Source organism: Streptomyces sp. NPDC030296 (assembly GCF_055572815.1).
Window position 1 is genome coordinate 1 of the sequence record NZ_JBVICQ010000025.1, and the last position, 57671, is coordinate 57671.

The 57671-nt window shown below is 71.3% G+C and carries 45 protein-coding genes and 3 pseudogenes (1 of these 48 running past the window's edge); 22 read left to right on the top strand and 26 right to left on the bottom strand.

Going from position 1 to position 57671, the window contains the following annotated elements:
- Both ACZ4Z3_RS39455 and ACZ4Z3_RS39460 read left to right on the top strand, forming a co-directional pair.
- The coding region (locus ACZ4Z3_RS39455) for an HAD family hydrolase (protein ID WP_468505577.1) at window positions 1-267 on the top strand (267 nt) is incomplete at its 5' end.
- A gap of 550 nt (window positions 268-817) precedes the next feature.
- On the top strand, window positions 818-4555 hold the full coding sequence (locus tag ACZ4Z3_RS39460) for an nSTAND1 domain-containing NTPase (RefSeq protein WP_468505578.1): 3738 nt from the start codon (window positions 818-820) through the stop codon (window positions 4553-4555).
- A gap of 933 nt (window positions 4556-5488) precedes the next feature.
- Here ACZ4Z3_RS39460 and ACZ4Z3_RS39465 read toward each other — a convergent pair.
- Both ACZ4Z3_RS39465 and ACZ4Z3_RS39470 read right to left on the bottom strand, forming a co-directional pair.
- A pseudogene (locus ACZ4Z3_RS39465) lies at window positions 5489-5736 on the bottom strand (hypothetical protein); the annotation flags it as partial.
- Between the two features lie 182 nt (window positions 5737-5918).
- Window positions 5919-7460, bottom strand: a complete 1542-nt coding sequence (locus tag ACZ4Z3_RS39470) for a family 43 glycosylhydrolase (protein WP_468505579.1) — start codon at window positions 7458-7460, stop codon at window positions 5919-5921.
- Between the two features lie 1291 nt (window positions 7461-8751).
- Between ACZ4Z3_RS39470 and ACZ4Z3_RS39475 the strand changes: the two genes are divergently transcribed.
- Both ACZ4Z3_RS39475 and ACZ4Z3_RS39480 read left to right on the top strand, forming a co-directional pair.
- Entirely contained in the window at window positions 8752-10146 is a 1395-nt protein-coding gene (locus tag ACZ4Z3_RS39475; RefSeq protein ID WP_468505580.1) for an AbfB domain-containing protein, read from the top strand.
- Window positions 10147-10616: 470 nt separating this feature from the next.
- Window positions 10617-12047: a glycoside hydrolase family 43 protein gene (locus ACZ4Z3_RS39480; protein WP_468505581.1), complete on the top strand. Its 1431-nt coding sequence runs from the start codon at window positions 10617-10619 to the stop codon at window positions 12045-12047.
- On the opposite strand, the pseudogene ACZ4Z3_RS39485 reads toward ACZ4Z3_RS39480, so the two are convergent.
- Window positions 11998-12453: pseudogene (locus ACZ4Z3_RS39485) on the bottom strand (hypothetical protein); the annotation flags it as partial. The gene ACZ4Z3_RS39480 and the pseudogene ACZ4Z3_RS39485 overlap by 50 nt on opposite strands.
- A gap of 123 nt (window positions 12454-12576) precedes the next feature.
- Window positions 12577-13923 carry an extracellular catalytic domain type 1 short-chain-length polyhydroxyalkanoate depolymerase gene (locus ACZ4Z3_RS39490; protein WP_468505582.1) on the bottom strand — a complete coding sequence of 449 codons (1347 nt, stop codon included), beginning with the start codon at window positions 13921-13923 and terminating at the stop codon, window positions 12577-12579.
- Window positions 13924-14727: 804 nt separating this feature from the next.
- Between ACZ4Z3_RS39490 and dhaK the strand changes: the two genes are divergently transcribed.
- From dhaK to dhaM, 3 genes are all read left to right on the top strand, one after another.
- The gene (dhaK, locus tag ACZ4Z3_RS39495) at window positions 14728-15720 is read left to right on the top strand and encodes a dihydroxyacetone kinase subunit DhaK (protein WP_468505583.1); all 993 of its coding nucleotides are present in this window, start codon (window positions 14728-14730) and stop codon (window positions 15718-15720) included.
- Between the two features lie 92 nt (window positions 15721-15812).
- Window positions 15813-16421 (top strand): dihydroxyacetone kinase subunit DhaL, encoded by a 609-nt coding sequence (dhaL, locus tag ACZ4Z3_RS39500; RefSeq protein ID WP_468505584.1) that lies wholly within the window; start codon window positions 15813-15815, stop codon window positions 16419-16421.
- A complete protein-coding gene (gene dhaM / locus ACZ4Z3_RS39505; protein ID WP_468505585.1) occupies window positions 16414-16824 on the top strand; it encodes a dihydroxyacetone kinase phosphoryl donor subunit DhaM in 411 nt (136 codons plus the stop codon). The genes dhaL and dhaM overlap by 8 nt, the downstream gene beginning before the upstream one ends.
- 104 nt (window positions 16825-16928) lie before the next feature.
- On the opposite strand, the gene ACZ4Z3_RS39510 is transcribed toward dhaM, so the two are convergent.
- Window positions 16929-17609: a glycoside hydrolase family 75 protein gene (locus ACZ4Z3_RS39510; protein ID WP_468505586.1), complete on the bottom strand. Its 681-nt coding sequence runs from the start codon at window positions 17607-17609 to the stop codon at window positions 16929-16931.
- 462 nt (window positions 17610-18071) lie between these two features.
- Between ACZ4Z3_RS39510 and ACZ4Z3_RS39515 the strand changes: the two genes are divergently transcribed.
- Together ACZ4Z3_RS39515 and ACZ4Z3_RS39520 are read left to right on the top strand one after the other, a co-directional pair.
- Window positions 18072-19082, top strand: a complete 1011-nt coding sequence (locus ACZ4Z3_RS39515; protein WP_468505587.1) for a fibronectin type III domain-containing protein — start codon at window positions 18072-18074, stop codon at window positions 19080-19082.
- Window positions 19083-19240: 158 nt separating this feature from the next.
- Window positions 19241-19774 (top strand): hypothetical protein, encoded by a 534-nt coding sequence (locus ACZ4Z3_RS39520; protein ID WP_468505588.1) that lies wholly within the window; start codon window positions 19241-19243, stop codon window positions 19772-19774.
- 68 nt (window positions 19775-19842) lie between these two features.
- Here the strand turns inward: ACZ4Z3_RS39520 and ACZ4Z3_RS39525 are convergent, their stop codons facing one another.
- The 4 genes from ACZ4Z3_RS39525 to ACZ4Z3_RS39540 form a co-directional block, all read right to left on the bottom strand.
- Window positions 19843-20472 carry a PadR family transcriptional regulator gene (locus tag ACZ4Z3_RS39525; protein WP_468505589.1) on the bottom strand — a complete coding sequence of 210 codons (630 nt, stop codon included), beginning with the start codon at window positions 20470-20472 and terminating at the stop codon, window positions 19843-19845.
- Between the two features lie 56 nt (window positions 20473-20528).
- The gene (locus ACZ4Z3_RS39530) at window positions 20529-22544 is read right to left on the bottom strand and encodes an FAD-dependent oxidoreductase (protein WP_468505590.1); all 2016 of its coding nucleotides are present in this window, start codon (window positions 22542-22544) and stop codon (window positions 20529-20531) included.
- A 129-nt stretch (window positions 22545-22673) separates the two neighbouring features.
- Window positions 22674-23474, bottom strand: coding sequence for a putative protein N(5)-glutamine methyltransferase (locus ACZ4Z3_RS39535; RefSeq protein ID WP_468505591.1), 801 nt, complete (start codon window positions 23472-23474; stop codon window positions 22674-22676).
- 218 nt (window positions 23475-23692) lie between these two features.
- Complete coding sequence (locus ACZ4Z3_RS39540) at window positions 23693-24460, bottom strand: GNAT family N-acetyltransferase (protein WP_468505592.1); 768 nt, start codon at window positions 24458-24460, stop codon at window positions 23693-23695.
- A gap of 218 nt (window positions 24461-24678) precedes the next feature.
- On the opposite strand from ACZ4Z3_RS39540, the gene ACZ4Z3_RS39545 reads away from it, so the two are divergent.
- The 6 genes from ACZ4Z3_RS39545 to ACZ4Z3_RS39570 all read left to right on the top strand — a co-directional run bounded on the left by ACZ4Z3_RS39545 (window position 24679) and on the right by ACZ4Z3_RS39570 (window position 30210).
- Window positions 24679-25284, top strand: a complete 606-nt coding sequence (locus ACZ4Z3_RS39545) for a sulfite oxidase-like oxidoreductase (protein WP_468505593.1) — start codon at window positions 24679-24681, stop codon at window positions 25282-25284.
- 82 nt (window positions 25285-25366) lie between these two features.
- The gene (locus ACZ4Z3_RS39550) at window positions 25367-26086 is read left to right on the top strand and encodes a ferredoxin reductase (protein ID WP_468505624.1); all 720 of its coding nucleotides are present in this window, start codon (window positions 25367-25369) and stop codon (window positions 26084-26086) included.
- A 338-nt stretch (window positions 26087-26424) separates the two neighbouring features.
- On the top strand, window positions 26425-27009 hold the full coding sequence (locus ACZ4Z3_RS39555) for an Rv1733c family protein (RefSeq protein ID WP_468505594.1): 585 nt from the start codon (window positions 26425-26427) through the stop codon (window positions 27007-27009).
- Window positions 27010-27237: 228 nt separating this feature from the next.
- On the top strand, window positions 27238-28206 hold the full coding sequence (locus tag ACZ4Z3_RS39560) for an acetylxylan esterase (RefSeq protein ID WP_468505595.1): 969 nt from the start codon (window positions 27238-27240) through the stop codon (window positions 28204-28206).
- Window positions 28207-28336: 130 nt separating this feature from the next.
- The gene (locus ACZ4Z3_RS39565; RefSeq protein WP_468505596.1) at window positions 28337-28846 is read left to right on the top strand and encodes an ATP-binding protein; all 510 of its coding nucleotides are present in this window, start codon (window positions 28337-28339) and stop codon (window positions 28844-28846) included.
- 209 nt (window positions 28847-29055) lie between these two features.
- Window positions 29056-30210 (top strand): serine hydrolase domain-containing protein, encoded by a 1155-nt coding sequence (locus ACZ4Z3_RS39570; protein WP_468505597.1) that lies wholly within the window; start codon window positions 29056-29058, stop codon window positions 30208-30210.
- A gap of 16 nt (window positions 30211-30226) precedes the next feature.
- Here ACZ4Z3_RS39570 and ACZ4Z3_RS39575 read toward each other — a convergent pair whose 3' ends face one another.
- A complete protein-coding gene (locus ACZ4Z3_RS39575) occupies window positions 30227-31108 on the bottom strand; it encodes a class I SAM-dependent methyltransferase (RefSeq protein ID WP_468505598.1) in 882 nt (293 codons plus the stop codon).
- Window positions 31109-31172: 64 nt separating this feature from the next.
- Between ACZ4Z3_RS39575 and ACZ4Z3_RS39580 the strand changes: the two genes are divergently transcribed.
- The gene (locus ACZ4Z3_RS39580; RefSeq protein ID WP_468505599.1) at window positions 31173-32765 is read left to right on the top strand and encodes an alpha-amylase family glycosyl hydrolase; all 1593 of its coding nucleotides are present in this window, start codon (window positions 31173-31175) and stop codon (window positions 32763-32765) included.
- Here the strand turns inward: ACZ4Z3_RS39580 and ACZ4Z3_RS39585 are convergent.
- Complete coding sequence (locus ACZ4Z3_RS39585) at window positions 32738-34567, bottom strand: sulfatase-like hydrolase/transferase (RefSeq protein ID WP_468505600.1); 1830 nt, start codon at window positions 34565-34567, stop codon at window positions 32738-32740. The genes ACZ4Z3_RS39580 and ACZ4Z3_RS39585 overlap by 28 nt on opposite strands.
- Before the next feature lie 367 nt (window positions 34568-34934).
- On the opposite strand from ACZ4Z3_RS39585, the gene rho reads away from it, so the two are divergent.
- Both rho and ACZ4Z3_RS39595 read left to right on the top strand, forming a co-directional pair.
- Window positions 34935-36077 carry a transcription termination factor Rho gene (rho, locus tag ACZ4Z3_RS39590; RefSeq protein ID WP_468505601.1) on the top strand — a complete coding sequence of 381 codons (1143 nt, stop codon included), beginning with the start codon at window positions 34935-34937 and terminating at the stop codon, window positions 36075-36077.
- Between the two features lie 162 nt (window positions 36078-36239).
- Window positions 36240-37013, top strand: a pseudogene (locus ACZ4Z3_RS39595) (D-alanyl-D-alanine carboxypeptidase family protein); the annotation flags it as partial.
- 185 nt (window positions 37014-37198) lie between these two features.
- Here ACZ4Z3_RS39595 and ACZ4Z3_RS39600 read toward each other — a convergent pair.
- The 12 genes from ACZ4Z3_RS39600 to ACZ4Z3_RS39655 form a co-directional block, all read right to left on the bottom strand.
- Window positions 37199-38494, bottom strand: coding sequence for a glycosyltransferase 87 family protein (locus tag ACZ4Z3_RS39600; RefSeq protein WP_468505602.1), 1296 nt, complete (start codon window positions 38492-38494; stop codon window positions 37199-37201).
- Window positions 38491-39888 carry a polyprenol phosphomannose-dependent alpha 1,6 mannosyltransferase MptB gene (mptB, locus tag ACZ4Z3_RS39605; RefSeq protein WP_468505603.1) on the bottom strand — a complete coding sequence of 466 codons (1398 nt, stop codon included), beginning with the start codon at window positions 39886-39888 and terminating at the stop codon, window positions 38491-38493. The genes ACZ4Z3_RS39600 and mptB overlap by 4 nt, the downstream gene beginning before the upstream one ends.
- Before the next feature lie 202 nt (window positions 39889-40090).
- On the bottom strand, window positions 40091-41029 hold the full coding sequence (locus ACZ4Z3_RS39610) for a glutaminase (protein ID WP_468505604.1): 939 nt from the start codon (window positions 41027-41029) through the stop codon (window positions 40091-40093).
- Between the two features lie 61 nt (window positions 41030-41090).
- Entirely contained in the window at window positions 41091-42503 is a 1413-nt protein-coding gene (gene aspA, locus ACZ4Z3_RS39615) for an aspartate ammonia-lyase (protein ID WP_468505605.1), read from the bottom strand.
- Between the two features lie 72 nt (window positions 42504-42575).
- Window positions 42576-43628, bottom strand: coding sequence for an asparaginase (locus tag ACZ4Z3_RS39620; protein ID WP_468505625.1), 1053 nt, complete (start codon window positions 43626-43628; stop codon window positions 42576-42578).
- Between the two features lie 8 nt (window positions 43629-43636).
- On the bottom strand, window positions 43637-45079 hold the full coding sequence (locus ACZ4Z3_RS39625; RefSeq protein WP_468505606.1) for an amino acid permease: 1443 nt from the start codon (window positions 45077-45079) through the stop codon (window positions 43637-43639).
- A complete protein-coding gene (locus ACZ4Z3_RS39630; RefSeq protein WP_055714253.1) occupies window positions 45076-45753 on the bottom strand; it encodes a FadR/GntR family transcriptional regulator in 678 nt (225 codons plus the stop codon). The genes ACZ4Z3_RS39625 and ACZ4Z3_RS39630 overlap by 4 nt, the downstream gene beginning before the upstream one ends.
- Before the next feature lie 163 nt (window positions 45754-45916).
- The gene (locus ACZ4Z3_RS39635) at window positions 45917-46750 is read right to left on the bottom strand and encodes an undecaprenyl-diphosphate phosphatase (protein WP_468505607.1); all 834 of its coding nucleotides are present in this window, start codon (window positions 46748-46750) and stop codon (window positions 45917-45919) included.
- Between the two features lie 92 nt (window positions 46751-46842).
- Window positions 46843-47217 carry a fluoride efflux transporter CrcB gene (gene crcB / locus ACZ4Z3_RS39640; protein WP_468505608.1) on the bottom strand — a complete coding sequence of 125 codons (375 nt, stop codon included), beginning with the start codon at window positions 47215-47217 and terminating at the stop codon, window positions 46843-46845.
- Window positions 47214-47630 (bottom strand): DUF190 domain-containing protein, encoded by a 417-nt coding sequence (locus tag ACZ4Z3_RS39645; RefSeq protein ID WP_468505609.1) that lies wholly within the window; start codon window positions 47628-47630, stop codon window positions 47214-47216. The genes crcB (ACZ4Z3_RS39640) and ACZ4Z3_RS39645 overlap by 4 nt, the downstream gene beginning before the upstream one ends.
- A complete protein-coding gene (gene crcB / locus ACZ4Z3_RS39650) occupies window positions 47627-48109 on the bottom strand; it encodes a fluoride efflux transporter CrcB (RefSeq protein ID WP_468505610.1) in 483 nt (160 codons plus the stop codon). The genes ACZ4Z3_RS39645 and crcB (ACZ4Z3_RS39650) overlap by 4 nt, the downstream gene beginning before the upstream one ends.
- Before the next feature lie 90 nt (window positions 48110-48199).
- Complete coding sequence (locus ACZ4Z3_RS39655) at window positions 48200-49186, bottom strand: SMP-30/gluconolactonase/LRE family protein (RefSeq protein ID WP_468505611.1); 987 nt, start codon at window positions 49184-49186, stop codon at window positions 48200-48202.
- A 204-nt stretch (window positions 49187-49390) separates the two neighbouring features.
- Here ACZ4Z3_RS39655 and ACZ4Z3_RS39660 point away from each other — a divergent pair, with 204 nt between their 5' ends.
- Window positions 49391-50224: an ATP-grasp domain-containing protein gene (locus tag ACZ4Z3_RS39660; protein ID WP_468505612.1), complete on the top strand. Its 834-nt coding sequence runs from the start codon at window positions 49391-49393 to the stop codon at window positions 50222-50224.
- A gap of 271 nt (window positions 50225-50495) precedes the next feature.
- Entirely contained in the window at window positions 50496-51308 is an 813-nt protein-coding gene (locus ACZ4Z3_RS39665; protein WP_468505613.1) for an acyl carrier protein, read from the top strand.
- 77 nt (window positions 51309-51385) lie between these two features.
- On the opposite strand, the gene ACZ4Z3_RS39670 is transcribed toward ACZ4Z3_RS39665, so the two are convergent.
- The 3 genes from ACZ4Z3_RS39670 to ACZ4Z3_RS39680 form a co-directional block, all read right to left on the bottom strand.
- Window positions 51386-51973: a hypothetical protein gene (locus tag ACZ4Z3_RS39670; RefSeq protein ID WP_468505614.1), complete on the bottom strand. Its 588-nt coding sequence runs from the start codon at window positions 51971-51973 to the stop codon at window positions 51386-51388.
- 77 nt (window positions 51974-52050) lie between these two features.
- The gene (locus ACZ4Z3_RS39675) at window positions 52051-53619 is read right to left on the bottom strand and encodes a glycoside hydrolase family 53 protein (protein ID WP_468505615.1); all 1569 of its coding nucleotides are present in this window, start codon (window positions 53617-53619) and stop codon (window positions 52051-52053) included.
- Window positions 53620-53752: 133 nt separating this feature from the next.
- Window positions 53753-55774 carry a beta-galactosidase gene (locus ACZ4Z3_RS39680; RefSeq protein WP_468505616.1) on the bottom strand — a complete coding sequence of 674 codons (2022 nt, stop codon included), beginning with the start codon at window positions 55772-55774 and terminating at the stop codon, window positions 53753-53755.
- 185 nt (window positions 55775-55959) lie between these two features.
- On the opposite strand from ACZ4Z3_RS39680, the gene ACZ4Z3_RS39685 reads away from it, so the two are divergent.
- Together ACZ4Z3_RS39685 and ACZ4Z3_RS39690 are read left to right on the top strand one after the other, a co-directional pair.
- The gene (locus ACZ4Z3_RS39685; RefSeq protein WP_468505617.1) at window positions 55960-57282 is read left to right on the top strand and encodes an ABC transporter substrate-binding protein; all 1323 of its coding nucleotides are present in this window, start codon (window positions 55960-55962) and stop codon (window positions 57280-57282) included.
- On the top strand, window positions 57279-57671 hold the 5' end (the start) of the coding sequence (locus ACZ4Z3_RS39690) for a carbohydrate ABC transporter permease (RefSeq protein ID WP_468505618.1). The gene runs 543 nt beyond the window's last position; only the first 393 of its 936 coding nucleotides appear in the window; the start codon lies at window positions 57279-57281; its stop codon lies off the right edge, out of view. Before ACZ4Z3_RS39685 ends, ACZ4Z3_RS39690 begins: the two co-directional genes overlap by 4 nt.

Consider the following 57671-nt stretch of genomic DNA (forward strand, 5'->3'; position numbering starts at 1 on the left):
ATCAGCGCCGAGGAGATGGGCGTCTACAAGCCGCGACTCGGCGCGTTCGACTACATGCTCGACAAGCTTGGTGTGACACCCGACGAGCTCGTGCACGTCTCCGCCAGCCCGATGTACGACCATCGCTCCGCGGCGATCGTGGGCATCGAGAACAAGGTGTACATGGACCGCGGCTGGGAGCACGACGAGCACTGGCTCGGCTACGAGCGGATCACCGACATCGCCGACCTGCCCGTCCTCTTCGGCCTCCCGCGCCCTACTGTCTAAAACGGCGTCCTCACTGAGGCACTTGCGGCAGACCGCGGCGGCCAGCCTGAGAAGGCCGGGTAGTTGCGAGGATTACGCTCGTAGCGGTGGGTGAGTCTGAGGTAGCGGGACAGCCATGACAACGTCCACTCGACCACCCACCTACGGCGGCGCTGATCTGCGCGGTGCTGCTGATCGGGTTCGCCGCTGCCCTGTTCCCCCCTCCACCGGGCCATGCGCACATGCGGCCCCGGACCAGGCCCCACCCTGTTGACCTCGATCTCGCCTTGCGCGGGCCCAGAGGCTCTCTCACCAGAGCAGGCACGCACTGCTCACACTCGGGCTCCCGGAGACCGGCATGGCACGGGCTCTGGCCGACGACCCCAGCGGCGCGTCGCCGACGTCAGGGCGCGGGCTGCCCGTCCGATAGCCGATGACACCCCTCCGGGCGTCGCCGGCTTGGTGAGCCTCGGGGGAACAGTACAGTCGGAAATGTTTTCGCCTGCGGGAAACGAAAAGTACCTTGTGCTGCTGATCAGCTTTTTTCTTGCATGCGAAAGAGGATTCGCCGATGGGGCGTCCTGAACTACCGGTCGACCCGGCGGCGGGTCCGGTGCAGCGGCTCGCTCATGAGCTTCGGGAGCTGCGCCGTTCGGCGGGTGGGGTGTCGTACCGGGCCATGGCGGAGAAGGCCGGCTTCTCGGTGACGACCCTGGCGAAAGCGGCGAGCGGTGAGCGACTGCCGTCGTTGGCCGTGTTCCGGGCGTACGTCGAGGCATGTGGCGCCGACCCCGTTCCGTGGGAGGCGCGGTGGGCGGAGGCCGAGGCGCTGGCCGGGGAGGAGAGGCCGGAGGAGGCCGACGCCGCCCCGCCCTACCGTGGCCTGGCGCGCTTCGAGCCGGACGACCGTGAGCTGTTCTTCGGCCGGGACCGGCTGGTCGACGAGCTGAGCGAGCTGGCGTTGGGGTCCCCGTTCGCCGTGGTGTTCGGGGCGTCCGGCAGCGGCAAGTCCTCCCTGCTGCGGGCCGGACTGCTTCCCGTGATGCAGGAGAGGATCGCGCGGCCGGGACGTCGGGCCGTCGTTCGGATCCTCACTCCGGGAGACCGGCCCGCCGCCACCTACGGACATCTGCTGACACCGGAGGCCGACGATCCGGAGTGCTGGGTGGTGGTGGATCAGTTCGAGGAGGTCTTCACCCTCTGCCGCGAGCGGGCCGAGCGGGACCGCTTCCTCGACCTCCTGCTCGCCGCGCGGGCCCCGGGCAGCCGACTGCGCGTGCTCATCGCCGTACGGTCCGATTTCTACGCACGGTGCGCCGAGCACCCGCGCCTGGCCGAAGCGCTGCACGGGAGCGGGCTGCTGGTCGGATCCATGACCGCCGACGAGCTGCGCGAGGCGGTGATCGGTCCCGCGCAGGCGGCCGGGCTCATCGTGGAGCGGGCCCTGACCGCGCGGATCGTCGAGGACGTTCTCGACGAGCCCGGCGGACTGCCGATGTTGTCCCACGCCCTGTTGGAGACCTGGCGGCGGCGCAAGGGACGGATGCTGACCCTGGCCGCGTACGAGGCGGCCGGCGGGGTGCGCGGCGCGATCGCGGCCAGCGCCGAGAAGGCGTACGGAGAACTCTCATCGGCCCAGGCGCACGCCGCCCGGCACCTGCTCCTGCGGATGGTCGAGCCCGGCCAGGGAAACGCCGACACACGCCGCCCGCTCAGCCGGGAGGAAATGGCCGGATGGCAGGACGCCGACGTGCGGGCCGTCGCGTCGCGGCTGACCCGGGCGCGGCTGCTGACCACCGACGACGACGGAGTGCAGCTCGCCCACGAGGCGCTCATCACCTCCTGGCCCCGGCTGCGCGAGTGGATCGACGCGGACCGGGAGCGGCTGCGCCACCACCGGCAGCTGACCGACGCCGCCCGCACCTGGCTGGAGCACGACCGTGACCCGGGCACGCTGTACCGGGGCACCCGCCTGGCGCGGGCCGAGGAACTGTTCGCGGGCGACGACGGCGAGGACGGCGGCCACGACGGTCTGACGTCGCAGGAGACGGCTTTCCTGGTCGCCTCGGCGGAGCAGCGGGCGACGGAGGAGCGGACCGCCACCCGGGCCCGCCGTCGGAGCCGCACCCTCATGGCCTCGCTCTGCGCCGTGCTGGCGGTGGCGCTGGTCGTCGGCCTGACCGCCGTACGACTGCGGCAGGACAGCGAGAGGCAGACCACCGACACGGCGGCCCGCCGGGTGGCCGCGGTCGCCGACGCGCTGCGCTCCACCGACCCGCGCACCGCGATGCTGCTCGGCGTCGCCGCATGGCGTCTCTCTCCCCTGCCGGAGTCCCGCCGAGCCCTGCTGGGCTCGCTGGCCCAGCGCGAACTGGGCGACTTCACCGACCCGGCGTCCGGTGACGAACCGACGCGGTTCCTCGACAGCTCCGGGCACAGTCTGCTCAGCACCAGCGACAACACCTGGCGGACGTGGGACGTGGGCACCCACCGCCGTATCGCCTCGGGGCCGCTACCGCACGGGTCGGTGCTCAACGCGAGTCCGGACGGCCGGGTGCTCCTCATCTCGACCACTGACAGGACCCAGCGCCTGTGGAACACCCGAACAGGCCGCTGGATCGGGGGTCTCCTGCCGTTCAGGGACACCGTGAGCTTCGGGGCGAGCGGCCGCAATTACCTGGTGAGGAGCCTGTTGGACGACCGGGCCGGACTCTACTCCGTCACCGACGGCCATCTGATCTTCCAGACCCCGTCGGCCGGCAGCGGGGAGCTCGCCGACGCGGCGGCCGACGACGACCGGCTACTGGCCGTCTGCCCGCGCGGCCGATCCCCGCGGGTCTGGGACACCTCCACGCGCGGCGTCCGGTCCGGCGCCTGGACGAGCGCTCGCGGCGTCTGTGGTGACGGCACCCGCATCGGCCTCACCAGCGGTCGGCTCCTCGCTCTCACCGGGGACCGCCGGGTGCGCGTATGGGACACGACGTCGGGACGAGAACTCGCCGACGTCGCCCACCCGGGAGTCCTGTCGGCCGTCGTGAGCTCGGACGGCTCGTTCCTGGCGACCAGCAGCGGCCAAGAGATAAGAGTGTGGCGCATACCCAGCGGCGGCGCCCCCGTCCTCCGGCACCCCTTGCCCAGCTCGTCGCTCTCCGGTCTCGCCTGGGACTCCGAACGGCCCCTGCTGCGGTACCTCGAAGGAGGCACGGTCCACACCCTCGACCTCACCGCGACGCTCACCCCCGCCTGGCGCACGCGTCCGCTCGCCGGGGTCCGGCTCAGCCCCGACGGCAGGACACTCGCCACCGCCGAACGTATCGGCGACCGCTACACCTTCCAGCTGCGCAACACCCGCGACGGCCGACTGCTGCGAACCCTGCCGGCCCCGCCACGTCCCGTCTCCCGCGCCGGCGAGTCGACGGTCCCCGCAGAGGCCGTCGAGCCGTTGCTGTCCTTCAGCCCCGACGGGGGCATGTTCGCGTACGGATTCTCCGTCTTCGGCGGGGACGCGACGCCTCAGCGTCTGACGGTGTGGGACGTGACCGCCGGACGCGCGAAGACCACGGTGGACCTGGCGACGGCGTCCGGGGTGTCCGTGGACGAGATCGCCCTGGGACCGGGCGGCCGTACGCTCCTCACCGCACGTTCGACCGAGGACGGCTCCGTCAACGAGACATGGGACACCGAGCGGCAGCGGAGGACGGCGCTCCTCCCCGGCCCGGGCGGCTACAGTCTGGCCGTCAGCGGCAACGGCAGGCTCCTGGTGACCGACAACCGCGTCGTCCGAGCGGGCCGGTCCCAGACCCAGGACCTCGTCCAACGCGACCGCATCTACGCCGTCACCTTCGCCCCCGACGGCTCGACACTGGCGGCCGGCGCCGGGACAGGGCGAGTGGCCCTCTGGGACGGCGACCTCCGGCACCAGGCGGGCATCCTGAGGAACGTCTTCCCGGGGCCTCTGGATCCGTCCTCCGACTCAGGCGAGTCGATCACGGCTCTCGCCTTCAGCCCGGACGGCGACACGCTCGCCGTGGGTGGCGACGCGGGCACCCTCCAACTCTGGGACATCGCGACCCAGCAACCCCTCGGTCCGCCTCTGCCCACGCCCGGTGGCAGCATCGCCACCCTGGCCTTCAGCCCGGACAGCACCCTGCTGTACGCGGGCGGCAAGCGCGTACCGCTCCAGCGGTACGTCGTGGACCCCGATCGAGCGGTGTCCCTCGTCTGCGCCCGTACCGGTAACACGCAGCTGACCCGGGCGCAGTGGCGCACCTACGTCCCGGACCGGCCGTACCGGAGGGTCTGCCCCTGATCCTCTCCGTGGATCATCCAAGTGGCCCGCGCCGGTGGCACTCCGTCACTCGCGCGCACTGCACCCGTCCGCTCCGTCGCGGCCCTCGGGGTGAAAGCCGGTGGCCGGAGATGAGGGGCCATATCAACCCATCTCGGGACAAGGGATGTGGAAATCGATTCTCCGGAGTTGTACGCGGCGGCAAGAGGGACCTGTCAAACAACCTCCGGGCTGTGAGAGTCAGTGAGACTGCTGCACGTCGAACAGTCCGGAGCACACCTTGCCCACCAGCGTCCTGGCCGTGGTCGCCTTGTCCGTCCTTCTCGGATTTATGGTGATCACCTTGCACTGGGTGGACAGCCACAGGCAGGACCCGACGGCGGCGGATCATCCGGCGTCCCACACCGAGACCGCCGTCGACAAGAAGCGAACATCGACTTCACCGAGGCCGCCCGGTCCCGCCCCATCGCCACCCGCATCGCGAGAGGCATGGGCAACGGGCCCGCCGTCTTCCTCACCCCACAGCAGGTCGACGTGATGCGGAATTAGGACCTGTCCGGTCGGTCATACGACTACTGCGTACGCGGGTCATGAATCTGGACATGGGGCGGGGTGATCCGGCGGATGATGAGGGAGAACGACCGCGGCCGTACCTGCCCCACCGACCTGTTCCGCGCCGACAGGAGTTTCCAACCCGTCACGGGCTGGTCCTGAGTACCGGGCGGTGCGACGCACCCGGCGGTGGTCGGAGCAGTCACAGGGCAATGCGCCTGCGTGTCTTCAGTTGCGTTCAAGCCCGGGGCCAGGTGCTGGTCCGAGAGGACTGCTGTGTGACGCGTGCGCAACTCACCGCTGATGAGTGAGAGTTCATCGGGTCGTCCCTGCCGGTCGGCATGAGCGACCCGTACGGGAGCGGCTGCGTGAGCAGTTCGAGTGGGTTGACTGGCGGTTCCTCTGCCGACAAGGCACCGCCCGCCGCGGTCCCGCCGGTTTCTGCGCGACACCCCGCCGGCCACTGTGGCGGGCGCATCCTCCTCGGCCAGTGCCTCCAGATACTGCTCCACGCAGATCACCCGGTGCCTGAGCACCTCTTCCGCCTCCGCCGGAGCCGCCCGCACCCGCTCCAACCCGGTTTCGAGTTCTTCCACCCGCACCGCCACGGCCTTCTTGCGTGCTTCCGGGACCGCCCGCGTCGACGGCATCCGTCACCCCCGCGACATCTCGGCCGACCGCGAGCCTGGACTTCCGCGACGACGGAGAACGGCCTCTCAAGGTCTGGAAGGCGAAGAACAGGCCGGCGGAGACCAGTATCGCCGCCGGCCGGGTAAAGACCCTGGGTGTGCTTCGTGTTCTGTTGGTGCCGTGACGGGGTGGAAGCGGGTCGTCAGGAACGCGACCACTGGAAGCCGGCCGTCGTGCCGCAGGTGCGCTGTTCGAGCAGGGCGAGGTTCTCGGTCGAGGCGCCGGCGACGTGGACACACTTCCCGCTGTGGCGGGCCCTGAGCTGGAAGTAGCCGTCGGTGGCGACCCAGGAGAACTGCTGGTTCGCGCCGGTGTGGCAGCGGTACTGGATGACGCCGGCGCCGTCGGCGGTGGAGGCGGCGTTCACGTCCAGGCACTTGCCGCTGTTGAGGCTCTCGATCTGGAAGTAACCGTTGCCCGCATCGACGAAGCGCCACTGCTGCCAGGGCCTGCCGGTCCAGGTGTACTGGCCGATCTTCACGCCGTCGTCGGTGTTGGGCGCCTGGACGTCCATGACCTTCCCACTGTTGCGGTTGGCCAACCGGTAGTAGGTCACCGCCGGTTCACCGGAGGGCACGGTGAGCGCCGTGTTCGTCGCCACGGGCACGCCGAGGTTCGGCGATCCGTCCGGGTTCCAGGTGATCTTCTGGATCCGGGTGGTGCGGGTGGCGCCGCAGCCCTGGGTGGACGAGGTGTTGGCGTGGTAGACGATCCAGTCCTCGGTGCCGTCCGGGGACTTGAAGAAGCCGTTGTGGCCCGGACCGTACACGCTGTTCGCGTCGCTTCGCTGGAAGGCGGGCTCGCTGCCCTTCGTCCATGAACTCGCGCTCAGCGGATCACTTCCGGTGAGGGTGAGCAGACCCAGCTTGTAGTCCGGCCCCTGGCAGGCGCTCGCCGAGTAGGAGATGAACGTCTTCCCGTCGTGCTGCAACGCGACCGGGCCCTCGTTCATCGGAGTGCGCTGCGTCTCCCAGGCGAGGGTGGGTGTCGAGATCTGCGTACGCGGGCCTGTGACGGTCCAGGGGTTGCTCAACGCGACGATGTAGATGCTCGGGTTGGACCCCGCCCACTGCGGCGTCGGCACCCCCGACCAGACGAAGTACAGCCGGCCGCCGATGGTGACGACGCTGCCGTCGATACCCCACCAGTTGTTCGCGCCGAAGATCATGCCCTTGTACGTGTACGGGCCGAGCGGATCGGTGCCGGCGCTCTCCAGCACGTGTACGCGCTGGTCCTCGATGTCGCCTCCACCGGCGGAGTAGTAGATGTACCAGCGCTTGCCGTTGGGGCCGTCGAGCAGATGCATCTCCGGAGCCCAGACCTGGCGGTCACGACCGGCGGCGTGGGCACTGAACACCGGGACCGGCGCGGCCGACTTGAGCGCCGCGATCGTGGGTGCCTTCCGCATCGTCAGCGGCCCGCTGTACGGCGTCGTCATCAGGTAGTAGTTGCCGTTGTAGTAGGTCATGTACGGGTCGGCACCGGAACTGTTGAGCGGGTTCGTGAACGTCGACGTGGCCGCCTGCGCATCGGGCGCGACCACCGCGGTACCGACCGCGACGAGGGCGACGAGCGCCGTCGCCGTCGTGAAGAGTCGGCGGACGAGCGAGGGACCCCTCCGCACGTATTGCCAAGCACGCGGCCGTAGTTGTTCCACACCGGCCATTACGGGCGTACTGCTCATGACAGAGACATCCTTGTTTCGTGTCGTGGAGAGCGAGAAGGAAGAAGGGCGACGGAGCCGACGGCCATGCGTGCTGGGCGGCGTGCTCTGGGCAGCGTCGCGTCCGGCCGTCCCGGAGGTGTCGACGGCGGTCGGCCGGTCCAAGGCCTGGAACAGATGTGGCGGATGCGGGTTGCGCGGTCCACATCGCATCGCCCCCTGCCCCCATACGCGGAGCAAGGGAGCACCAAGGCCAACTTGTTCGAAATATGGCACAGTGTTCGCAAATTCGGCCAAAAGCTAGAGGGTGACGTGAGGGCATGTCAAGAGGAGTGCTGTCACCGCGTCCGGAAGGTTGGGTCGTACGCATGGGGGACGCGTCGGCACATCCACCCATAACGAAAAACACAGAACGGACACCACCTGTCCTGCCCCACCAGCGCGTCGGACTACCCGCAGGCATGACGCGGGACCTCAGCGACATCGATGACGCGGCCCAGGAGACGATGGTGCGACCCCTGGACCCATTGCCCGGACTGCGGTGACAGGACTCCTGTGCTGACTCGTCGTCATCACCATGGCGACCTGGCCAATCCTTCGGCTTGCACTGTCGGGCCATCGACGTCAACGACCGGAAGGCGGCCAACGGCTCACCGGTCCAGCCGTGGACGGGCCCTGGGATGGCGACCCTGAGCGCACACCGCCCGAGACAAGAGCCCTCCGGGTACGGCGATTCGGCTTCCGCCGCTCGCCGACAGCATCGGCCCCGCCCACACGGCGGGATGCGGCGCCTCGCCCGTCGGAAACGGTGTGACGGAACTGGCCGGTTCTCTTGACGTGGCTCTAACGGGAAGTTTACCTTCTGGCCGAAGTTCCGTACGGCGTTCGAAATAACGAATAGACGTTCTCGGGCGAGCCGACCCGTGTTGCGCACCCGTCATCGGCTCAAGGCGGGGCAGCTGCGCCCACGCTGCCCCTTCACTTCTCACCCGGCTACGGGCGACCGCGAGTGCCTCGACCCCGACCGCCACCTGATCGTCACACCCGCATCAAGGACAGGAGACGCACATGCCTGCGGTTCTCTCCCGGCCGGCGGCGATATCGGTCGCGGCCTGCCCGACCAAACAGCAGATGTCCTTCCGCACGGAGCGGACGGTTTGAACTGACCGATCTCAACGCCGCAGGCGCAGCGACGCCACCTTCCGCCTGACGAACTGAACCGACGGACCCGCGGCGCCCTCCCGCTCCTTCGCCTTCGGAGGGATGGCATCGGTGCCGCACGCCTGTGAGAACCGCATCGAGAGGAAAGACCTTGCTGGCAAGACTGATCAGGAGAGCGGCGTTCCTCGTCGCTCTGGTGGCGCTGGCCACGGGAGTGGCCGTGCCCGCGCAGACGGCCGCGGCGGCGGACGCCGACTCCGCCTATGTGATGGGCTATTTCAAGGAGTCGCTCAGCGGCGCGGGCAACGTCAACGCCGTGCACCTGGCGGTGAGTGGCGACGGCCGGGAGTGGACGCCGCTCAACGACAACAACCCGGTCCTCACTCCCACCGCGGGCACCAAGGGCATCCGCGACCCGTTCCTGTACCGGCTGCGCGACGGCAGCTGGGTCGTGCTCGCGACCGACATCCCCGTGGGCGGCAGCTTCACCAAGGCCAACCAGAACATCCACGTCTGGACCTCGCCGGACCTGGTGAACTGGTCGGCGGACCGGCTGCTGAAGGTCAACGCCACCAACCCGAACTCGTACAGCTGGGCCCCTGCGATCCACTGGGACCCGGTCCGAGGCGCCTACGGCATCACGTTCTCCACCGTCCCGCAGGGCAAGTCGTACTCGGTGATCGCCGTCTCCTACACGACCGACTTCGTCACCGCCACCGACCCCGTGGTGTTCCACGACGCGGGCTCCGGCATCATCGACTCCCACGTCGTCACCGGCGTCAACGGATCCAACTACCTCTACTACAAGAGCAACGCCACGGGCCGGCTGGTCGGTGCGCGCTCGACGTCGGTGGAACCGGGCAGCTTCACCAAGTACACCGACGGCGTCGCCGAGAACCGGTGCACCGAGGCCCCCACGCTGGTGAAGTCGCTCACCTCGTCCACCTGGTCGCTGTGGGGTGACACCTTCTGCCCCAACGCGAAGTTCGACCTGTGGGAGGGTGACCTGGTGTCGGGGGCGTGGACGAAGGTCGGCCGCCAGTCGTACACCGCGCCGCTGAACGCCAAGCACAACACAGTCCACCCGATCACCGCCGCCGACCGCGACCGCCTCCTCGCCCGGTACGGCGGCACCAGCTGGAACCTCCTGAAGTCGTACAACTTCCCCGGCCACTACGCCCGCCACGAGAACAACGCCGGCCGTATCAGCGAACTGCCCTTCGACCCCTACCAGGACGCGCAGTGGCGGCTGCGGCCCGGCCTGTCCGACCCCAACGGCGTGTCGTTCGAGTCGGTCAACTTCCCCGGCTACTACATGAAGCAGGAAGACTTCGTGATCAAGCTGGTCCGCAACGACGGCACGGGCGCCTTCGCCACCGACGCCACGTTCCACCGCGTCGCCGGCCTCGCCGACGGAAACTGGTCCTCGTTCCGCTCGGCCCGGTTCCCGACCCGATACCTGCGGCACTACGCGTTCGCCCTGCGCCTCGACGAGATCTCGACCGCGACCGGCCGCGCCGACGCCACCTTCAACATCGTCCACTGACCCACCGGACGAGTCCACCGCCCCGTCGCCTGGCCGCACCAGGCGGCGGGACGGTGACGACTTCAACGGGCTGGTCTTCCCCGTCCCGTGGGGCAGCCGGGACACGCTGGACGCGACGCTGGTGGAAGTCGGCGTCGACGCCGCCCGCGATCCCTCAGGTCGGTGGCGCCGCCCTGCACACCGGCACGTGCCCGCCCCGGCCTCTCCCCCGCCGACGTCCCCCGCATGACGGCGCCGCCCCGCCGAGTAGGGGGCAGTCTTGCCCGAGTCCCCGAGCGCACCCCAACCCACCCGTCCCGTGCCCTGTGAGCTCAGAGCCCGCCACGGCGGCAAAGCGTCGGCGCCTCGGCCGCGTACCCGACCCTGCTCGGGCAACGCTCCTGCGGCACAGTCACCGGCTTCCAGGGGTCGCGCGTACCGCACCCTGCTTCCACCCCGACGCGGCACCTGTAGAAAGGCAGGAAACGTACATGCGCACGCTTCTCTCGCGGCTGGCGGCGATACTGGTCGCCGCCTGCCTGCTCTTCACCTCTCAATCCCTGGCCGCACCCGAGCGTGCGGCCGCCGCCGACCCGGGCTACCTGATGACGCACTTCATCGGGGAGGGCTCGAACGGCCAGCAGATCTACTTCTCCTACAGCACGGACGGCCTGAACTGGACCGACCTCAACGGCGGCGGAATAGCCCTGCGTTCCACGGTCGGCACGAAGGGGGTGCGCGACCCCGCACTGGTGAGATCCCCCGACGGCAGCAAGTACTGGATCATCGCGACCGACCTGTGCATCAGCTGCGGACAGAACTGGGAAACCTCCATCAACAACGGCAGCCGCAACCTGGTTGTGTGGGAGTCGACGGACCTGATCAACTGGTCGGAGCCGTGGCTGCTCAACGTCGCCGGCGCGATCCCCGACGGACGCAACGCCTGGGCCCCCGAGGCGATCTGGGACCCCGAGACCAACGACTACATCCTGTACTGGGCGACGAACAAGCCCGTCAACGGCGTGAAGAAGCACCGAATCTACTACGCCCACACCAGCGATTTCCGCACCATCACCACCCCGCAGACCTACATCGAGCGCCCCGGCATGCAGGAAATCATCGACACCCAGATCGTCGAGATGCCGGCCGGCGTCGGCAACTACCGCTACGTGCGGGCCTCCGGCGACGGACAGATCACCCTCGAAGGCAGCAACTCGATCCTCGGGACGTGGACGAACCTCGGCAACCTGTCCGGCATCGGCCTGACCGGTGCCCAGGTCGAGGGTCCGATGTGGATGAAGTTCCGCGACCGCAACGAGTGGGCGCTCTACCTCGACCAGTACTCCTCAGGACGCGGCTACATGCCGGTCACGACGACCAACCCCTCCGCCACCGGCACCTACCGGCTCCCGGCGTCGGGAAGCTACAACATGGGCGCCCTCAAGAAGCGCCACGGCTCGATCCTGAACCTCACGGCCGCCGAGGACTCCCGCGTCCTCGCCCGCTGGAGCGACATCCCGGCCAAGCGGCTGCAGTCGTACAACTTCCAGGACCGGTACGTGCGCCACTACTCCTTCGACGTGCGCATCGACCAGAACATCACCGGCCCGGACGCCCAGTTCCGGCTGCGGCCCGGCCTGGCCGGCACCGGAACCGTCTCCTTCGAGTCGGTGAACTACCGCGGCTACTTCCTGCGGCACGCCAACAACGACTTCCAGCTGGTCCGCAACGACGGCACCGCCCAGTTCGCCGCCGACGCCACCTTCCGTCAGGTAGCGGGCCTCGCCGACTCCACCTGGTCCTCCTTCCAGTCCTACAACCACCCCGACCGGTACATCCGTCACTACGCCTACTACCTGAAGCTCGACCCGATCACCACCGCGGCAGGACGCAGCGACGCCACCTTCCGCGTGACGAACTGACCCGACAGCGACAAGGACGCCGGCGCCTCCACGGGAGAGCGCCGGCATCCGCTTCCTTTCGCCCCCATGCGCTCCGCATGCCCACGCAGGCGAGAGACACCACCACGCGCGGCAACCGATCAGTGGCCGTCGGCTGCTGTCGCGAGGGGGGAGAGCGCGGCGGAGCCGGGGTAGGACAGCGACGCGGCGGCCGGCAGTCCCAGATGACAGCCGACCACCGCGCCGGGTCGGCGGAGCAGCCATGGTTCCAGCTCCTCCCATTGTTGAGGCGGATCCCGCGCACGCCCGCCTCCGCGAGCGGGTCGAGTTCTTCCGCCGGCGTCCTGGGGTCGATGACGGCCACGCCGCGGAGGCGTTCCGGCGCCTTGCCGAGGGCCTCCAGCAGGTAGGAGTCGTCCGTTCCGAGGAAGCCCGGGTACGCGCGATGTCACCCACGCACCGCATCCAAGGTGCCATGCGGTGCTGAGCTTGGAGGGCTTCTCGAAACCGAGGGTGGTTTCGAGAAGCCCTCCAGTCCTGGGTGGGAGTGTCAGCCGAGGTGCCACTGCTGGTTGCTGCCGCCGTTGCAGTCCCACAGTGCGACCAGTGCGCCGCTGGCGGTGGAGGCGCCGGTCACATCCAGGCACAGTCCAGACTGGACGCTGGTGATGGTGCCGTTGGAGTTGCGGTTCCACTGCTGGTTGCTGCCGCCGTTGCAGTCCCAGATCACGACCTTGGAGCCGGCCGCGGTGCCGGCCGCGTCGAGGCACTTGGCGCCGCCGTAGACGGTGAGCTGCTTGGTCGACGTGCTGGTCCAGGTCTGGTTCGTCTGACCGTTGCAGTCCCAGATGTGCGTCTGGGTGCCGTTGGTCCGCGAAGATCCGGGCACGTCCAGGCACTTGCCGGCACCGGTGGCGCGGACCGGCCCCGTGGTGGCGCCGCCGGAGCCGTCGAGTCCGAAGAAGGTGATGGCGCGGGCCGCCATGCCGCTGGCGGGCAGGGAGTGCCCGACACCCTGGAAGCTGTTCGCCTCGACCGGTGCCTGCGCGCCGGTGGAGCCATAGCGGGTGCGAGTCCAGTTGGACCCCGGGGAGTCGGTGAAGACCGGGGTCCGGCTCACCCCGAGCACGTTGGTCCACTGCTTGATCTCTTCACCGAAGTTCGCGTAGTACAGCGCTTCGTCCTCGGTGCCGTGCCACAGCTGCATCCGCGGCCGGGGGCCGGTGTAGCCGGGGTACGCGTTCCGGACGAGGTCGCCCCACTCCTGCGGGGTCTTGCTGATCCTGCCGGTGGCGCAGTCGGTGTTCCAGCCGGAGCCGTCGGTGGTGGCGAAGCAGCCGAACGGCACGCCCATGAACGCCGCGCCGGCCTTGAACAGGTCGGGGTACGCGCCGAGCATGACATTGGTCGTCATCGCACCGGACGAGGCGCCGGTGACGTAGACCCGGCCGGCGTCGGCGTTCATGTTCTGCACGGTGTGGCGGACCATCTGGGCGATGCTCGTGGGGTCACTGCCCCCGTCGTGCTTGAGCGCCTGGGGCGAGGAGACGTCGAAGCACTGCCCGCTGACGTTCGCGTCCGGATAGACGACGATGAACCCGTACTGGTCGGCCAGGCGGGCGAACTCCGTGTTGGAGTAGAAGGCGGGCCCCGTGCCGGTGCAGTAGTGCACGGCCACCACCACCGCCGGGCGTGCCGGAGCGCTGTCGGGCTTGTAGACGTACATCCGCAGGTTGCCGGGGTTACTGCCGAAGTTGGTCACCTCGGTCAGGGACGCGGCCGACGCGGCGGTGGCCGACGCGCCGGTCAGCCCGAGCGCCCCGATCAGCGGCGAGATCGCCATCAGCAGGGCTATCAGTACATCTCTGACGCTTCTCTTCTTGGACTTCCGGGCCATGACGGTGTCCTTTCTGGCATCCGACGCGGCTGGGGGAGAACCGGTTGGTGAAGCGCTTCGACGCTCCCATTGGCTTGGATATGCTGTCAACGGCCGGGACAGGTAAGGTTGGTGGCCTATATGCCTCTTGCTTCCCCCGAGAAACCTCAAGGGCGCGGATTGGTGGGTGAAGCGCTTCGACACTCGGCGAAGGCACCACTGACCCCGTGGTCTGTGGTGAACGGCTTCGTCTGGACGCCGCCCCCGGTGGCTCGGCGCCTGACGTTCTCGCGCTGGGAGAACGCTCCAGAGGGCGCGAGGGGCCGCCGGTTCCTTGCGGCGGAGAGGCGGGGTGAGCAGGCCGTCCAGGTGCGCGCGGGACTGCGGGGCCGCGTCGAGGAGTACGTCGTGTCGACCACGTCGCGGTAGAGCTGCTGCGTTCTGCGCGATATGGCTCAGGCTGGGTGCCCCGGCGCCCAGTCGTGGAGGTCGCCGCCGTGACGGGGGTCCGTCTCATGTCCCACAGGGGGAAGCGCGGGCGGACCGCTGTTGAGGGCCCATCCGTCGCCGCTCGGGCACCGGCTGCGTGACCTTCGCTGCCGCAAGGCCGATACTGCCGTCAGCAGGAGCTGCAATCGTCACACGACCAACCAACCGCTGGACCTGACGGGCCGTCACCGAAGTCAGCAGCGGGTCAGCATGGGTTCCCTCAGGGCCCGCCCCGGACCGACACGAACCGCCAAGATCGAAAACCGACCTCGTGGACTCCGACCTGGCAAAAACGCAGGTCCAGAGCCTGAACGCTATCCTCTTCAGGAGGCACCTATGAAGATGCTCATCAACGTCGCGGAGACCGTCGTCGCGGACGCGTTGCGGGGTATGGCTGCTGCTCATCCCGAGTTGACGGTGGATGTGGAGAACCGGGTGGTCGTGCGGCGGGACGCGCCGGTCGCCGGGAAGGTCGCGCTGGTCTCCGGGGGCGGTTCGGGGCACGAGCCGCTGCACGGCGGGTTCGTGGGGCCGGGCATGCTGTCGGCGGCCTGCCCGGGGGAAGTGTTCACCTCGCCCGTGCCGGACCAGATGGTGCGGGCCGCGGCGGCCGTGGACAGCGGCGCCGGTGTGCTGTTCATCGTGAAGAACTACACCGGTGACGTGCTCAACTTCGACATGGCGGCCGAGCTCGCCGAGGACGAGGGCATCCAGGTCGCCAAGGTGCTCGTCAACGACGACGTCGCCGTGACCGACAGCCTCTACACCGCCGGGCGGCGCGGCACCGGCGCCACCCTCTTCGTGGAGAAGATCGCCGGCGCCGCCGCCGAGGAGGGGCAGCCCCTGGAGCGGGTCGCGACCCTGGCACGGCAGGTCAACGAGAGCTCCCGCAGCTTCGGCGTGGCGCTCACCGCCTGTACGACCCCGGCCAAGGGCAGTCCCACCTTCGATCTGCCCGCCGGCGAGCTGGAACTGGGAGTCGGCATCCACGGCGAGCCAGGGCGTGAACGACGCGCCATGATGACCTCCCGCGAGATCGCCGACTTCGCCGTCAACGCCCTCCTGGACGACATGAGCCCCCGCAACCCCGTCCTGCTCCTCGTCAACGGCATGGGCGCCACTCCGCTGCTGGAGTTGTACGGCTTCAACGCCGAGGTGCAGCGGGCCCTCACCGAGCGCGGTGTCGCCGTCGCCCGCACGCTCGTCGGCAACTACGTCACCTCCCTCGACATGGCCGGCGCCTCGGTGACGCTGTGCCAGATCGACGAGGAGACGCTCCGGCTGTACGACGCGCCCGTGAGGACACCGGGGCTGCGCTGGGGGATGTGACCCGTCGGCCCTCGCACGGTGCGTACGGTACGTGCGGGGGTACGGCCCTCAAGGCTCAGTCCGCTGATTCTCGTACCACGCAAGGAGATTCCGTGCTCGACGCCGACTTCTTCCGTCGTTGGATGACGGCCACAGCGGCCTCGGTGGAACGCGAGGCCGAGCGGCTCACGGCGCTCGACTCGCCGATCGGGGACGCCGACCACGGCAGCAACCTGCACCGCGGGTTCACCGCCGTGCGGTCCGCCCTGGAGAAGGAGGCCCCGGACACGCCCGGAGCCGTACTCGTGCTGGCCGGGCGTCAGCTGATCTCCACGGTGGGCGGGGCGTCCGGTCCGCTGTACGGCACGCTGCTGCGGCGCACCGGCAAGGCGCTCGGCGACGCGGCCGAGGTGAGCGACGCCGACCTCGCGGCCGCGCTGCGGGCGGGTGTGGACGCGGTGATGACGCTCGGCGGGGCGGCACCGGGAGACAAGACGATGATCGACGCGCTGGTCCCGGCCGTCGACGCGCTCGACCGGTCCTTCGCCGCGGCACGGACCGCCGCCGAGGAGGGCGCCCTGGCGACCACACCGTTGCAGGCCCGCAAGGGCCGTGCCAGCTATCTCGGTGAGCGCAGCATCGGACACCAGGACCCCGGCGCCACATCCGCCGCGCTGCTCGTCGCGGCCCTCGCCGACACCGCGGAGGGCTCCCATGCCTGACGAGAAGCCGGTCGGCATCGTGCTGGTCTCGCACAGCGCCGCCGTGGCCTCCTCGGTGGCCGAGCTGGCGCGGGGGCTCGCGGGCGCGGGTGCCGAGGTACCGGTCGCCCCGGCGGGCGGCACCGCGGACGGCGGGCTCGGCACCAGCGCCGAGTTGATCGCGGCGGCTGCCGCGTCCGTGGACCGGGGCGCCGGGGTCGCCGTCCTCATGGACCTCGGCAGCGCCGTCCTCACCGTGAAGGCCCTGCTCGCCGAGGGCGACGAACTTCCCGAGGGCACCCGTCTGGTCGACGCGCCGTTCGTCGAGGGCGCCGTCGCCGCGGTCGTCACCGCCTCCACCGGCGCCGACCTCGCGGCGGTCGCCGCCGCCGCGTCGGAGGCGTACACGTACCGGAAGGAATGACAGCCGCCGGGGCCCGCCCGCCCGCTCCGGGCGGGCAGGCCCCTGACGTACGCCTCACCTCTCCGCGCAGCTCTCCCCCGTAGGGCCGCGTCCGGTCACCGCCTTCAGGGTCGTACGAACTCGCGTGCCAACGCCTCCCCCTGTTCCACCGCCGCCTTGCGGTCCTCGATCGGGGAGACCTTGGTGTCCTCGAAGACGATGTAGGTGACCCCGGAGGTGACGCCGCCGGTGGTGGGGTCGGGGCGGATGCCCAGGCCCTCGGCCGTGGCGTACGAGGCCTCGCCGATGATGTTCTGCGGGCCGTTGTCACCGACGACGGCGTACTGGACGCGGTCCCCGTGGACGACGGCGGCGACCGAACCCCCCTTGATGCCGTGCTTGCGGTAGTCCCACCGGGAACTCGGGGCGGGGAGGACGACGAACGGCAGGTTCGCGGCATTGAGGTAGCGGCCGTCGGACTGCTGGTAGGAGGTCGTGGGCTGGAACCACGGATCGGTGGTCCGGTTGCAGCGGGCGTTCGGGCGGCCGTCGCAGTCGATGTCCATGTCGGCCTTCCAGAACACCGCCCCGTCGATACCACAGACCGGGATGTCGGCGGGAGCGTCGGCGTCGCTGCGGTAGAGCCCCGCCGACACCCGGACGCAGCCACGGACCTTCGCCAGCAGCTCCGTGGCCGTCACGGCACCCTCACGCTCTATGGACTGCTGGTGGGCCAGAGCGGGCAGGGTGACGGGGGCCAACAGGGCGGCGCCGGCGGCGGCCAGCGTCAACGACCGGACACGCACGATAAGGGACCCTCTCCTAGGGGACACTGACGGTCACTCACCACCCCACGGTGGAGTGGGCGGGAGAGGAAGGCCACTGGTAGGGGGCCGGACGGTGCACACCGTCCTCCGCACGAGGACGCGGCCGAGGGCCCGGCCCGGTGTCGGTCCCGGCCGCTCGGCCGCCCTGGTCGGCGCGGGGTGGGCGACGACAGCGGCCCGCACCGTACGACGCGAACTTCCCATCCGTGCGGGTGAGTTCACGCCGCGTCAGGACACCAGCATACGTAGCCCCGGGCGGCGCCGTGAACCGAGCGATCACCCCTTCACCTCACCCCCACCCTCTTGATGTGGGCGCGTCAGCGTGGCATACATACAGAAGATAGGTACAGACCAATCCGGTGGCAGGGGAGCGTCGTGACGCCTGCTCACCCGTACCGCCGGCGCTCCTTCCTCCGAGGAGCCGACGATCGAGGGGGCTGGATGGTGCGACGCGTTCCCGTGCCGGTGTCGTTGCCTGTTCTGGTGGTCTGCTGCTCGTTGCTCCTCACCGTCTCCTGCGGGACGCGGGAGAGCCCCGGTCGCCGGATGCCGCCCGCTCCCCCGGGGGTCACCGCCGCCGCGGGCAGCGCGACCAGCGTGCACGTCATGTGGAACCGGGTGTCCGGCGAGCCGGAGGTCGCCGGGTACGAGGTGTACCGCGGCGCGAGGAAGGTGAAGGACGTGCCCGGCGACGCGCACATGGTGGACGTCACCCGGCTGCGACCGTCCACCACGTACGTGTTCTCGGTCCGGGCCCGTAGCACCGCGGGGGACCTCGGGCCGCCCAGCGCCGAGGTGCGGGCCACGACTCCCGCCGACGGTGCCGCCGACCGGCGGGCCCCCAGCCGTCCCGCCCGCCTCGACGGCCGGGTGCTCGGAAGCACCGCGGTCCAGCTGTCCTGGGAGCGGTCGACCGACGACCGGGACGTGGTGTCGTACGACATCCTGCAAGGCGACTCGAAGATCCACAGCGTGGGCGGGGAGCAGACCGCGGCCGTGGTCACGGGGTTGCGGCCCGGCACCCGCTACTCCTTCACCGTGCGGGCGCGGGACGCGGCGGACAATCTGTCACCGGTGAGCAGGGCCATGCCTCTCACCACCGAGCGGAGAGACGGGCAGCACGAGGGCCGGCCGGGGACGGGCGCCGGGGCGGGCACCGCGCCGACCGCCTTCCGCGCCGCCACGCGTCTCACCGACGGGGCGTACGCCATCGAACTGTCGTGGGTGCCTCCGCGCGCCGACGGGGTGGTCACGGAGTACGAGATCCAGCTCGACGGGCGGCCGGCCACGACGCTCGTGTGGGGCGGGACCCCGCCGCGGGGCCGGGCCACGTACGGCTTCTACGCGGGCCGGGAGGCCGGGGTGACCCACCGTGTGCGGATCCGGGCGAGGCTGCCGGACGGCACCTGGGGCGGGTTCTCGGCGGAGCGGACGGTGACCACCGGAGGGTGAGGACGTCCCCCGCCTGGCGGAATCCGTCACCTGCCCGGTGGCTGTCCGCATGCGGACGCGGCGTGAGGGACGTTGGCTCGCCCTGAGGCAGCACGGGTCCTCCGTTCCCCGGCGGCGCAAGGGATGTGCCGCCGACCGTGCCGCCGGAGGGCAGACCCATGCGCATGTCTCAGCTACTCCTCCGCTCCGGCCTGACCATGGCGGCCGCCGCGCTGCCGATCTCCGTGGCCACGCCGTCGGCCGCCGTCCCCGCGGGGATCTCGGTGAGCACCACCGGGTCCTCGGTCACCGTCACCACCAGCGATTGCCCGAACAGCACCAACGGCGTGTTCGGTACGGCCTCCCTGCTCGCGAGCGGGCAGGCGAACTTCTCCCAGGGGCGCCAGGCGACCCTCGTGGGCACGAGCACCAGCCAGTCGGCCTCATGGACCAATGTGACCCCGGGGACCTACACCGTGATCGTGGTGTGCCGGGACGGGACCACGGCGGGCACCCAGTCCGTCATCGTCACCGCCGCCACGCCCACGATCTCCGCGACCGCCTCGCCCTCCCGGGGCGTCATGGGCGGTATGGGCGGGGCCAGCGAGGAGTACGGCACCGTCACCCTGGTGGGCGGTGGCGCGCTGGTGGCCGCCGGGACGGTGGCCGCGGTCCGGTACCTGCGCCGCCGGGCCAAGCCGCACCGGCTGTGAACACCGGGCGGGCGGTCGCCGTGCGACAACGGACGACCGCCCGCTCGCGCTCGCACGGCCCGGCCGGGCTACGCCCGCTCGGCCGCCGCTCCCCCACCGGCGTCCGGCACTCCGCCTCCCGACGCTTCGCCGTCCGGCACTCCGGCATCCGAGGTTCCGCCGTCCGGGAGGCGCTCGAACTCCGTCAGGGCGTTCCTCAGCCACTGGGTCCAGAAGGTCTCCAGGTCGATGCCGGCCCGCAGGATCAGATGCTGGAGGCGGTCCTGGGCGGAGTCCCTGCCCGGCCCGAAGTCCCGCTTCTCGATCTCCCCGTACTCCGCCAACTTCCGCTCGTGCAGGGTGAGATGGCGCCGCAGATCGTCCTCCAGGCCGGTGGTGCCGACGACGGCCGCGGCCCGCAGCCGTACGAAGAGGGCGTCACGCCATGGCTTGGGCTCCTGGGGGGCGGAGGTCCAGCGGGCCAGTTCCTCACGGCCCGCCGGGAGGACCTCGTAGCTCTTCTTCTGCCCCCGTGCGGGCCGTTCGGCGGGCAGGGCGCGGATGTAGCCCTCGCCCTCCAGTTTTCCCAGCTCGCGATAGATCTGCTGGTGCGTCGCCGACCAGAAGTAGCCGATCGACCTGTCGAACCGCCGGGTCAGCTCCAGGCCCGACGAGGGCTTTTCGAGCAGGGCGGTGAGGATCGCGTGCGGGAGTGACATGCGCTCATCCTAGGAAGGGCCGATGAGCATCGACCCCTCCACGCTTCCCCGTCCCGCTACAGCCGCGCCGCCAGTTCCGTCCCCTGCTTGATCGCGCGCTTGGCGTCCAGTTCGGCCGCCACGTCCGCGCCGCCGATGAGGTGCGCGGTCCGTCCGGCGGCGACGAGGGTGTCGTAGAGGTCGCGGCGCGGTTCCTGGCCGGTGCAGAGCACGACCGTGTCGACCTCCAGGACCTGGCGGACGCCGTCGACGGTGACGTGCAGCCCGGCGTCGTCGATCAGGTCGTACTGCACGCCGGGGACCATGACGACACCCCGGTGCTTCAGTTCGGTGCGGTGGATCCAGCCGGTGGTCTTGCCGAGGCCCGCGCCGACCTTGGAGGTCTTGCGCTGGAGGAGGTGGACCGAGCGCGGCGGGGACGGGCGCTCGGGGGCGGCGAGGCCGCCGGGGGCGCGGTAGTCCATGTCGACGCCCCACTGGCGGAAGTACGCCGCCGGGTCCTCGCTCGTCTTCTCCCCGCCGTCGGTCAGGTACTCGGCGACGTCGAAGCCGATGCCGCCGGCACCCAGGATCGCCACCCGGTCGCCGACGGGGGCGCCGTCCCGCAGGACGTCGAGGTAGCCGACGACCTTGGGGTGGTCGACGCCCGGCAGGTCGGGGGTGCGGGGGGTGACGCCGGTGGCGACGACGACCTCGTCGTACGCGGCGAGGTCGTCGGCCGTGACGGGGGTGTCGAGCCGTACGTCGACGCCGTGGGTGTCGAGCTGGTGGCGGAAGTAGCGCAGGGTCTCGTCGAACTCCTGCTTGCCGGGGACCTTGCGGGCCACGTTGAGCTGGCCGCCGATCTCGCTCGCGGCGTCGAAGAGGGTGACGTCGTGGCCGCGTTCGGCGGCGCTCACGGCGCAGGCGAGGCCCGCCGGGCCCGCGCCGACGACCGCGACCCGCTTGCGCAGCCGGGTCGGCGACAGCACCAGCTCGGTCTCGTGACAGGCGCGCGGGTTGACCAGGCAGGAAGTGATCTTGCCGCTGAAGGTGTGGTCGAGGCAGGCCTGGTTGCAGCCGATGCAGGTGTTGATGGCCTCCGGCCGGCCCTCGGCGGCCTTGTTGACGAAGTCCGGGTCGGCGAGCATCGGGCGGGCCATGGACACCATGTCGGCGTATCCGTCGGCCAGCAACTCCTCGGCCAGTTCCGGGGTGTTGATCCGGTTGGTGGTGACGAGGGGGACGGAAACCTCGCCCATGAGCTTCTTGGTGACCCAGGTGTACGCGCCGCGCGGCACCGACGTCGCGATGGTGGGGATGCGGGCCTCGTGCCAGCCGATACCGGTGTTGATGAGGGTGGCGCCGGCGGCCTCGACGGCCTTCGCCAGGGTGACCACCTCGTCGAGGCTGGAGCCGCCGGGCACCAGGTCGAGCATCGACAGCCGGTAGACGACGATGAAGTCCTCGCCGACCGCCTCACGCACCCGGCGCACGATCTCCACGGGGAAGCGCATGCGGTTCTCGTACGAGCCGCCCCAGCGGTCGTCGCGGTGGTTGGTCCCGGCGGCGATGAACTCGTTGATCAGATAGCCCTCGGAGCCCATGATCTCGACTCCGTCGTACCCGGCCTGCCGGGCTAGCCGGGCCGCCCGCGCGTAGTCGTCGATGGTCTGTTCGACCTCGCCGTCGGTGAGGGCGTGCGGCACGAACGGGCTGATCGGGGCCTGGAGGGCGCTCGGCGCCACCAGGTCGGCATGGTAGGCGTACCGCCCGAAGTGCAGGATCTGCATCGCGATACGGCCGCCCTCGCGGTGGACGGCGTCGGTGATCTCGCGGTGCTGGGCGACCTCGGCCTCGGTGGTGAGCTTGGCGCCGCCCTCGTAGGGGCGTCCGGCCTCGTTGGGCGCGATGCCGCCGGTGACGATGAGGCCCACTCCCCCGCGCGCCCGAGTCGCGTAGAACTCCGCCATCCGCTCGAAGCCGCGCTCCGCCTCCTCCAGGCCGACGTGCATGGAGCCCATGAGCACACGGTTGGGGAGCGTGGTGAAGCCCAGGTCGAGGGGGCTCAACAGGTGGGGGTAACGGCTCATCGGGGCCTCCATGCGTGGCGTCGTCACCAAGGTTGTAGACGACGCCACACGGTTTGTGCAACTAGTTGCACAATGGCTGAGGGCAAGGCCACACGAGGTGCCCATGGGCGGGGAGCCGGTCAGCTGCCCTCAGGTCTGGTGCCGGTCGGCTGCCCGTGGTCTGGTGCCGATCACCACGTGGGCGGCTCTCTCCTCCGAGACGGCCGTCGCGGCGATGAGGCCGGCACCGCGGAGGACCTCCACGGCGTGCGGTTCCTGGCGTTCGCTGGTCTCGACGAGCAGGCAGCCGCCGGGGGCGAGCCACCGCGGTGCCTCGGCGGCGACCCGGCGCAGGACGTCGAGGCCGTCCCTGCCGCCGTCGAGGGCGACGAGCGGCTCATGGTCGCGGGCCTCGCCGGGCAGCAGCGGTACGTCGCCGGTGGGGACGTACGGCACGTTCGCCGCGAGGATGTCGACGCGTCCCCGCAGCCCGGCGGGGAGCGCCGTGAACAGGTCCCCCTCGTGGGCGTGGCCGCCGTACGGGGCGATGTTGCGGCGGGCGCAGCGCACCGCCGCCGGGTCGATGTCGGCGGCGTGCAGTTCGACGCCGTCGAGCGACGCGGCCAGGGCCGCGCCCAGGGCTCCCGAACCGCAGCACAGGTCGACGACGACCGAGGCGTGGGGGACGGCGGCGAGGGCCCGCTCGACGAGGAACTCGGTGCGGCGGCGGGGCACGAACACACCGGGGTCGACGGCGATGCGCAGGCCGGCGAACTCGGCCCACCCGAGGACGACTTCGAGGGGGACTCCGGAGACGCGGCGGTCGACCATGGCGGTGACGTCGTCCGGGGTCCGTGCGGTGGCGAGGATCAACTCCGCCTCTTCTTCGGCGAAGACGCAGCCCGCGGCGCGCAGGGCCGTGACGACGGAGGCGATGGAGAGAGGTGGCATGACAGCCGAGAGCCTTTCGGTGGGCCGAAGGGCGCTCCCGCGGTGGCCTACCGGCCGTGCACCGCGCGGTGTTGAGGTGAGAGCACCCGACCTGACACAGCGGTAATGGGTCTCACCTCCTCGGTCCCGTGGCGACTGGCCCGGTCACCCTACCCCATGGTCACGACGGGCCGTCCGGAGCGCCGCGCCCCCGCGCGCGCGGTCCGCGACCACCCCCGTCACACGCCGACGCGCTCCTCCCCCGCCTCCACCGCGGGCACGCGGGCCGCCATGAACCGGGTCGTACGGCGCAGCCGGAAGCCGAGGGCCTCGTAGAGGCGGATGGCGGAGGTGTTGGTCGCGGCGGTGTGCAGGAACGGGGTCTCGCCACGCTCGCGGATGCCGTGGGCTACGGCGTGGATGAGCCGCGTGGCGAGCCCTTCGCCCCGGAAGGCCGGGTCGGTGCAGACCGCGCTGATCTCGGTCCAGCCCGGCGGGTGCAGCCGCTCGCCGGCCATCGCGATCAGCGCGCCGCCCCGGCGGATGCCGAGGTAGGTGCCGAGTTCGATGGTGCGCGGCAGGAAGGGGCCGGGCTGGGTGCGTTCCACGAGGTCGAGCATCTCGGGCACATCGGCCGGGCCCAGCGGTACGGCCTCGGCGTCCGGGGCGGCGGCGATCCCGTCGTCCACGAACTGGACGCCCTCCAGGTCGAAGGTGACCTCCCAGTCGGCCGGGAAGCTCCCGCTGTAGGCGGGGACCGCGACCTCCGTGCCGGGGCCGGCCAGGGCGGCCAGGTCGGCCCAGTCGTGGGCGTCGGGGTGGTGGGGCAGGGCGAGCCACGGCGAGACGTCGACGGGATAGCGCAGCACCCGGCCGGACCGCTCGGCGAAGTGGGCGTGCGGCCCGGTGAGGGAGGCGAGGGCGGGGTTGTCGAGGACGTGCGGCCGGGTGTCGGCGTCGTGCGGCACGGTGTCCGCGCCCCTGAGGTCGCTCGCGTACTCGGTCATGCGCTCTCCGTTCTCCTTTGCTGTCATCCGGCCACCGGCGCGCTCACGGCCGGGCCGGCCGATAGCGGCAAGGGGGATCGCGGAGCCGCTATTCCCGGTGCGGTGAGGAGTTCATACGGCCGCAATGATCACGGCCCGCCCCGGTGATCGAGCACGCGCTCCGGACACGTACGGTTGTATGACTCAAGCTGTCTCCGTCGTCGTCATGTTGGACTCGTATGAACGTCACCCGAGGTTTCACCGGGCGCCCCCGCGTCAGCGATCCGGGGCTGCCGCCCGGCCAGTACGACGCGGGCGACGACTGGCCGGTACTGTCCGCCGAGGTCACACCCGACCTGGCGCCCGCCGACTGGACGTTCCGGATCGACGGGCTGGTGGCGCGGCCGCACACCTGGGACTGGGACGCGGCGCACGCGCTGCCCGGGTCGGTGTACGAGGGCGACATCCACTGTGTGACGAGTTGGTCGAAGTTCGGGGTGCGCTTCGGGGGTGTCTCGCTGGACGTGTTCCTGGACGCGGTGCGGCCCGACGCCAGTGCCACGCACGCGGTCGCGTACTCGCACAGCGGCTACACCACGTACCTGCCGCTCGCCGACCTCACCGGCGGGCGCGCCTGGATCGCCTGGGAGTACGGGGGCGAGCCGCTGGCCGCCGAGCACGGCGGCCCGGCCCGGTTGCTGGTGCCGCACCTGTACTTCTGGAAGAGCGCCAAGTGGATCACGGGCATCCGGCTCCTCGACCACGACGAGCCCGGCTTCTGGGAGCAGAACGGCTATCACGCGCGGGGCAACCCGTGGGAGGAGCAGCGGTACTCCGGTGACTGAGACGGCGACGGCGGCACAGCCGGGGACGGCGGCACAGCCGGGGGCGGCCGCCCCCGGGTTCACGCCGCCCACGCGGTTCGCCGTGCCCGGGCGGATCGCCGTGAGCAGTGGGTCGGCGGCGCTTTGGCAGACCGCTACGTTGACGGACATCCGGCGCGAGACGGCTCGGGTCGCCACGTTCCGGTTCGCGGTGCAGAGCTGGGCGAGGCATCTGCCGGGCCAGCATCTGATGCTGCGGCTGACCGCCGAGGACGGATACCGGGCCCAGCGCCACTACTCGCTGGCGTCGCCGCCGGACGACACGGGCCACATCGAGCTGACCCTGGACCACGTGGAGGGCGGCGAGGTCTCCGGGTGGTTCCACACCGAGGCCCGGCCCGGCGACGAGGTGGAGGTGCGCGGCCCCCTCAGCGGGTTCTTCGCCTGGCCGGGCGACCGGCCCGCGCTGCTGATCGGCGCCGGCTCGGGTGTCGTACCGCTGATGTCGATGGTCCGCCACCACCGGGCGCACGGCCTCGACGTACCCCTGCGGCTGCTGGTGTCCGCGCGGGCGCCCGAGGAGCTGATCTACGCGCGGGAGTACGGCACGGAGACGACGCCCGTGTTCACGCGCCGGGCGCCCGAGGGCGTGCCGGTGGGCAGGCTGTCGGCGGCCCATGTGACACCGCTGCTGGCGGAGCGGCCACCGGGCGGCTGGGAGGCGTACGTCTGCGGCTCGAACGCGTTCGCGGAGCACGCGTCACGGCTCCTGGTCCAGGCCGGCCAGCCGGTGGACCACATCCGCATCGAACGCTTCGGCTGACCCCGGGCCACCGCGGCGCCGCCCCGGCGCGAGCTCCGACCGGCCCGGCGCCGCACCGGAGGGGCCGGGCCTCCGGCCCCGTGCCTCGGGCGTCGTGCCGGAAAGCGCCGCGCCTCACATCCGCGCCGTGGCCAGGCCCGTCAGCCGCGGCCCCCGCCCCCCTCCACCCCGGCTCCCGCCCGCTCCCACACCGTCTGCCCCGGCCTTCCACCCGGTCCCGTCGCCATGATTTCTGGCGCAAACCATGCCATCACGGCTTCTATCGGGTAGACCGGAAGTGCGGACCAGTCCTAACCGGGGTTCTCGTACTGAGGGCCGTACCGGTGAGGGAGGGTGAGATGCGAGGCCGGTTGTTCGGGTGGCGGTGGCGGCGCAATCCGCTGCGGCGACGCTCGGACGTCGTCGAGGCATGGACGGTGTTGATCGTCCTGATCCTGCTGGTCGTCGGCGCCCCGGCGGCCGGTTTCCTGGTGGGCCGGTGGGCGCACGCTGACGCGCGGGCGCACGCCGCGGCGCAGCGGGCCGAGCGGGACCTGGTCACCGCGGTGGTCGTCGAGAACGCCCCGGCCGCGACGCCCTCGGCGCACGGCGACAAGCCGCCCATGCACTGGGTGCGGGCCCGCTGGACGGAGCCCGACGGGGGTTCGCGGACGGGCGAGGCCCGGGTCCCGGCCGGCACGAAGCGCGGCGACCGCGCCGACGTGTGGCTGGACGCGGCGGGCCACAGCGTGCAGGCCCCGCCGACGAACACCGCCATCTGGCAGCACACCCTGTCCCTGGGGACGTGCGCCACGGCCGGCGTCGTCGGCATCGTGCTGGCCGGGCACTTCACCGTGCGGCGAATCACCATCAGGCGCCGGCTGGCCGAATGGGAACAGGAGTGGGCGCGCACGGGCCCCGACTGGGGACACCACCGGGCCTGAAACGCGGACGAAGCCGAACGCGGACATAGCCGCCGACAGTTGTGCGGTGAACGTCAGCCAGCTCGCCGCGGCGGCTACCTCTCGGCCGCGACCCTGCTCCGCGGCACCGGCTGCTCATCGCCGAGCTCTGCCGTCGCTGACTGCCGGGAGCCGAGGGGCTCTTGGCGGTCCGCGGCTGCCCACGTACGGTGTGATCATCCGCACCGAGAACTCAAAAGGTGGTCCTTCATGGCCCTGTTCGACCTGCCGTTGGACGAACTCCGTGGTTATCGAAGCGCTTCAACGGAGCCCGAGGACTTCGACGCCTTCTGGGCGAAGACGCTCCAGGAATCCCGCGAGCACGACCTTGACGCGCGTTTCGAGCCGGTCGACACCCATCTGACCACCGTCGACGTGTACGACGTGTCCTTCGCCGGTTTCGGCGGCCACCGCGTCAAGGGCTGGCTGGTGCTGCCCGCCGGGGCGAACGCGCCGCTGCCCACGGTCGTGGAGTTCATCGGGTACGGCGGCGGCCGCGGTCTGCCCCACACCCATCTGCTGTGGGCATCGGCCGGCTACGCGCACTTCGTCATGGACACCCGCGGCCAGGGCAGTGCCTGGGGCGGGGGCGGCGACACCCCGGACCCGGTCGGCGGCGCGCCCGCCTTCCCCGGCTTCATGACCCGCGGCATCGACGCCCCCGAGAACTACTACTACCGGCGGGTCTACACAGACGGCGTCCGCGCGGTGGAGGCCGCCCGCTCCCACCCGCTGACCGACGCCTCGCGCACCGCCGTCCACGGGGGCAGTCAGGGCGGCGGCATCTCCATAGCGGTCGGCGGACTGGTTCCGGACCTGCTCGCCGTCGCCCCCGACGTACCGTTCCTGTGCGACTTCCCGCGCTCCACGACGATCACCGACCGGGACCCGTACCGCGAGATCGGCAAGTACCTGAAGACGCACCGCGGTCGCGCGGCGGACGTCCAGCGGACGCTCGCCTACTTCGACGGTGTGCACTTCGCCGCGCGCGGCCGGGCACCGGCCCTGTTCTCGGCGGCCCTGGAGGACCTGACGTGCCCGCCGTCCACGGTGTTCGCCGCGTTCAACGCGTGGGCCGAGGACGACAAGCAGATCGAGGTCTACGAGTTCAACGACCACGAGGGCGGCGGCCCCTACCAGGAGGCGACCAAGCTGCGCTGGCTGGCCTCGCACCTCTGAGGGACCGCGGTCTCGTCGGGTCCACGTCGTGCGTGCGCCGAACGGGTACCCCTGAATGCGCGGTCCGGATCACGGGTACCCGCTCGGCGGAAGCCGCCGTAGAACGGCGATCACAACGAAAGAGCCCCGAATGGTCATCCCGCTTAGGAAGCAGGCGGCAGATGAGCAGGGCACGGACGAGCACATGACGCTGCGCTCCGGCGCGACCTGGGCCCCTGGCGCGGCCCACGCGGCCGATGCCCGGCGTCTGCTGCGCACGCTCCTCGCCCATGCCCCGCACACCGGCCGCACCCCCGTCCCGACGCCTCTGGCGCGGGACGCCGAACTCGTCGTCAGCGAACTGGTCACCAACGCCGTCCGACACGCGCCCGGCCCCTGCGGGCTCGTCCTGCGGCTCGGCGGGGACGCGCTGGCCATCACCGTGTGGGACACGTCGCCCGCACACCCCACGGTCAGAAACGGCGACCGGTATCGCGTCGGCGGCCATGGCCTCCGCCTCGTCCACACGGTCAGCGACCACGTCGCGGTGACACCGCACGGCCGGGGGAAGCAGATCACCGCTCACCTGCGTCTGCCGCGGTGCGCCGGTGCCGACGCCGGCAGATCTGCCTCGTCGGCGCCCCTCTTCGGCGCGGCGTGAGCTCCGGCCTTCGCCAGGTGAGTTCCTGTCTTCGCGCGGCGTGAGCTCCGGCGGCCCCTTCCCCGCCCGGTTCGGCGTGACGCGGCACCGCCTCCCTCCTGGATCCGGGCGGGTTCACGGGTTCCGCCCGGTCCGACCAGTCGGTATGTTCAGGGGGCCACGGGTGACGCCCGGGAGCTGTGCCGGCGGTGGAAGGGGTGGGTGGGTTCATGTCCCAGGTGCGAGGTCACTGCGACGCACGGTTCGCTGCCGTGCGCTCCGCGTTCGAGGAGAACTTCGGGGAGCGCGACGAGCTGGGGGCGGCGGTCACGGTGACGCTGCGCGGGGAGACCGTGGTGGACCTGTGGGGCGGCTGGGCCGACGGGGCCCGCACCCGGCCCTGGGAGCGCGACACCGTGGTCAACGTGTGGTCGACGACCAAGGGCCCGACCGCCCTGTGCGCGCACATCCTCGCCGACCGGGGGCTGCTGGAGCTGGACGCCCCGGTGGCCGCGTACTGGCCCGAGTTCGCGGCGGCGGGCAAGGACGGCGTCCTCGTACGGCATCTGCTGTCGCACCGGTCGGGCCTGGCCGGGCCGCGTGAGCCGCTCTCGTTCGCCGAGCTGTGCGACTGGGACGTGACCGTGGCACGACTGGCGGCGCAGGAGCCCTGGTGGGAGCCCGGTACGCGGTCGGGGTACCACGCGATGACATTCGGTTTCCTCGTCGGTGAGGTGGTCCGGCGAGTGTCGGGGCTGCTGCCGGGCGCGTTCCTGGAGCGGGAGGTCACCGGGCCCCTCGGCATCGACTTCACGATCGGGCTGCCGGAGAAGGAGGCCGGTCGGGCCGCCGAGCTGGTGCATCCGCCGGCCGCGACGACGAGCGAGCAGGCCGCCGTCTTCGCTCAGTTGACGCCCACCGCGCTGGCCGCCCTCGCCAACCCGCTGGTCGGCGCCGCCGAGGCCAACAGCGCCGAGTGGCGGGCCGTCGAGGTCCCCGCCGCCAACGGCCACGGCACCGCCCGCGCGGTCGCCGCGCTCTACGGGATCCTGGCGCTGGGCGGCGACTGGGGCGGGCACCGGGTGCTGTCGCCGGAGGCCGCCGAGCGGGTCCGCGAGGGGCAGGGCAGCTGCCGGGACCTGGTGCTCGGCGCCGGTTTCGGCCGGGACACGGAGGTGGCGCTCGGGGTGTGGCTGAGCGGCGCGCACGGCTCGTACGGCCCGAACCCCAGGGCCTTCGGCCACGACGGCTACGGCGGTTCCTGCGGCCTCGCCGACCCGGAGGCGGGCGTCTCCCTCGGCTATGTCATGAACCGGATGGGCCCGCACATCGCTGACGACCCGCGCAAGATGGCGCTCGTCGACGCCCTGTACAGCGCCCTCTGACCGGACGCCGCGACCGCTACCGCCCGGCCCCGAGGTCCGGGATGTCCGGGCGGGTGGCCACGACCATCCGGCAGCGTGGGCTGCCGTCGGGGCGGGAACCGAACTCGGGCAGGGCGAACAGCTCAACGTCGAACCCGGCCCGTTCCAGCTCGTGCCGTACGAGGCCGAGGCGGAACGGCCGGTAGTACATGACGAACGGCGGCCGCCAGACGGCGTTGCGGACCCGCATCGCCGCGTCGAAGCCGAGGGCCGCCCAGTACCAGGGCGACCGGGGCGGGGCGGGCGCCGGGAGCGGGAACGCGAAGCGGCCGCCCCGCCGCAGCACGGAGTGGACCTGTGCGAACAGGCCCGGAAGCTGTTCCGGCAGGAAGTGCCCGAAGGCGCCGAAGCTCACGGCCAGGTCGAAGACGGGCCCGAAGGGCAGCGCGAGGGCGTCGCCGCGCACCCAGGAGAGGCGGGGAGCCCCGGCGACGGCACCGTCCCGCTCGCGGTCGCCGTCGCGATCACCGTCGCGGTCTCGATCACCGTCGCGGTCGCGGTCACCGTCGCGGTCGCGGTCGCGGTCGCGGTCGCGGTCGCGGTCGCGGTCGCCGGACCCTGCGGTGAGCCGGTCCCTGCCCACCGCCAGCATCCCGGCGCTGATGTCGACGCCGGTGGCGCTCTCCCGGCACAGCTCGCGGAGCACCTCCATGCCCGCGCCCGTGCCACAGCACAGATCGAGGCCATGGTCGAAGGAGCCCATCGCGGTCAGGGCCCGCTCCACCGCGTCGAGGATGCTGTCCGGCGTGCGGAACGGGGTGTGGTCGAACTTCGGCGCGAGAAGGTCGTAGCCGTGTTCGACGGAGGAGAGTGCCTGAACGGCGAGTTCGCGGAGGCTGGGGCCTTGCGGGGTGAACATCGGCTCAGCTTAGGCCTTGGCTCGGGGCAGCGGTGGGCGGGTGCACTCGCCTAGTGTCGACGGTATGACTTCGTTCCGTCCTGCCCCGACCTGGCTGGCCGACGCCGTCTTCTACCAGATCTACCCGCAGTCCTTCGCCGACTCCGACGGAGACGGCATCGGGGACTTCGCCGGCATCACCGCGAAACTCGATCATCTGTCCTGGCTGGGCGTCGACACCGTCTGGCTGAACCCCTGCTTCGTCTCGCCGTTCCGCGACGCCGGATACGACGTCGCCGACTATCTGAACGTCGCCCCCCGCTACGGCTCGAACGACGACCTGGCGGTGCTCGTCGACGCGGCCCGCCGCAGGGGCATCCGCATCCTGCTGGACCTGGTCGCGGGTCACACGTCCGTCGATCACCCCTGGTTCCGGGCGTCCGCGGACGACCCGGACGACCACCGCTACATCTGGACGGCCGAGGGCCGGCCCGACGGCTTCGTCGACTCCCCCGGCACCCGGCCCGGCGCGTACCTGCCGAACTTCTTCGACTCGCAGCCCGCCCTCAACTTCGGCTACGCCCGTGAGGACCCGGCCGAGCCATGGCGGCTACCGGTCGACGCCGACGGTCCGCGCGCCAACCGTGCCGCCCTGCGCACGATCATGGACCACTGGCTGGGTCTCGGTGTCTCGGGCTTCCGCGTCGACATGGCCGCGTCCCTGGTGAAGGACGACCCCGGCAGGACCGAGACCGCCCGTGTCTGGACGGAACTGCGGCACTGGCTGGACACCGCCCACCCGGACGCCGTGCTCCTGGCCGAGTGGGGCGAGCCGGAGGTGTCGATCCCGGCGGGCTTCCACGCCGACTTCTTCCTCCACTTCGGCGGCCCCACCGACGGCCTGGCCCTCCGCTCGCTGTGGAGCAACGGCGAGGGCACCGTCAACGACACCTGGGACCCCCTCGACTGCTTCTTCGACGCGGATGGCAAGGGCTCACCCCGCCCCTTCGTCGAGGCGTGGCGGCAGGCGACCACGGCCGTCGACGGCTCGGGCACGATCTCCCTGCCCACCGCCAATCACGACTTCTCCCGCCTCAACTGCGGCCCCCGCACGGCCGAGCAGCTCCCCGCCGCCTTCGTCTTCCAGCTGACCTGGCCCACGCTCCCGGCGATCTACTACGGCGACGAGATCGGCATGCGCTATGTGCCCGGCCTGCCGGACAAGGAGGGCAGCGTCCTCGGCCCCCGCTACAACCGGGCCGGGTCCCGCACCCCCATGCAGTGGGACGACAGCCCGAACGCGGGGTTCTCCACGGCCCCGGCCGACCACCTCTACCTGCCGGTCGACCCGTCCCCCGACCGCCCGACCGTCGCCGCCCAACGCGCCGACGACACGTCCCTGCTCCGCCTCGTCCGCCGTCTGATCGCCCTCCGCCGCCACACCCCCGACCTGGGTTCCGGCGGCTCCGTGGAGGTGCTGCACCTCGGGTACCCGTTCGTGTACCTGCGCGGCGGACGGTACCTCGTCGTGATCAACCCACAGCGCAACGACGTGAGTTGCCCCTACAAGCCGGACGCCGGCACGCCCCGTCCCTTGGAGGCGCGGGGCGTGGAGGTCACCGACGGCGGTATCACCGCGCAGGGCTTCGGCTACGGGATCTTCGAACTCGGCGGCTGACCGCCGGGGCCGTAGGCGGTGAGGAAGCGGTCGCGGAAGGCGTCCATGCGCCAGACCGGGGCGTCGTCGCCGGGCTTGAGGCCGTCGGTCCAGCCCCAGTCGTCGATGCGGTCGAGGACCTTCGGGTCATGGGCGACGACGGTGACCGGTACGTCGTGGTCGGCGCCGTTGCCGCTGACGCTGGCCATGGGCTGGTGGTCGCCGAGGAAGACGAGGACGGTGTTCTCGTCGCCGTACTTCTCGACGTACTCGAGGAGGCTCCGCAGGGAGTACTGGACGGACTTGCCGTACTCCTCCTTCACCTTGACAGGGTCGGTGAAGACGTCCGCCGGGTCCTTGCCGGCCTTCTCGACGGCCCGGTAGACGGAGCCGTCACCGACCTCGTCCCAGCCGACCATCCTCGGCAGGGGCGCCCAGGGCTGGTGGCTGGAGGTCAGGATGATCTCCGACATCAGCGGCTTGGCGCCCCGCTTGGCCGCCTCCAGGCGCTCGAACGCGGTCAGGGCGTACTGGTCGGGCATGGTGGACCAGCTGAACTTCGGGCCGCGGTAGCCGAGATCGCGGGAGTCGTACACCTTGTCGAAGCCGTAGAAGTCGCCCTCGGGCCAGTTGTACTGGACGCCGGGCACCACCCCGACCGTCCGCCAGGCGCCCGACTTGTGGAAGGCACCGGGCAGGGTGAGGCGCTCGCCCGCGGTGACCGTGCGGTAGCGGTTCTGGTTGTCGATCCACAGCCCGGTCAGGAAGGTGGAGTGGCCGAGCCAGCTGCTGCCGCCGTAGGTCGCGGAGGTGAGCCAGCCGCTCCTCGCCGCGAACCCGGCCTTGCGCAGCGCCTCGTTCCGCTCGTCGAGCGTCGCCGTCACCCCGGGTGCGATGGCCGGGTCCTCCAGGGCGACGCGGCCGTAGCTCTCGATGAAGGTGATCATGACGTCCTTGCCGCGCAGCCCGGTCAGCAGCCGGTCGGCGGGCACGTCGGCGAAGGCGTCCTTCTTGGCCTCCTGGGCGAACGCCGCCTCGTCCGCGAGGGTCTCCCGCGCGCGGGCCCAGCGGTCCTGCACGAACCCGATGGTGTTCCGGGAGGCGACCGGCGTGTCCTGAAGGGGTGTCAGTCCGAGGGCCGCGCAGGTGATCCACACGGTGCCCGCGACGACCGTGCCGCGCATGGCCCGCTCCCGGTGCCCGACCAGGAGGTTCGCGAGCCGGACCACCGCCAGCGCCATGACGGCGAACAGCGCGACGACGAGGGTCACGAGGCCGATGACGGCGGCGAGCGCGCCGGAGCGGCCGAGGGTGTCCTCCACGTATGACTCGGCGTCGTCGAGGAGCCCCCAGTCGAGGACGATGTTGAAGCCGCGGCCGAGGAACTGGTTGAAGCCGATGTCCAGGGACTTCACGACGATCAGCGCGGCCAGGCCCGCCCCGATGAGGACCGCGAGCGCCAGGCGCGGACGGCGCGGCAGCGCCATCAGCAGGGCGGCGCCGAGGATCGGCTCCACCGGGATCCGCAGGAACTGCGCGGCCGTGAAGTACTCGACGCTGCCGGGCATCAGCAGGGCGAACAGCACGAGGGCCGCGGCCAGCGCCGTGACCGTCCACGACACGCTCCGCGCGGCGACCGGATACCTCCGCCGGAACTCCCGCGGGGCGCCCCGGAGCCGCCGCCACAGGCCGACACCCGCGGCGGGCGCCTCGGTCGACACGGACGGCGCTTCGGTCGATGCGAGGTCGGTGTCGTCCTCCGGGTTGGTGTGGCTGGCCGTGTCGGTGTCCGGCAGTCGACCGGAGCGCGTGAAGAGCGACACCCGACGTTCCTTCCGTGCGAAGACCGCTGGTGGGACGGCGGTCCTGACTCGGGTGGGCGGGGCCGCCCCCTCCTGTACGGGGGCCGGTTCAGGTGAGTTCAAAGGCAGTCGGTTAGGAAATCCCCAACGTTTGGTGACGGGGAGTGGTACGCTGCGTTTGGCACGTGCGTATCGCCCACTCCCGGGCGCCGGTGCCGCTCTCTCAGTTCCTGAGATCTCCTCAGCTGAATCGACCGCCCGTCGATGTCCGACCGGCGTTCAGCTTCTCCGCACCACCTCGCGCAGGGCTCAGCCGTACCCGCGGGTGTGTGCCTTCCCCTCCCCCTTCCTCATGCGTCTCTCCCAGGAAGTCCGCGAAAGGACACCCATGACCACCACCACACTCGAACGCACGTCCACTGATCGGCAGTCCCCCACGCACGTCACCGGCGTCCTGGAGACCGTGCAGGGCGGGCAGGGGTTCCTGCGCGCCGAGAACGGACAGTCCACCGCTTCCGACACCCAGGTGCCCGCCGCGCTGATCCGCCGGTACGGGCTGCGCAAGGGCGACACCGTCGAAGGCGTCCGGGAGGGCCGGCGGGCCCTGACCGAGGTCGAGCGGATCAACGGGCGCACACCCGACGAGCTGCTCGGCCGACCGCACTTCCACGACCTGACACCGCTGCATCCCCGTGAGCGGCTGCGGCTGGAGCACCGGGCGAGCGGTCTGACGGGCCGTCTCGTCGACCTCGTCGCCCCCGTCGGCAAGGGCCAGCGCGGGCTCGTCGTGGCACCGCCGAAGACCGGCAAGACGGTGCTGCTCCAGCAGCTGGCCGCCGCGATCGCCGCCAACCACCCCGAGGCCCACCTGATGGTGGTGCTGCTCGACGAGCGGCCCGAGGAGGTGACCGACATGCGGCGATCCGTGCGGGGCGAGGTGTACGCCTCCACCTTCGACCGGTCCCCCAAGCAGCACATCGCGCTCGCCGAACTGGTCGTGGAGCGCGCCAAACGGCTCGTCGAACAGGGCGAGGACGTCGTGATCCTCCTGGACTCCCTCACCCGGCTGTGCCGGGCGCACAACAACGCGGCCGCCGCCGGTGGCCGCACCCTCAGCGGCGGTGTCGACGCCGCCGCGCTGCACGGCCCCAAGCGCCTCTTCGGCGCCGCCCGGCTCACCGAGGAGGCCGGCTCCCTCACCATCCTCGCCACCGCCCTGGTGGAGACCGGATCCCGCGCCGACGACTTCTTCTTCGAGGAGCTCAAGGGCACCGGCAACATGGAACTGCGGCTCGACCGCGCACTCGCCGACCGGCGGGTCTTCCCCGCCGTGGACATCACCCCGTCCGGCACCCGCCGGGAGGAACTCCTCCTGACACCGGCCGAGTTGACCGCCGTACGCGGACTGCGGCGGGCCCTGCGCCCGCGCGAGGGACAGGCGAGCCTGGAAACCCTGCTGGAGCGGCTGCGCGCCACCCCGGACAACGCGGCCTTCCTGCGGCAGGTGCAGCCCACCCTGCCCGCCGTGTGACCCCACGGCGTGTGCGGCATCCGGGTGCTCGGTCCGCTCTCCCGGCCCTGGCACCCCGCTCCACGGCGCGACCGTTCCTACGTTTGCGGTATGACCATCGGATCTTCACCTCGCGCTGCTCGCTTCTCCCGTGCCGCCGTCTGCTGCTCCGTCGTCTGTGTGATGGGCGCCCTCGCGATCGCGTCGCATCCCGAGGGCGTCGGCGGCTCGGTCGAGGTGGGCGCCCAGGACGCCAAGTCCTCGCAGGAACCGGCCTCCCTGTACCGGTCGGGAACCCATGTGAGACCGCGGGCCGGGGCGCCCCGCGTTCCCCGTGACGTCTCCGCCGTGGCCTGGGTGGTGGCCGACGCCCGCAGCGGAGAGGTCCTCGCCGCGCACAACGCGCACCGCAAACTGCCCCCCGCGAGCACCCTCAAGACCCTGTTCGCGCTGACCGTGCTGCCGAGACTCCCCGGAGGGCTCAAGCACACCGTCAAGAGCAAGGAGCTCGCGGGCGTCGGCGAGGGAAGCAGCCTCGTCGGCGTCCAGGAGAACCGCACCTACCGCGTGGCCGACCTGTGGCGCGGTGTCTTCCTCAGCTCGGGCAACGACGCCGTGCACGTCCTCGCCTCCCTCAACGGCGGCTGGCGGGCCACCGCCGAACAGATGCAGGACAAGGCCCGCGCCCTGGGCGCCCACGACACCCACGTCGTCTCCCCCGACGGCTACGACGCCCGCGGCCAGGTCTCGTCGGCGTTCGACCTGGCGGTGTTCGGGCGGGCCGGACTGCGCAACGCGGAGTTCGCCGCGTACTGCGCCACCGCCACGGCGAAGTTCCCGGCGAGCGGCCGCTCGGGATACGGCATCCAGAACACCAACCGGCTGCTGACCGGCGCCGGCGTGGACCGCTATCCGGGCCTCATCGGCATCAAGAACGGCTACACCACCAACGCGGGCAACACCCTGGTCGCCGCCGCCGAACGGGGTGGGCGCACCCTCGTCGTCACGGTGATGCGGCCCCAGTCGGGCATCGGGTTCGCCGTGTACGAGGAGGCGCGCTCCCTGCTCGACTGGGGCTTCCGGGCCGCAGGGCGCGTCGACCCGGTCGGCTCCCTCCTGCCGCCGCGTCCGGCGGCCGCGCCTCAGCCCCGCCGCGCGTCGCCACCGCCCGCCCGCGAGAAGGACCAGGCCGCGGGGCTCGGCTGGTCGGAGGCGGGGGTGATCGCGGGCGCGGCCGGGGTCGGCGCGGCGGCCGTGTCGCTGTTCCTGCGACTCAGGGGGCGCCGGCGGCCGGGGGACTGACCGACGGGCAGCCCCAGCAGTAGACCCAGCGTGATCCACACATAGGTGTTCGACCCGACGAAGCCGGCCACGCCGGACGCGTCGTCGAACCACAGCCAGACGACGCTGCTGCACAGCAGCCCGTACAGGGCCGCCGTCAGAGGCAGCAACCGGCGGTGCCTCAGCAGCACCGCGAACGACGGCAGCAGCCAGACCAGATGGTGGACCCAGGTGATCGGGCTGACCAGGCACGCGGTCAGCCCGGTGACGGCGAACGCCGCCGTCCAGTCCCCGGCCCGCACCGCCGCACGGGCCCGCACGGCCCAGACGCCGAGCACCGCGAGCACGAGCAGCGCCCAGAGCGCGCGACTCGGTTCGTGAGGTGCGACCAGCCGGGCCAGGACGCCCTGCAAGGACTGGTTGGAGACGTAGTCGAGGCGGCCGACCCGGCTGGTGTCCCACAGCGCCTCGGTCCAGTAGAAGCGGGAGGGGGCCGGGGCGACCCAGGCCGCCGCCGCGGTGGCGGCCGCGGCGACGGCCGTCGCGAGCCCGGCGGCACGCCACCGCCGGGCGAGCAGGAGCAGCCCGATGAAGATCGCGGGCGTCAGCTTCACCGCCGCGGCCAGCCCGATCCCCGCGCCCGCCCACCGGCCCCGGCCGGTGGACAGCAGCCAGGCGTCGGCCAGCACCAGCGCCAGCAGCAGAAGGTTGACCTGGCCGAAGCTGACGGTGTCCCGGAACGGCTCGAACAGGGCGAGGGCGCACAGGACGAGGGAGGTGCCGAACCAGCCGTGGCGGCGCAGACGCGGCCCGGCGAGCACGAACAGCACCACCCCGAGCGCCACCAGATCGAGCCCCAGGCACAGCACGATCGCGGTGCGCAGCCCGACCCACGCCATGGGGAGCATCGCGACGGCGGCGAACGGCGGATACGTGAAGCCGTACGTCGTGCCCGGCACCCGGTAGTCGTAGACGCGACCACCGTGGTGGACCCAGGTGTCGACAGTGCCGTAATAGACGCGCAGGTCGAACCAGTCCCGCAGCAGCGGCACCGTCGCGGTGAACACGGTGACCGCCAGGGCCAGGCCGAGGACCAGCGCGACCCGGGCGCGGTCGGTGCGGGGCAGCAGCCGGTGCCGGCCGTCGGGGGCGCTCACGCGGTCCGCTCCAGCGCCGGTGCCAGGGACGCCTGGTGTGCCTGCCAGAGCACGACCACCGCGAGGACTCCCCCGCACACCGCCAGGGCGAGTTGCTCGGCGTCCGCCGGGTTCCCGCTCGGCAGGACGGCCAGCGCGAGCACCCCGGTGGCGGCCACGAGTCTGTGCTGCGCGGAGGTGTTCCGGGCCGCCGCGGCGATGAGGAACAGTCCCCACAGCGCGTACCAGGGGCGTATCGCCGGGCCGAGCACGGCCACCGCGGCGAGGCTGAGGCCGAGCGCGTGGACCGGGCCCGGCCGCAGACGGAGCCAGATGAAGAGGACGACGGTGAGCGTCACCACGAGGCCGGCGGCGCGCCAGACCGGGAGCGCGAACGGCGCCAGGTCGCTGCCGAGTCCGTGCAGCAGGTTCGTGGTGGCGCGGCCGAGGAGGGTGGTGGGCGACCAGTTGTGCGGGGAGACCGGGGTGCGCAGGGCGGCGATCCAGCCGTATCCCGTGCCGGTGAGGGCGGTCACGCCCGCGGTGGTGGCCGCGGCGACGGCGACCGTCGTGACGGTCGTCCGCACCCAGCCGGTCCGGCCGCGCATCACGACCACCGCGAGCAGGCCGAGCGCGGCGGGCGCCTTGACCAGCGCGGCGAGGGTGACGAGGACGACGCCGAGTGCGTAGCGGCGGCCCCGCGCGGCCACGAGGCCCACGCCGAGCAGGCCGAGCATCATGGCGTCGTTGTGCGCGCCGGCCACCAGATGGAGCAGAACGAGGGGGTTGAGGGCGCCGAGCCAGAGGGCGACGGCCGGATCACCGCCGTGGTGCCGGGCCAGCCGGGGCAGCGCCATCGCCATCAGGGCCACACCGAGCAGCGCCACCATCCGCATGCCGATCAGGCCCTCCGGTATCCGCCCCTCCGTCAGGGCGGACAGCGCGGAGGCCACGGCGAGGAAGACCGGGCCGTACGGGGTTGCCGTGTGCCGCCACACCGGGGCGACCTCCTCGGCGAGGGGTCCGCCGAGCCGTGCCGGCCCGTGGGCGTAGACGTCCATGTGGGCGTCGACCATGGCGCCCTGCGCGAGGTAGCTGTACACGTCCCGGCTGAACAGGGGCGGGGCCAGCAGCAGGGGGGCCGCCCAGACCAGCAGGACGAGCAGCAGGGCCCGGGGTGTGGGGGGTTCGGGGCCCCGGACGACCTGCCCGAGCAGGGCCCAGGCGGCGATCAGCAGGACGACGCCGAAGTACACGCAGACCAGGCCGAGCGCGCCGCGTCCGGAGGCCGGTGACAGCAGGTCGCGCGTGGGCAGGGCGCCGGCGGTCTCGCCGCCCAGGGCGAGGAAGGCGGTGCCGGCCAGGCCCAGGGCCTGGCAGCGGCGGAGATCGACGGGGAAAGCGACGGCCAACACTCGGGCAGCGTGTCAACGCCGAGTGGCGTCGAGGCGACGCCCTGTCTGCGGGACGGGGACCGCGACGCGACCGGCGGGTGATCTCGCGCGGACGGGACCGGGTGGTGCGCGGAGCGGCGGAACCGGGTGGTTCAGAAGACGGTGACCGGGTGGTTCGCAAGACGGTGACCGGGTGGTTCGCAAGACGGCGTGGCCCGGCCGTTCAGAAGACTGACAGGCCCGTCAGCGTCGTGAAGCGGTCCAGGGCCGCGACGCCCGCGACCGAGTTGCCCCGCTCGTCCAGCCCCGGGCTCCACACGCACAGGGTGCAGCGGCCCGGTACGACGGCGATGATGCCGCCGCCCACGCCGCTCTTGCCGGGCAGGCCGACGCGGTAGGCGAAGTCGCCCGCGGCGTCGTACGTGCCGCAGGTGAGCATGATCGCGTTGATCTGCTTGGCCTGGCTGCGGGTGAGCAGACGGGTGCCGTCGGCGCGGACGCCGTGGCGGGCGAGGAAGGTGGTGGCGAGGGCGAGGTCGGCGCAGGACGCGGTGAGGGAGCACTGGCGGAAGTACTGGTCGAGGAGGACCGGCACCGGGTTGTCGATGTTGCCGTACGACGCCATGAAGTGGCCGAGGGCGGCGTTGCGGTCGCCGTGCGCGGACTCGGAGCGGGCGATCTCGGCATCGAAGTCCAGCTCCGGGTTGCCGCTCTCCGCGCGGAGGAAGGCGAGCAGCTCGCCGGCCGCGTCGCCGGTGCGGCTGAGGAGGCGGTCGGTGACGACGAGGGCCCCCGCGTTGATGAACGGGTTGCGGGGGATGCCGTTCTCGTACTCCAGTTGCACCAGGGAGTTGAAGGGGTTGCCGGACGGCTCGCGGCCGACGTGCTCCCAGAGGGTGTCGCCCTCACGGGCCAGGTCGAGGGCGAGGGTGAAGACCTTGGTGATGGACTGCGTGGAGAACGGCTCCCGCCAGTCCCCCACGCCGTACACCGTGCCGTCGAGTTCCGCGACGGCCATGCCGAAGCGACGCGGATCGCGGGCCGCGAGCGCCGGGATGTAGTCGGCGGGGCGACCGCGGCCCGGGGTCCGCTCGATCTCCTCGGCGATGCGCTCCAGGACCGGCTGGAAGGTGAGGGACGACGTCGTTGTCATGATCACCATTGTGCCTCCTTTGTACCGGTCCCGGAGCATAGACCCAGGTCAGGGCCGTTCCCGCACGGGGTCAGGAGCGAAGGGCTCCACTGCCCGCGAGGACCTCGGGCCGCAGCAGCTGCTGGAGCCGTTCGGCGGGCAACAGGCCCTTCTCCTGGACGAGTTCGGCGACGCCCCGGCCGGTGGCGAGGGCCTCCTTGGCGATGTCGGTGGCCGCCGTGTAGCCGATGTGCGGGTTGAGGGCGGTGACCAGACCGATGGAGTTCTCCACCGCCGCGCGCAGCTCGTCGACGTTGGCGGTGATGCCGTCGACGCAGCGCTCGGCCAGGGTGAGGCAGGCCGCGCGCAGATGCGTGATGGACTCGGACAGGGAGTGCAGGATGATCGGTTCGAAGGCGTTGAGCTGGAGCTGGCCCGCCTCGGCGGCCATGGTGATGGTGACGTCGTTGCCGATCACCTCGAAGGCGACCTGGTTGACGACCTCGGGGATCACCGGGTTGACCTTGCCCGGCATGATCGACGAACCGGCCTGCACCGGCGGCAGGTTGATCTCGTTGAGCCCCGCGCGCGGCCCGGAGGACAGCAGCCGCAGATCGTTGCAGCTCTTGGACAGCTTCACCGCGATCCGCTTGAGCACCCCCGACATCTGCACGAACGCGCCGCAGTCCTGCGTCGCCTCGACCAGGTTGGCTGCGGTCACCAGCGGCAGCCCGGTGATGTCCGCGAGGTGCCGGCGCGCTGCTTCGGCGTATCCGGCGGGCGCGTTGAGGCCGGTGCCGATGGCCGTGGCACCGAGGTTGATCTCATGGATCAACTCGACCGCCTCGGAGAGCCGGGACCGGTCCTCCTCGATCATCACGGCGTACGCGGAGAACTCCTGCCCCAGCGTCATGGGGACCGCGTCCTGCAACTGGGTCCGGCCCATCTTGAGCACGTCGCGGAACTCGACCGCCTTGCGGGCGAAGGCGTCCTGGAGGACGGCCATCGCCTTGAGCAGTCCCCGTACCGCGAACACCGTCGCGATCTTCACCGCGGTCGGGTAGACGTCGTTGGTGGACTGGCCGAGGTTGACGTCCTCGTTGGGGTGCAGGAACCGGTACTCGCCCTTGGCGTGGCCGAGGAGTTCCAGCGCCCGGTTGGCGACGACCTCGTTGGCGTTCATGTTCGTCGACGTGCCCGCGCCGCCCTGCACGACGTCGACCACGAACTGCTCGTGCAGCTTGCCGTCGCGGATCTCCCGGCACGCGGCGACGATCGCCGCCGCCTTCTCGGGGGCGAGCAGGCCCAGTTCCTCGTTCGCCCGGGCGGCGGCCTCCTTCACCGCGGCCAGCGCCTCGATCAGATGCGGGTACGCGGAGATCGGCATGCCGGTGATCGGGAAGTTCTCCGTGGCGCGCAGGGTGTGGACACCCCAGTACGCGTCGGCGGGAACGTCCCGGTCGCCGAGCAGGTCGTGTTCGCTGCGGGTGACTGCGGCGGTCATCGCGGTACGGGTCCTCTTCTTTGAGGTTTGAGGTGGATCAGACGTACGAGGTGTTTCGGGCGTACGAGGTGGTCAGGCGTACGCGGAGGGGGTGAGGGGGTCCAGGGCGCGGGCCGGGCGGAGGTGGCCGACCACGTGGCCGCCGCCGAGCAGCGGGGCGCCCGCGAACTCGGCGAGGGCGACCGGGTCGACGCCGGCGCGGGCGAGGGCCGCCGCGGTGACGGGGACCCGGGCCCGGTCGGCGCCGTCGGCGATCTTCACGGCGACGGCGCGGCCGTCGGGGAGGGCGGCGACCTGGACGCCCTCGAAGCCGTCCTTGCTGAGCAGTCCGGACACGGCCCGCATCAGCGCGGCCACGTCGCGCCCGGCGCCGGAGGCCATCTCGGCGTGCTCGCGCATCGCGTCGGCGACCTGGCGCTCGGGGGTGCCCTCGGCGGCGGTGGTGATCCGGGCGAGGGCGCGGGCCAGGCCGTGCAGGGAGACGGAGAACAGGGGGGCGCCGCAGCCGTCGACGGTCACCCGGGCGATGGCCTGCCCGGTGAGGTCCTCGACGATCTCGGCGATGGCCTGCTGCAAGGGGTGCGCGGGGTCGACGTAGTCGTCGAGGGACCAGCCGTTGAGCTTGCAGGTGTGGAGCATGGCCGCGTGCTTGCCGGAGCAGTTCTGCGCGAGCCGGGAGGGCCCGCGCCCGTCCCGGATCCACGCGTCCCGCACGGCGGGGCCGTACGGCATGTCCGCGACGTTGCGCAGGTCGTCCTCGGTGGCGCCGGCCAGCTCCAGGATCTGCCGGGCTCCGGCGAGGTGGCGTTCCTCGCCGGAGTGGCTGGCCGCGGTCAGCGACAGCAGTGCGCCGTCCAGGGGCAGCCCGGCGCGCAGCATGGCCACGGCCTGGACCGGCTTGAGCGCCGACCGGGGGTAGAACGCCGCCTCGATGTCACCGAGTTGGAGTTCCACCTCCCCGTCGGCACCCAGCACCACGACGGAGCCGTAGTGGATGCCCTCGATGACCCCACCGCGTACGAGGTGGGCGACGGGGGCGTGGAGCGGCTCCCGGATCGCGGGGGCCGCGGCCACCGGAGCCGCGGGGGTACCCGGGGCGCCGGTGGTCGTGGGGTGGTACGTCACTGCCTGGTTCACGCATCCGCTCCGGTCGACTTCCGGGCGACACGGCCGCGTATGCCGTACCAGCCCGCCACGAGCGCGCCCACGATCAGCGGGACGCACAGCACCGTCGTGCGGCCCGCGCCGCCGTCGGCGTACATGAGGACCAGTACGGACGCGAGGAAGAAGAGCGTCACGAGTTCGGTCCAGGGGGAGCCCGGGAGCTGGTAGCTCGGCCGGGTCAGTTCGCCCTTCTTGGTCTTCTGCCAGAAGATCAGGTGGCAGATCATGATCATGCCCCAGGTGGAGATGATGCCGATCGCGGCGAAGTTGAGCACGATCTCGAACGCCTCGGCGGGGACCACGAAGTTGAGGCCGACGCCCAGGACGCAGATTCCGCTGGTGAGCAGGATGCCGCCGTAGGGGACCTGGCTGCGGCTCATCACGCCGGTGAACTTCGGGGCGGAGCCGGACATCGCCATCGAGCGCAGGATGCGGCCGGTGGAGTACAGACCCGAGTTGAGGGAGGACATCGCGGCGGTGAGGACGACCAGGTTCATGATGCCGCCGGCCGCGGGGACTCCGATGTTGGAGAGCACCGTCACGAAGGGGCTCTCGCCGGCCTTGTAGGAGGACCAGGGCAGCAGCATGGAGAGCAGGACCACGGAGCCGACGTAGAACAGGCCGACACGCCACATGATCGAGTTGATCGCCTTGGGCATGATCTTCTCGGGGTTCTCGGTCTCACCGGCGGCGACGCCGACCAGCTCGACGGAGGCGTAGGCGAAGACGACGCCCTGGATGATCAGCAGCATCGGCAGGATGCCGTTGGGGAAGACACCGCCGTTGTCGGTGATCAGGGCGGGGCCGGGGTTGTGGCCGTCGACGGGCTGCTGGGTGACCAGCAGGAAGATGCCGATGCACATGAAGACGACGAGCGCGCCGACCTTGATGATCGCGAACCAGAACTCCAGTTCGCCGAACATCTTCACCGAGATCAGGTTCACGGTGAGGACCACCGCGAGGGCGATGAGCGCGATCACCCACTGCGGTACGTCCGAGAACATGCCCCAGTAGTGGGTGTAGACGGCGACCGCGGTGATGTCGGCGATACCGGTGGTGGCCCAGTTCAGGAAGTACATCCAGCCCGCCGTGTACGCGCCCTTCTCGCCGAGGAACTCCCGGGCGTAGGACACGAAGGCACCGGACGAGGGCCGGTACAGGACCAGCTCGCCGAGGGCGCGGACGACGAGGAACGCGAAGACGCCGCAGACGGCGTACGCGATGAACAGGGAGGGGCCGGCGTCGGCCAGTCGGCCGCCGGCGCCCAGGAAGAGGCCGGTACCGATGGCACCGCCGATGGCGATCATGTTGACGTGCCGGGCCTTGAGGGACTTGCTGTAGCCCTCGTCGCCCGCGTCGACATGGGGTGCGGCCGGTGTGCGCGTCTCTTCTTTGAGGTGCTGCTCGCTCACGCCTCGGGTCCGCCTTCCGTGGAACTGGTCGTGCGTGGGGACCGCACGATGTCGGTGAGGGTGGTCTCGACGCGGTCGAGGTGGTGGGACATGGCCTCCACCGCGTCGTGTTCGGAACCGTCGATCAGTGCCTCGACGATGGCCCGGTGCTCCCGGTTGGACTGCTCGCGACGGCCGCCCAGTTCGTTGAGGAAGGCCGACTGACGCGCCAGTGCGTCCCGGATCTCCTCGATGACCCGGCGGAACACCGGGTTCTGGGCGGCCTCCGCCACGGCCAGGTGGAACAGCGTGTCCATCGCGACCCAGGCGGTGGTGTCGGTCTCCCGCTCCATCCGGTCCAGGAGGTGCGCCAGATGGTCCAGGTTCTCCGGGGTGCGGCGGACCGCCGCGTACCCGGCGACCGGGATCTCCACATGCCGACGCACTTCCAGCAGGTCACTCGCCGCGTAGTCGCCGAAGGTGGGGTCCTCGACGGCGTTCGCGATCACGAAGGTGCCCTTGCCGGTGCGGGACTGGGTCAGTCCCATCACCTGGAGGGCGCGCAGTGCCTCACGGAGCACCGGGCGGCTCACTTCGAGCTGCCGGCACAGCTCCGCCTCGGAGGGGAGCTTGTCACCGATGGCGTACTCGCCGCGCTCGATGGCGCCGCGAAGGTGGGTGAGCACCGCTTCCATGGCGCTGACGCGCCGGGGTGCCGAGCCACCTGTCTGGCTGTCTGACAGGTTCACGGGGGTGATCCTGCGGGTGACGGGACGGGGCTGTCAAGGGGTGCCGGGGTCGATCTTGGCGCTGGTCGGAGGGTGGGTCACCCTCCGACGGTCGGGCGCCGGGGCGTCGTCAGCCGAGGCCACCCGCCGCGAGCAGCCCGAACAGCAGCACACCGACGACGATCCGGTACGCCACGAAGACGTTGAGGGAGTTGTGGGTCACGAACCTCAGCAGCCAGGCCACCGAGGCGTATGCGACCGCGAACGAGACGGCCGTTCCCACGAGGAGCGGCGCGGCGCCCACGCCGGCCCCGAGGGCGTCCTTCAGCTCGTAGAGCCCGGCACCGGTCAGGGCCGGGATGCCGAGGAAGAAGGAGAGCCGGGTGGCGGCGACCCGGTCCAGGTCGAGCAGCAGCGCGGTGGACAGGGTGGCGCCCGAGCGGGAGAAGCCGGGGAACAGCAAAGCGAGGATCTGCGAACCGCCGACCAGCATCGCGTCCCGGAAGGAGGTGTCTGCCTCGCCGCGCTTGTGCCGTCCCACCCGCTCCGCGGCCCACATGGCCGCGCTACCGCCGATCAGCGACCCGGCCACCACCCACAACGAGGCGAGCGGCCCCTCGATCAGCGGCTTGGCGAGCAGCCCGACGAGCACGACGGGAACGGTCGCGGCGATCACCCACCAGGCGAACCGGTAGTCGTGGTTCTCCCGCTCCCCCGCGTCGCGAAGTCCCCGGAGCCAGGCTCCGCAGATCCGCGCGATGTCCTTGCGGAAGTACACGAGCACCGCGGCGATGGCGCCGACCTGGATGACCGCGGAGAACCCGACGACCGCGCGGTCCTCGACCTGGATCCCCATGAGCCCCTCGGTGATCTTCAGATGGCCCGTGGAGGACACCGGCAGGAACTCGGTCACCCCTTCCACCGCTCCGAGGACGACGGCCTGACCGACGGTGATGGCGCTCATGTGGTCCAGTTCTGCTCAGCGGAGGACGCGACGACAGGCAGTGTCGTACTACAGCCGGGTAAGGGCCCCGAACAGCTGGACGAGTGCCCGGCTCAGGTCCAGAGGGCCTCCGCCAGTGCCACGCCGGCGAAGGCCGCGCCCAGCCCCGCCGCGACGCTTCCGATCACGTACAGGGCGGCGTGGAGGCGGGCGCCGTCCTGGGCGAGCCGTAGGGTCTCGTAGGAGAAGGTCGAGTAGGTGGTGAGCGCCCCGCAGAGTCCGGTGCCGAGGAGAAGTCGCAGGTCGGAGCCGGCGGCGCCGGCGGCCACGGCGCCGGTGAGCACACCGAGGACGAGGGAGCCGGCGACGTTGACGGTGAAGGTGCCCCAGGGGAAGACCGTGTCGTGCCGGGACTGCACGGCCCGGTCGGTGAGATAGCGCAGCGGTGCGCCGACCATGCCGCCGACGACGACCAGCACCCAGTTCACGACGTTCTCTTACCTTCCTCATGTGTTCCGGAGGGGCCGGCCGGGGCGACGACCTCGCACGCGTCGAGCGTCACCAGCCCGTCGGGGACCAGGTCCGCCAGCTCCGGCAGGAAGGCCCGCACGCGTTCCTCGGTGTCGACGACGACCACCGCGACGGGAAGTTCCTCGCTGAGCGACAGCAGACGTGAGGTGTGGACGACCGAGGAGGCGCCGAAGCCCTCGATACCCCGGAACACGCTCGCGCCGGCGAGACCCGCCGTGTGCGCCCGGTGCACGATCTCGCTGTAGAGCGGCCGGTGGTGCCAGGTGTCCTGCTCACCGATCAGGACGGTCAGGCGCAGGGCCGGTCCGGTGAGCCGGGGCCGCGTCCGGTGGTCCGCCCTGTCAGGGGTGTCAGGGGTGCCAGGGGTCATCGTCGCCTCCGTGCCAGGATCAGGCGTGCCGTGGTGGCCGCGAGCCAGACCGCCGCGAGGGCGGCCAGGAGGGTCGCGGCGAGATAGGCGAGGGCGGTGCGGGGGTTGCCCTCGCCGACCAGGTTCCGGATGTCGACGGCGTAGGTCGAGAAGGTGGTGAAGCCCCCGAGGACTCCGGTGCCGACGAAGGGCCGGACCAGACGGTGGGCCGCCCACACGTCGGTGATCACCACCATGAAGAGGCCGATGACGAAGCAGCCGACGACGTTCACCCAGAACGTGGTCCAGGGGAAGCCGGTGGCCTCGGTGGGCCAGAGCAGGGAGGCGCCGTAGCGGGCGGTCGCGCCGATGCCGCCGCCGACGGCGACCACCGCGACGACGGGCCCCTGGCCGTGCCACGGGGACGGCCGGCGGGCGGGGATCCGCGGGGCGGCGGGGGCCTCGGCGGCTTCGGCCCTGCCGGAGTGCGGGACTGTCATGTGCGTACGTCTCCTACTCGCGTCCGCACCGCCGCGCCGCCCGGCGGATCGCGGCTGATCGACAGCGTAACGCGGGTGTCGGACGGCGGCTCAGTCGCCCGCCCCCGGCAGCTCGCACACCGCGACGCCGCGTTCCCACAGGCTGCCCAGGACGAGGCGGCCGTCGGCCACGCAGGCACTGGTGACCATGCGGAACCGGGAGTGGCGGTCGACGGCCGTGTGGACGATCCCGCCCCGGTCGTCGACGGTGACGACCCCGGCGAAGCCGAGGGGGCGGTACGGCGCCCGCACCGCGACCCGGCTCGCGGCCCGGCGCACGGCGGGTCGGGCGCGGTGGAGCAGGTCGAGCGCGGCGATGCGCGGGCCGGCGAGCGCCACCCGGATCAGCCCGTCGGGGCCGCGCCACATGTTGTCGGGCGAGCCCGGCAGGTCCTCGACGAACGGTTCGGCGGTGCCCGCCCCCGGTCCGGTGAGCCGGTGGCGGAGGAGCCGCCGGGCACCGGTCTCCGCGACCACGAGGAACGACTCGTCGGCGGAGGGAGCGAGGCCGTTGGCGAACTGCAACCCGTCGAGGACCACCTCGGGCTCCTTCTCCCCCGGTGCGAGGCGCAGCAGTCGCCCGGTCCCCGTGTGTTCGACGATGTCGCCGATCCACCGGTCGAGGGGGTAGCGGCGGGTGGAGACGGTGAAGTAGACCGTTCCGTCGGTGAGGGCCACCACGTTGCTGCAGAACCGCAGCCGCTCGCCGCCCGCCTCGTCGGCGAGGACGCGGACGGTGCCGTCGCCGGTGGTGACCCGGAGCAGGCCCCGCTCGGCGTCGCACACCAACAGGTCCCCGTCGGGCAGGAGTTCGAGGCCGAGCGGCCTGCCGCCGGTGTCGGCGATCGTCTCGACGCGGGCCCGCCCCGGTTCGGCGAGGCCCTCCAGCCTGAGGACGCGGCCGTCCTCGACGCCGGTCAGCACCCGGCCCCGGTCGTCGGCGACGACGTCCTCGGGTCCGCGTCCGCCGATCCCGACGAACGCGCGCGGTACGAGGCCGGTGCCCCCTCCGTGCGTGGTACGCGTCGTACCCGCCATGTCGCCTCCCGGTGGTCGTCCGTTGTGGTGAACCGGTCATGGTGAACCGGTCGTGTGGACCGGTCGTGTGGACCGGTCGTGTGGACCGGTCACGGTCGTCCGGTTGTGGTGGTCCTGAGGTCGGTGGCCCATCCTCGCAGGCGGTCGCTTCCGTGTCCGCCACCTCGGGTTAGGTTGGGCCCCACCGATCGAAGAGGTTGTGCCGTGCCCGCTCGCCCCCGCCTGCTGTACGTGACGGATCTGGCCTACCCGGCCCGCGGCCGGCGTTACGGCGACGAGGACGTCTTCCTCACCTCACGGTTGCGCGCGCAGTTCGACCTCGCCCTGTGCCACCCGCTGGACGCGGCGGCCCTCATGGACGGCTTCGACGCCGTCGTGGTCCGCAACAGCGGGCCCGTGCTGCACTACCGGCGGGAGTACGACGCCTTCCGCGAGCGGGCGGCGGCCAGTGGCACCCCGGTCTACAACCCGCTGACCGGCCGGGGCGACATGGACGGCAAGCAGTATCTGCTCGACCTCACACGGGCCGGATTCCCGGTGATCCCCACCGTCGACCGGCCCGAGGACCTCGTCCGGCTGCCCGAGGCCGACGTGTATGTGGCGAAGCCGAGGGCCGGCGCCGACTCGATCGGCCTGCGCTTCGTGCCCGAAGCCGAGCTGGCGGACCTGACCTGGGACGACGTGCTGGTGCAGCCGCGCGTCGACTTCCGCTACGAGGTGTCCTTCTTCTACGTGGACGACACCTTCCAGTACGCCCTGCACGCCCCCGACCCCGAGCGGCGCTGGGTGCTGGAGCCTTATGCGCCTACGGAGGCCGACCTGGCCTTCGCCCGGCGGTTCATCGACTGGAACACCCTCGACCACGGCATCCAGCGGGTGGACGCGTGCCGGATCCGGGAGGGCGATCTGCTGCTGGTCGAGTTGGAGGACCTCAACCCGTATCTGTCCCTGGACCGCGTCCCCGAGTCCACCAGGGACGCCTTCGTCGAGGCCGTGGCCGGCTCCCTGCACGGCTTCCTGCGCGCCGCCGGCCGCTGAACGGCCGGAGGGGGCCGTACGTCGAGACGCCGGGCTTTCCCGTCCGGCGACGGTGCTGCCGGCCGGTCCGGGGTGGCCGGGAGTCGACGTCCAGGTGAACTCGCGACCCGCACGGAACCGCGTCCTGCCACAGTGGTGTAACAGCGGCTCCGCGGTGCAACTCCCGCCCCACCCCGTCGGTCGAACCCGGTGTGTCGCACACCTGCGCCGCGGCGGAACCGGTGCCGCCCGGCGCGACTCCTCCAGTCCCGACCGAACTCGGAGTTGACCCGTGCCCAGGAAGTCCCCGCACACCCGGCTCGTCGCCACCGCCGCCCTCCTGCTCACCGCGGGCGCCCTGTCCGCGCCCGCCGCCGCGGCAAAGCCCTCGGGCGCCTCTCCCGGCGACGCCTACGTGCTGAACGTCAGCACCAACCCGACCAGCACCGGCTACGACAAACGCCGCGTCGACGTCACCGGCACCGTCACCAAGGCCGACGGCACCCCGGCACCCGACATCCCCGTCACCGTCCAGGAGGTCATCCGCTTCACCACCTGGAACCCGTGGGGCGACCCGATCGACCCCAACTACTACGAGCCGCGTGACCTGGGCAAGCCGGTCACCGACGCCAACGGCAAGTTCACCATCCGCAACGTGAACATCGACCACATGTCCGGCAGCAGCCTGCTCAACGCCCAGCGCAACGTGGACATCACGGCCTTCTACGACGAGGACGGCGACCTCAACACCCCGCAGGACGGCTACTACGCCGACACCGGCGTGACCACCAGAGCCAAGACCAGCTCCGTCAGTTACAAGGTCAACAAGAAGAAGGTGAAGGCGGGCGACATCCTCACCGTTCAGGGCAAGGTCACCCTGCCCAAGGGGATCGAGCCCGGGGGCACCGAAGTCTTCCTGCAGACCAACTGGGAGAGCCAGTACGACGTGAGGACGACCACCGAGGACGACGGCTTCTTCGTGATGTCCGTGCGCGTCTCGGGCTACGACGACACGTTCGCGCTGCGCACGGCTCCGCGGGACTTCTACGTGGCGGGCGCGCACAAGAAGCTCCCGATCACCAACACCTCGCTGCCGCGTCCGTAGCCCCGGCGACGGGTCACCACCGCGCACGGTGGTGACCCGTCTCTCCTGGAACGCGGTCCGAGGGGCCCTTCCGGCCGTCAGTTGAAGATGTCCAGGAGGTCCGTCCAGGAGCCGGCGTCGTCCGCTGGGCGGGCCCGTATCGGACGCGGCTGCGGGTACGTTTCCGCGGCCGCCCTCGCCCGGACGATGTCCGGTCCGCCGCACGCCGCGACCGCGAAGGCGCCGAAGACCTTGGCGAACGCGGCCGGGTCGCGAAACTCCACGCCGAACGCCCGGCCGTCCTGCAAGGGGACCCACACCACCCGGTCCAACCGTGGCCAGTCCAGCACCGGCCGGTCGTCCGCGGTCGACCGCCCCTCCAGCCACAGCCTCGCCACGTGCAGCAGGTTCACCTTCTCCATCGGCAGCCGCTTGCGCCTGACCCGCAGTTCACGCGTCGTCAGCACGACCCGCTGGTCCTTCTTCGGATACCAGACGACGCCGACCCCGAACGGCACCCACAGCAGGACCCCGATCATCGGCCAGACGAGGGCGTCGCCCCATGACCGGACCAGTCCGCCGTCCAACAGGTACAGGGCCCCGAAGACCAGCACCCACTTCATCGTCATCCGCCAGAACCCGGTCCCCTGCCGGTAGAGGACCCGCCGCTTCGTCGTCATCGCCATACCCGCACGCTATCCATCTCCCCCCGGCCACCGGCAAAGCCGACTCCCCCGCGGCAGCCCCGGTTCGATCCCTCGTGCTAGCGGTGGCTGAACCACGCCATCGCCGGGAGCGGCCTGTCGTCGTAGCCGAACAGCGCCTGGTTCTCCCAGCCGTTCCCGGAGGACGCGTCCGTGGGGTCCCAGCCGTTGCCGTTGACGGCGGTCCAGGTCGACTCCCAGTAGAAGACCCCCAGGCCGCGGCCGTTCGGCACGGCCTCGACGATGCCGGCGACGTCCTTCATCCACCGCGTCTGACCGGCGGTGGTGGCCGGGTAGCCGGACACCAGCTCGCTCGGCACGTCGATGATGTTCTCGTGGGCGTCCTCGCTGTCGAGGCGGAACGGGTAGGCCGTCTCGGCGAGGAACACCGGCTTGGCGTAGCGGGAGGCCGCGTCGTCGAGGGTGCTCTGGAAGTCGGCGAGGGTGCCGTGCCAGTAGCCGTAGTAGGACAGGCCGATGACGTCGAACCTCACGCTGTTGGCTACGGCGTTGTCGAACCACCAGCGGGTGCCGGACAGGTCACCGCCCTTGGCGAGGTGCAGCGCCACCTGGGTGGAGGAGTCGACCGCCTTGACCGCGTCGTAGCCGGAGTTGAGCAGTCCGGCGAGCTGCGGCCAGTTGGCGGTGGAGCCCGCGTTCCACAGCATGCCGCCGTTGATCTCGTTGCCGATCTGGACCATGTCGGCCGTGGTGCCCTGGGACTTGAGGGCGCTCAGGACGTCGTGGGTGTGGTGGTAGACGTCCGTCCGCAGCTGGCTGTAGGAGTGGCCGGTCCACGCGGACGGCACGGTCTGGGCGCCGGGGTCGGCCCAGGTGTCCGAGTAGTGGAAGTCGACCAGCAGCTTCATGCCCTGCGCCTTGACGCGCTTGGCGGCGGTGAGCACGCGTGCCTTGTTGTTGTAGCCGTCGGCGGGGTTCACCCAGACCTTCAGGCGCGCCCAGTTCTGGCCGGCGCCCTTGAGGATGGCGAGGGCGTCGCCCGCGGTGCCGTAGCTGTTGCGGTAGACGCCGCCCTTGGCCTCGCTCTTGACGAGCGACGACACGTCGGAGCCCTTGATGGACAGGCCCGTCCTGCCGGAGGTGAAGGTGAGGTCGTCGACGTTGAGCCAGTTGCCCGCGTTGGCGTCGGAGTTGACGCTGATGGTGCACTGGTTGTTGGTGACCGCGATCGAGGTGACGATCCGGATCCAGCCACTGGCGGAGACCGGGATGTCGGTGCGCTGCTCGGCGCTGCCGCAGTTCTTCAGGGCGAGGTACGCGGATTTCTGGCCGCCGCCGGACCGCACCCAGGCGGTGAGCTTGTAGTTCCCGTTGGTCAGCCCGGACAGGTACTGGTAGGTCTCCACCTTGTACGCGGACGGCGACCAGTGGGAGAGGCGGTAGCTCCCGCCGTGGCCACCGGGCTCGGTGAAGGAGGCGGAGTTCTGCCCGGCCGCCGAGTACGTGGACCAGCCGGCCGGGGTCGCGGTGCCCGTGCCGTCGGACTCGAAGCCCCCGTTGGTCAGGGTGGAGGCCGCGTGGGCGGAACCGGCGGGCACTGCAGTGAGCGTCAGGCCCGCGAACAGCGGTATGAGCAGGGCCCTGAGGGCGTGTCTCGCGTGGAACATCGTCGTCCCTTCGACGAAGGCGGGGACCCGGTCGCGCGGTGCGAGGGGCGGCGTCGCGCCCGAAGGCCGTGGGCGCGGCGCCGCCGTGACCGACCGGACGTCCCCAGGAATCCGGCCGGTGTTCGGGGGGCGGTCAGGGGCCGAGTCGGACGACCCTGACGCCGCCGGCGGGGACGGCGAGGTGGCCCGCCGCGCGTTCGCCGGTGAGGAGTTCGGTGCCGTCGCCGTCCAGCGGCACCTTCGCGTCGAGCGCGGTGTGGTTGACCGCGAAGAGGAAGTCGCCCGACTCGCCGGTGCGGCGCACCACCTCGACGTCGCGCGGCAGTTCGGCGGGGGGCGCGATGCCCGCGTCGTCGGCGGCCCAGCCGAGCAGCGCGTCGAGGCCGTGCGCGTCGAGGCGGGTCGACACGTACCAGGCGGAGCCCTCCCCCAGCCGGTGCCGGGTGACGGCGGGCCGGTCGGCGGTGAGCCCGTCGGCGTACGTCCAGACCGTCTCGGCGCCGTCCGGCACCACGAACTCGGTCCACACGTCACCGGTCAGCTCGGAGCCGTCGGGCCCGGTGATCCGTACGCTCTCCCCGGCGAGCAGCGGCGAGAACTCCTCCACCGTCAGGCCGAGGACCTCGCGCAGGGCGCCGGGATAGGGGCCCTCGTGGACGGCGTCGTGCTCGTCGACGATCCCCGAGAAGTACGACACGACGAGGGTGCCGCCGTTCTCGACGTACGCCGTGAGGTTGTCCCGCGCGGCCTCGGTCATCAGGTAGAGCGCGGGAACGACGACAAGGGGATAGGCCGACAAGTCGGCTTCCGGGTGGGCGAAGTCGACCGTCAGGTGGCGGTCGTAGAGGGCCTCGTAGAAGGCGTCGGCGCGTTCGCGGGCGTCGTGGTCCACGCTGGGGCGCCACTGGAGGTTCTGCGCCCACCAGGAGTGCCAGTCCCACAGGACGGCCACGTCGGCGACGGTGCGGCTGCCGCGGATCCGGCTTAGCGAGTCGAGGGACGCGCCGAGTTCGACGACCTCGCGCCACACCCGCGAGTCGGTGCCGGCCTGCGGCAGCATCGCCGAGTGGAACTTCTCGGCGCCGCGCCGGGACTGCCGCCACTGGAAGAACATGGCGCCGTCGGAGCCGCGCGCCACATGGGCGAGGGAGTTGCGGGCCATCTGGCCGGGTGCCTTGGCGGGGTTGCGGGCCTGCCAGTTGACGCCGGAGGTGGAGTGCTCCAGGAGCAGCCAGGGGGCGCCGCCGGCGACGGACCGGGTGAGGTCGGCGGCCATCGCGAGGTTCACATGGGTGCGGCGGCCGTCGGTGATCAGGTAGTGGTCGTTGGTGACGAGGTCGACCTCGCGGCCCCAGGCCCAGTAGTCGAGGGAGTCGCACTGGCTGAGGGCGGTCATGAAGTTGGTGGTGACGGGGATGCCGGGGGCGAGGCGGTGCAGGATGTCCCGCTCCCGGACGAAGTTCTCGCGGATGGTGTCGTCGGCGAACCGCTTGTAGTCGAGGGCCTGGCCGGGGTTGCCGACGGTGGGCGACACGCGCGGCGGGTTGATCTGTGCGAAGTCGGTGTAGTGCTGGCCCCAGAAGGCGGTGCCCCAGGCCTCGTTGAGCGCCGCGACGTCGCCGTACCTGCGCTCCAGCCAGCGGCGGAAGTGCGCGGCGCACGTGTCGCAGTAGCAGGCGGAGACGGGCACGCCGTACTCGTTGTGCACGTGCCACAGGGCGAGCGCGGGGTGGCCGGCGTAGCGCTCGGCGAGCCGGGTCGTGATGTTGGCGGCGGCGGCGCGGTAGTCGGGGTTGCTGTGGCAGATGGCGCCGCGCGAGCCGAACTCGTAGCGGGTGCCGTCGGCGGCCACGGGCAGCGCCTCGGGGTGCTCCCGGTAGAACCACACCGGCGGTACGACGGTGGGGGTGCCGAGGTCGGCGCGGATGCCGTGCTCGTGGAGCAGGTCGAGCAGCCGGTCCAGCCAGGCGAAGTCGTACACGCCTCGGGAGGTCTCCAGCAGGGCCCAGGAGAAGATGCCGACGCTGACCATGGTGACGCCCGCCTCGCGCATCAGCCGCACATCCTCGTGCCAGACGGTTTCCGGCCACTGCTCCGGGTTGTAGTCCCCACCGAAGGCGAGCCTGGTGAGGCCCGTGGGGGTGGTCTCCGGCATGGATCTCTCCCGTTTTGGCAATCGTATGGGAACGTGCACACACAGCGGTGACGGCGTGAGCCCAACATAACCGCACAGCAACAACCATTGACAAGTGTCCTGGATGTTTCTCTACTGTGAACGCTCACAGAAGCATGGCACGGTCTTCGCAACAGGTGAGGACCCAGGTCAGGGGAGAAACATCCATGCCCAACATCACGAAGCAGCGGCGCTTTGTGGCCACTGCCGTCGCCGTGACGCTCGGGGCGACCACACTGGCCGCCTGCGGCGGGTCCGACGACGACGGCGAGGCAGAGTCGGGGCCGGCGAAGCTGACGTACTGGACCTGGACGCCGGGCATGGACAAGGTCGTCGACCTGTGGAACAAGGGTCCCGGCAAGGAGCAGCGGATCACCGTCACGGTGAAGAAGCAGGCGTCCGGCGACACCCTCGTGACCAAGATCCTCACCGCGCACAAGGCGGGCAAGGGCCCCGACCTGGTGCAGGCCGAGTATCAGGCGCTGCCCACGCTGGTCAGCAATGACGCGGTCGTCGACATAGCCAAGGAGTCGGGCGACGCCAAGGGCAAGTTCGCCGACGGCGTCTGGCAGCAGACGACGCTGGGCTCGGACGCGGTCTACGCGATCCCGCAGGACATCGGGCCGATGATGTTCTACTACCGCGAGGACCTGTTCAAGAAGTACGGCCTGACCGTCCCGAAGACCTGGGACGAGTTCGCCGCGACCGCGCGGAAGTTGAAGAAGGAGGAGCCGGACGTCGATCTGACCACCTTCTCCGCCAACGACTCGGGCCTCTTCGCCGGTCTCGCCCAGCAGGCGGGCGCGAAGTGGTGGACCACCGAGGGCCAGAAGTGGAAGGTCGGCATCGACGACACGGCGACGCGGAAGGTCGCCGACTTCTGGGGCGGTCTGGTGAAGGAGGGCGCCATCGACAACCAGCCGATGTACACCCCGGCCTGGAACAAGGCGCTCAACACGGGCAAGCAGATCGCCTGGGTCAGCGCCGTGTGGGCGCCGGGCACCCTGACCACGGCCGCGCCCGACACCCAGGGCAAGTGGAAGATGGCCCCGCTGCCGCAGTGGTCCGACTCCGAGAACGTCACCGGCAGTTGGGGCGGCTCCTCGACCGCCGTCACCACCGACTCGAAGCACAAGGGCGCCGCCGCGAAGTTCGCCACCTGGCTGAACACCGACCCGCGGGCCCTGACCGCACTCGCGAAGGAGGGCGGCATCTACCCTGCCGCCACGACCGCGCAGACCAGTGACGCGTTCGCCCAGCCGCCGGCGTTCTTCTCCAACCAGGCGGACTTCTACACCGCGGCCTCCGACATCGCGAAGACCACGGCGCCCTCCGCGTGGGGCCCGAACGTGAACGTCGCGTACACCAGCTTCAAGGACGCCTTCGGCGCCGCAGCCAAGGACAAGTCCGACTTCGGTGCCGCCCTGCGGAAGATGCGGGACGACACGGTCGCCGACATGGAGAAGCAGGGCTTCGAGGTCTCCGAGTGACCAGCGCACGCCGGACGTCGTACGGGGTCAAGGGGGCCCCGTATGCCTTCCTCCTCCCCGCGACGGTCCTCTTCGCCCTCTTCTTCGCCCTGCCCATCGGCTACGCGATCTGGCTCAGTCTGCACAAGGTGCGGGTCAAAGGGCTGGGCCTGGGCTCGGGCGCCCGGCAGGAGGTGTGGGCGGGGCTGGAGAACTACACCGCCGCCCTCAGCGACTCCGAGTTCCTCGACGGCGCGCTGCGCGTGCTGGGCTACGGCGCGATCGTCGTCCCCGTCATGCTCGGCCTGGCGCTGCTTCTCGCCCTGATGCTGGACAGCGACAAGGTGCGGCTGGCCCCGTTCACCCGGCTCGCGATCTTCCTGCCGTACGCGGTCCCGGGCGTCGTGGCG

Coding starts and splice junctions, on each gene's coding strand:
- ACZ4Z3_RS39460 (WP_468505578.1), top strand. CDS start 818: ATGGGGCGTCCTGAACTACCGGTCGACCCGGCGGCGGGTCCGGTGCAG.
- ACZ4Z3_RS39470 (WP_468505579.1), bottom strand. CDS start 7,460: ATGAGCAGTACGCCCGTAATGGCCGGTGTGGAACAACTACGGCCGCGT.
- ACZ4Z3_RS39480 (WP_468505581.1), top strand. CDS start 10,617: ATGCGCACGCTTCTCTCGCGGCTGGCGGCGATACTGGTCGCCGCCTGC.
- ACZ4Z3_RS39490 (WP_468505582.1), bottom strand. CDS start 13,923: ATGGCCCGGAAGTCCAAGAAGAGAAGCGTCAGAGATGTACTGATAGCC.
- dhaK (WP_468505583.1), top strand. CDS start 14,728: ATGAAGATGCTCATCAACGTCGCGGAGACCGTCGTCGCGGACGCGTTG.
- dhaM (WP_468505585.1), top strand. CDS start 16,414: ATGCCTGACGAGAAGCCGGTCGGCATCGTGCTGGTCTCGCACAGCGCC.
- ACZ4Z3_RS39515 (WP_468505587.1), top strand. CDS start 18,072: ATGGTGCGACGCGTTCCCGTGCCGGTGTCGTTGCCTGTTCTGGTGGTC.
- ACZ4Z3_RS39520 (WP_468505588.1), top strand. CDS start 19,241: ATGCGCATGTCTCAGCTACTCCTCCGCTCCGGCCTGACCATGGCGGCC.
- ACZ4Z3_RS39525 (WP_468505589.1), bottom strand. CDS start 20,472: ATGTCACTCCCGCACGCGATCCTCACCGCCCTGCTCGAAAAGCCCTCG.
- ACZ4Z3_RS39530 (WP_468505590.1), bottom strand. CDS start 22,544: ATGAGCCGTTACCCCCACCTGTTGAGCCCCCTCGACCTGGGCTTCACC.
- ACZ4Z3_RS39535 (WP_468505591.1), bottom strand. CDS start 23,474: ATGCCACCTCTCTCCATCGCCTCCGTCGTCACGGCCCTGCGCGCCGCG.
- ACZ4Z3_RS39540 (WP_468505592.1), bottom strand. CDS start 24,460: ATGACCGAGTACGCGAGCGACCTCAGGGGCGCGGACACCGTGCCGCAC.
- ACZ4Z3_RS39545 (WP_468505593.1), top strand. CDS start 24,679: ATGAACGTCACCCGAGGTTTCACCGGGCGCCCCCGCGTCAGCGATCCG.
- ACZ4Z3_RS39555 (WP_468505594.1), top strand. CDS start 26,425: ATGCGAGGCCGGTTGTTCGGGTGGCGGTGGCGGCGCAATCCGCTGCGG.
- ACZ4Z3_RS39560 (WP_468505595.1), top strand. CDS start 27,238: ATGGCCCTGTTCGACCTGCCGTTGGACGAACTCCGTGGTTATCGAAGC.
- ACZ4Z3_RS39565 (WP_468505596.1), top strand. CDS start 28,337: ATGGTCATCCCGCTTAGGAAGCAGGCGGCAGATGAGCAGGGCACGGAC.
- ACZ4Z3_RS39570 (WP_468505597.1), top strand. CDS start 29,056: ATGTCCCAGGTGCGAGGTCACTGCGACGCACGGTTCGCTGCCGTGCGC.
- ACZ4Z3_RS39575 (WP_468505598.1), bottom strand. CDS start 31,108: ATGTTCACCCCGCAAGGCCCCAGCCTCCGCGAACTCGCCGTTCAGGCA.
- ACZ4Z3_RS39580 (WP_468505599.1), top strand. CDS start 31,173: ATGACTTCGTTCCGTCCTGCCCCGACCTGGCTGGCCGACGCCGTCTTC.
- rho (WP_468505601.1), top strand. CDS start 34,935: ATGACCACCACCACACTCGAACGCACGTCCACTGATCGGCAGTCCCCC.
- ACZ4Z3_RS39610 (WP_468505604.1), bottom strand. CDS start 41,029: ATGGTGATCATGACAACGACGTCGTCCCTCACCTTCCAGCCGGTCCTG.
- aspA (WP_468505605.1), bottom strand. CDS start 42,503: ATGACCGCCGCAGTCACCCGCAGCGAACACGACCTGCTCGGCGACCGG.
- ACZ4Z3_RS39630 (WP_055714253.1), bottom strand. CDS start 45,753: ATGGAAGCGGTGCTCACCCACCTTCGCGGCGCCATCGAGCGCGGCGAG.
- ACZ4Z3_RS39635 (WP_468505607.1), bottom strand. CDS start 46,750: ATGAGCGCCATCACCGTCGGTCAGGCCGTCGTCCTCGGAGCGGTGGAA.
- ACZ4Z3_RS39645 (WP_468505609.1), bottom strand. CDS start 47,630: ATGACCCCTGGCACCCCTGACACCCCTGACAGGGCGGACCACCGGACG.
- crcB (WP_468505610.1), bottom strand. CDS start 48,109: ATGACAGTCCCGCACTCCGGCAGGGCCGAAGCCGCCGAGGCCCCCGCC.
- ACZ4Z3_RS39655 (WP_468505611.1), bottom strand. CDS start 49,186: ATGGCGGGTACGACGCGTACCACGCACGGAGGGGGCACCGGCCTCGTA.
- ACZ4Z3_RS39670 (WP_468505614.1), bottom strand. CDS start 51,973: ATGGCGATGACGACGAAGCGGCGGGTCCTCTACCGGCAGGGGACCGGG.
- ACZ4Z3_RS39675 (WP_468505615.1), bottom strand. CDS start 53,619: ATGTTCCACGCGAGACACGCCCTCAGGGCCCTGCTCATACCGCTGTTC.
- ACZ4Z3_RS39680 (WP_468505616.1), bottom strand. CDS start 55,774: ATGCCGGAGACCACCCCCACGGGCCTCACCAGGCTCGCCTTCGGTGGG.
- ACZ4Z3_RS39685 (WP_468505617.1), top strand. CDS start 55,960: ATGCCCAACATCACGAAGCAGCGGCGCTTTGTGGCCACTGCCGTCGCC.